Origin of the sequence: Actinotignum sanguinis (genome assembly GCF_030230305.1) — a bacterium.
Taxonomy (GTDB): Bacteria; Actinomycetota; Actinomycetes; order Actinomycetales; family Actinomycetaceae; genus Actinotignum; species Actinotignum sanguinis.
Genome location: NZ_JASPCQ010000011.1, coordinates 1 through 57671 on the forward strand (window position 1 = coordinate 1; position 57671 = coordinate 57671).

The window sequence follows — 57671 nt, forward strand, 5'->3', positions numbered from 1 at the left end:
AGCTTACAAGCCCACCACCCAAAACACAAACCACACCAACGAGACACCCACCACACCCCACCCAAACACCCCAAAAAACCAAACAAAACCAAAGAAAACTACGTCTCGATAGCCTCGATGGAGACTCCTAGGATTCCTCTACGCTTTCGCGAACAGCCTGCGCCACGGCCGCCGCCGCGCGCTCGTCAAAAGCGGAAACGATGATGTAATCCGGGTGAGCATCCTCCCCCACCAGATCAGCAAGGGCCTGCGCTGCGGCCAGCAGCATCGCGTCGCTAACTTCCGTGGCATGAGCATCGAGTAAACCGCGGAATATCCCCGGGAAAGCCAGCACGTTATTGATCTGGTTGGGGTAATCCGAACGGCCGGTTGCCACCACCGCGGCGTGCTCGCGCGCTATTTCGGGGGCAATTTCCGGGGTGGGATTGGCCAGGGCGAAAACGATGGCGTTATCAGCCATGGTGTCCAGAGCTGCGCCGTCGAGAATATTCGGGCCGGAAACGCCAATAAAAACATCCGCACCGCGCAGCGCCGCACGCACATCACCGTCGATCTGGCGGGGATTGGTGCGGACCGCAACCCAGGCGTGCCCCGGGTTGGTTTCGCGCCGGAACGGCCCGAGCGTTCCGGAGCGGTCCACGGCAACGATATCCCGCACCCCGTATTCGAGGAGCAAGCGGATAATCGCGGTGCCGGCGGCACCGATTCCGCATACCACGACGCGCGCGTCGGACGGCCGCTTCCCCACTACGCGTAGTGCCGTCATGAGGGCGGCCAGCACCACAACCGCGGTGCCGTGTTGATCGTCGTGGAAGACTGGGATATCAAGTTCCGCACGCAGGCGTTTCTCGATCTCGAAGCAGCGCGGGGCGGAGATATCTTCCAGATTGATACCGGCATACGCGGGCGCGATGGCTCGTACCGCAGCGATGATTTCCTCGGTATCCGTGGTAGCTAGGGGTACCGGCCAGGCGTCCACCCCGGCGAAACGCTTGAAAAGCGCGGCCTTGCCTTCCATCACGGGAAGAGAAGCGAGCGGCCCGATATCACCCAGGCCGAGCACCGCGGTTCCGTCTGTCACTACCGCCACGGTATTGGATTTCACCGTGTAGCGGCGGGCCAGTTCCGGTTCGGCGTGAATCGCTTCGCACACTCGCGCCACCCCGGGCGTATATACCCGAGCCAGGTCTTCCCGGTTGTTGATAGCGGCGGTCGCGTGAGTTTCGAGTTTTCCACCTTCGTGGGCCGCGAAAATCTCACGTTCGGAGGGCGGGGGCGCGAACTGCGCGGCTCCGTCAGTTCGTGCAGCACCGCCAGTGCGCGCGGCTCCGTTAGCTCGCGCGGCTCCGCCCGGTTCCGACAGTCCGTCCGTACCTGCTTGTGTTCGCGCCACCTGCGCCTCCTTCATGAGATATTTCGGGCCCATACCGGCATGCCGCCGGGTACTACTGCGCGCCGGCACGCTCCATAATGAGAGCGCGCACGGCACCGGCGTCGGCCTTACCGTGGGTCGCCTTCATCACGGCGCCGATAATTGCACCGGCGGCCTGCACTTTTCCACCGCGAATTTTTTCGACGACGTCGGGATTGGCAGCCAGTGCCTCATCCACGGCCTTCTCCAGGGCCCCGCTATCGGAAACGATCTCCAGATTGCGTGCCGCAACAACTTCCTCCGGGCTGCCTTCCCCGGCGAGGACTCCCGCCAGCGCCTGGCGCCCCAGTTTGTCATTGAGGCGCCCGCTCTGGATGAGTCCGTCCAGCTCGGCCACCGCGGCCGGAGTAATGGGCGCATCCTCGAGTTCGACGTCGTTATCCTTGGCGTAGCGGGCGATATCGCCCATCCACCACTTGCGGGCTCCGGCGGGCGTTGCCCCGGCCCGAACAGTGGCGTCTACCAGATCCACCGCGCCAGCGTTAATAAGATCGCGCAATTCCTCCGGGGAAAGCTCCCATTCCTCGGTGATGCGGGCGCGCTTGGCGGCCGGCAATTCGGGCAGCCCCGCACGCACCTTCTCCACGTAATCCGGAGTGCAGATCACCGGGACCAAATCCGGTTCGGGGAAGTAGCGGTAATCATCCGCGTCGGACTTCACGCGCCCGGCGATGGTGCCCTGGATTTCTTCCTTGTAATGGCGCGTTTCCTGGAGGATCGTGCCACCGGCAGCCAAGATCGCTGCCTGGCGGGAAATCTCGTAGCGAATGGTGTTTTCAATGCCGCGGAAGGAATTGACATTCTTCGTTTCGGTACGGGTACCGAAAGGAGCATCCGGGCTTTCCCGTAGGGAGACATTGACATCCGCGCGAATATTTCCGCGCTCCATCCGCCCCTCAGAAATGCCGAGCGCCCGCACCAGTTCACGGATCCCGCGCACATAGGCGCCGGCGATCTCTGGGGCGTTCTTCCCCACCCCGGTAGCCGGGTCGGAAACGATCTCAATGAGCGGCACGCCGGAACGGTTGTAATCCACCAGCGAGTAGCGCGCCCCCTGCAGGCGCCCATCCGCCCCACCCACGTGGGTGTTCTTCCCGGCGTCTTCTTCCAGATGCGCGTGTTCAATGGGGAAACGGTAGGGCGTGCCGTCCGCCAGCTCAATATCCAGATAGCCGCCCAGGATAATCGGCTGGGCGTTCTGGGTGATCTGGTAGGCCTTGGGCAGATCCGGGTAGAAGTAGTTCTTACGTTCGAAACGCGAGAGCTCGTTAATGCGGGAATTGAGGGCCAGGCCCAGCTTCACCGCGTATTCCACCGCCGCCTCATTGACCACCGGGAGCGAACCGGGAAGCCCGAGGGAAACCGGCTGCACATCGGTATTGGGTTCGGCCCCGAAAGCCACCGGGGCGGCGTCGAAAATCTTGGTTTGTGTGGACAGTTCGACGTGTACTTCCAACCCGATCACCGGGTCGAAACGCGCGACGGCGTCCTCGTAATTCATGAGTTCATCCATGCTTTATTCCTCCCAATCCCGCGCGGGGCAGGCAGCGGGGACGTTGTGTCCAAGCGCAGTATCGATGGCCGCGGCCACCCGGTACATGAGGGCATCGGCCCGGGCCGGGCTGAGAATCTGCAAGCCTACCGGGAGCCCTTCCGAAAGCCCGGCCGGCAGCGAAATACCCGGGATTCCAGCCAGGTTGGCGGGAATGGTGGCGATGTCGTTGAGGTACATGGCCAGCGGATCGTTCGTTTTCGAGCCGAAGGGGAAAGCCACCGTGGGCGACGTGGGTGAAACGATCACGTGACACCGGGAGAAAGCCTGCTCCAAGTCACGCTGCACCAGGGTGCGGACCCGCAGCGCCGCACCGTAGAACGCATCGAAGTTTCCGGCGGAGAGCACGTGGGTGCCCAAAATAATGCGCCGCTTGACTTCTTCACCGAAACCGGCCGCGCGGGTAGCGCGCATCACGGTTTCCGCGGTGACCGGCCCCTCTTCGGGTTCCACCCGCAGGCCGTAGCGCATCCCGTCAAAACGGGCCAGGTTGGAGGAGACTTCGGCGGGCATAATGAGATAGTAGGCGGCCAGCGAGTAGTGGAAACTGGGGCAGGAAAGCTCCACCGTTTCCGCGCCGAGTTCACGCATGCGCGCCACCGCGTTTTCGAAAGCTTCAAGCACGCCGGGCGCGTAGCCTTCCCCGTGCATTTCTTCCACGAGGCCCACCTTGAGGCCCGCGAGCGGCCGCTCCGGATCCGCGCCAGCGCCTTCCCAGCTCCCGGCTTCGCCGTGGCAGGCCGCCACGAGGCCGGCAGGAGTTTCGGGAAGGGAGGTGGAATCGTGGGGATCGTGCCCGCTGAGCAGCTCCTGGAGCAGCGCGGCGTCTTCCACGGTGCGGGTCACCGGCCCGATCTGGTCCAGCGAGGATGCCATAGCGATGAGGCCGAAGCGCGAAACCGCCCCGTAGGTGGGCTTGGCGCCCACCGTTCCGGTCACCGCGGCAGGCTGGCGGATCGAGCCGCCGGTATCAGAACCGAGGGCGAGCGGCACCATGAAGGCACCGACGGCCGCAGCGCTGCCGCCACCCGAACCACCCGGGATTCGATCCAGATCCCAGGGGTTGCGCGAGGGCCCGAAAGCGGAATGTTCCGTGGAGGAACCCATCGCGAATTCGTCCATATTGGTCTTGCCCACGATAGGGAGCCGGGCTTCTTTAATTTTTACGACGACGCTCGCATCGTACGGCGGGCACCACCCCTCCAAGATCTTCGACGCCGCGGTGGTGGGAATCCCGCGGGTGCAAATATTGTCCTTCACCGCGATAGGAATACCGGCCAGCGGGTGGAGCTCCTGGCCTTCCGCGCGGGCGGCATCCACCCCGCGGGCAACCTCCAGGGCACCTTCACGATCCACGTGGAGGAAAGCGTTGACCTTGGGATTGAGCGACTCAATGCGATCCAGGCAGGCGGTGGTGAGCTCCACGGAGGTGATCTCCCCCGCGCGCAGCAGCGCGGAGAGTTCCGCGGCGGATTTGAGCAACAAGCTATTCATTTATTCCTCCCCCATAATGCGCGGGACGAGGAATTTACCTTCTTCGGCGGCCGGAGCCGCGGCGAGGACTTCCTCACGATCAAGGGTTTCCCCCGGAACATCGGGGCGTTTGACATTGGCCAGCGGAAGCGGATTGTATGTAAAGGGAATATCCGGCGTAACAACTTCGGATACCGCCTTCACTGCATCCTCGATGACGGAAAGTTCACCGGCCATTTTTTCAGCCTCGGTATCCGTCAGGGCGATGCGGGACAGGTCCGCTAGGCGCGCTACCTCTTCCTTAGAAAATGACGACATGGCTCAAGTCTACGCGGTTGCACCGCGCGATGGCGCACCGTCTACAATTGGCGCTATGACTGAGTGGACTTCGCGCCGGGTGCTGCGCACGGCGGGTGTGCTCGCGGCCGCGGCGCCGCTGGCCGCCGCGGGCGCCGTCGTCGTTGTGGATGAAATGCGCAAACGCCGCACCCCACCGGTCAATTCGTATCCGCACCTACCCCCGCAAGCGGTGCAGGTCGGGCGCGACCACGCAATCTTGTATACCGGCGCCGCGGACGTGTACCGCGCTATGCTCGCCGATATTAATAATGCACGGGATCATATTTATTTCGAGTGGTTTATTGTCAAAGCGGATCATGTGGGGCACCGTTTCCGCGATGCGCTTATCGCTGCGGCCCACCGCGGGGTGCAGGTGCATGTACTGCTGGATACCTGGGGGAATCTCAACCAGCCGCCTTCTTTCCGGCACCCGCCGCGCATCGCGAACCTGCACTGGATGAATTTCCCGCTGGTGCGCACCGGTATTCTTACCGGGCGTTCGCGTGATAAGGGGCGTGATCACCGCAAGATCCTAACCGTGGACGGGCGCGTTGGCTACGTGGGTGGCTACAATATCGGCGGCCTGTACGTAACGGAATGGCGCGATACTCACCTGCGCGTGGAGGGCCCCTCGGTATGGGAACTGGACGTGGCTTTTGTGGATATGTGGAATGCGTACCGCAAACGCGATCATCCCACCTTGCGCCGTGCTCTCACCCACCATTGGGATTCACGCATGCGGGCGGTCACGAATTCCCCGGCGCATAATACTTATCCCATTTCTTCGCTGTATTTGGATGCGTTGGCACGCTCCTCGCAGCGGGCTTGGATCACCATGGGGTATTTCATTCCGGATGCGCCCATGCTTGATGCGCTGACCGATGCGGCCGAACGCGGGGTGGACGTGCGGATTCTCATCCCGCAGTACTCCAATCATATTTACACGGACTGGGTGGGGCGGCCGCATTACGAGCGGCTACTGCGCGCCGGAGTGCGCATTTTCCTCTACCAGGACGCCATGATTCACGCGAAAACCATGACCATGGATTCCACCTGGTCCACCGTGGGAACCGCAAATATTGACCGGCTGTCCCTGCGGGGGAATTTCGAAATTAATATGTCGATTCACGATGCCGGTTTCGCGGCTGTCATGGAGAAGATTTTTGAATTCGACCTGCGCAATGCCCGCGAGCTCACCCTGGAGGAATGGGATAAGCGCGGTGCGCTGGCGCGGGTAACAGAAAAGGTGATGGCTCCGCTGGCGCCGCTGCTGTAACGGCGCGGCGGGAAGCTATTCGTGCAGCTGGCCGGTGCGCAGCAGCTCGGTGAATTCGGCTTCGCTCAGCCGCGGAATACCCAGTTCTTCAGCCTTGGCTGCCTTCGATCCGGCATTCTCCCCCACCACCACCGCGGTAGTTTTCTTCGAGACCGAGCCGGCGGCCTTCCCGCCGTGCACGAGGATTGCCTCTTTGACCGAATCTCGGGTATAGCCTTCCAGGGATCCGGTGGCCACAATCGTCATTCCCGCCAGGGTTTGGGGAATCTGCTCGGCGGCCGCGGTGTCATCAGCGAAAAGCACCCCGGCAGCTTCCCATTGCTCAATAATCTCCAGGTGCCAGGGCACCTCGAACCATTCTTTAAAGGAGCGGGCAATAATATCCCCGACGCCATCCACCGCGGAAAGCTCCTCCACGGCAGCCGCGCGCAGTAGCGCCAGCTCCGGGAAAGCGGCCGCGAGCGCGCGGGCCGCGGTGGGGCCGACGTGGCGGATCGAGAGGGCCACGAGTTTGCGCCACAGTTCTTTCCCGCGGGCTTTCTCCAGTTCGGTGAGCATGGTGAGGAGGGCTTTGCCCGGTTCGCTCTCCTTGGTGATGACGCGCTGGCCGGCGCTGGTGCCCCAGGTGGGTTTGGTCCAGGCGGCGCGCACGTAGCGGTAGTCGCCGGTGGGTTGGCCGGCGCTGCGGATTTCTTTCCATACCCAGGTATCGGCCACATCCGTGGCTTGCACCGCGAAGAGTCCGGCTTCGCTGTGAAGTATCGGTTCTTGGGCTGCGGGAACGCCCAGGCTGCGGGCTGTTTCAGGCGGGATAATCACCTCGGAGTCGAGGATGGCGCCGTCGTCGTCCACAATTCCGAGTTCGCGTGCCACCTCGCGCGTGAGGCGCAGGGTTTTCTTGCGCCCGTCCGCACCTTCTATCTCGAGGCGGTGGCCGCTGGCGAGTGCGATAAGGGCTTCGCGGCGCCGGGCATCGGGGTTGGTGAGCCACAGCGCGGTTTCTTCTCCGAGGGCCTCCACGTCCAACGCTCCGCGCGAACCGATATGGACCACGCGTTCGGCCAGCTGGGCGGGGCAGGATTGCGCATTGGGGCAGCGCATATCCACATCGCCTTCCTGGGCGGGAGCGAGGGTGGCCCCGCAGGAAGGGCAAGCGCGGGGCATTACCCATTCGCGTTCGGTGCCGTCACGTTCCATGAGGACCGGGCCGACCACTTCGGGGATGACATCCCCGGCCTTGCGCACGATAACGACGTCGCCAATGCGCACGCCTTTGCGGGCCACTTCTTCGCGGTTGTGGAGGGTGGCCTGAGTGACAACCGAGCCGTCCACCAGGACCGGCTCCATAATGGCGTAGGGGGTGGCGCGCCCGGTGCGTCCCACATTGACCTGGATATCCAGAAGGGTGGTTTCTACTTCTTCGGGCGGGTATTTATAGGCGATGGCCCAGCGCGGGACGCGGGAGGTGTAGCCGAGCTCGGCCTGGCGCGCCCGGTCATTGACTTTGAGGACGGCGCCGTCGATACCGTGGAGGAGGTCGTGGCGGTGGGCGGCCAGATCCGCTACAAATGCCTCGATATCTTCCCAGGTAGAGACAAGTTTCGTATAGGGAGAAATGGGAAGGCCCCAGCCTGCGAAAGCTTCGTATACGCCAGCCTGGGTGGACAGCGCTTCCGCCAGGGAGTCCGGCACCCCCGCGAGGGCACCGATGCCGTGGGCGATGAAGGAGAGCGGGCGGGAGGCAGTGACGGCCGGGTCTTTTTGCCGCAGGGAGCCGGCTGCGGCGTTACGCGGGTTCGCGAATTCGCGGCAGGAGCGGATAATGCGATTGGCTTCGCGCACCGCTGCGGTATCCCCGGCCTGTTGCGCAGCCGCGCGCTCGCGTTCGGCCGCTGCGCGGCGCTCACGCTGGTCGGCGTTGAACCGGGCGAAGTCAGCGAGCGGGAAGAAAACTTCCCCGCGCACTTCCATGACCTCCGGGATATCGTTACCGTGCAGGCGCTGCGGAATGGCGGGGATGGTGGCGATATTGCGGGTGACATCTTCCCCGGTCACGCCGTCCCCACGCGTGGCGGCTACCGTCAGCGCGCCATTGTCATAGCGCAGGTTGATGGCGAGACCGTCGATTTTTGCTTCCGCGGTGACCGCGGTGCCGGCGCTGGGCGTTTCAAGAGCGGCACTGGGTACTTGCGGAGCGGCGCTAGCGGCCCCGGATTCTCCCGGGAGCGCGGCGTACCAGGCACGGAGATCTTCGAGAGAAAAAACGTCTTGGAGGGAGTACAGGCGTTCGCGGTGCGTGACCGGGGCGAAAGGCTGCGCCGCGGGCGCGGCTGCGTCCCCCACCGGCGCCCCGACGGCGCGGCTGGGGGAATCTGCCACCGCGAGCTCCGGGTAGCGCGCTTCCAGGTCACGCAGCTCGTGAATGAGGCGGTCGTAGTGATCATCCGTCATGAGCGGGTCCGCCCCGGAATGGTAGGCGATCTGCGCGCGAGTCAGCGTGGGGGCAATCTCATTCCAGCGGCGCCGGGCCTCATCAATGCTCATGCCCCTATTGTCCCTCACGGCGGGTTTAGCTCAAACCCGCAGCGCACGGCGGGCCGCCCATAGTCGTTTAAGCCTGGAATAACAAGAGAGAACTTCGAAAAGCGCGGGCCTTGAAATATCACACCGGTGGACTCTTTACCGCGGCGCTGCTCTTTGCCAAGATATATGGGTCTCACATGCAGCTATCCCGCAGGAGCGGGAATACCCCGCGAGTGGCGGGGAAAAGGAGGATTCATGGATTGGCGTTCGCATGCCGCGTGCCTGACGGAAGACCCGGAACTTTTCTTCCCGATTGGTAGTTCGGCCTCGGCCCTGGCCCAGACGGATCGGGCGAAGCGAGTATGCCAGGAATGTACCGTCCGTGAAGACTGCCTCAGCTACGCACTCGAACACAACCAGGATTCCGGCGTGTGGGGTGGCACCTCTGAAGATGAACGCCGCCGACTGCGCCGCCGCACCGCTCGCGCGCGGCGAGTGCGCGAACTTGCCTCCTAAGGCGAACCGCCCCGGAGTACCGCTAGGCTGAATCACAAGCCCCGCATGGCGAGGTTCCGCGAATCACTATCGCGAGACCTCGCCATTGTTTATCGGGAATCCGGGGCAACATTATCTCTTCTGACAGAGCCCCGTCGTCGTATTTAATCTTCCAGCGCGCCGGGAACGGAAACTATTTTTCATCCGTGGGCGGCAGCCCGGCCGTCACGTTAATAGTGAGCGTCACGGTGGTACCACCGCCGGGGCGGGCCTCCCATTTAATGGTGCCGTGCAATTCGCCTTCCACCATGGTGCGCACAATCCGAGTACCCAGGCCCTGCTTGACGCCGGTGGTGGGCACGCCCACGCCGTCGTCGCTCACCTGCACCGTGAGGACATCGCCCTCGCGCTCCGCACTCACCACAATATGCCCGCCGTGCGGCAGCCCGTGCTCCACCGCGTTGGAGACCAATTCGTTGAGGACAACTGCCAGGCGGGTGGCAGTATTCGCGTCCACCATTCCGAATTCGCCGCGCACCTCGGAGGAAACGCGCACATCCGTGGAGGCGATATCGGTAGCCATGGTGATAAGCGGGGTGAGGACTTCGGAAAAGTCCACGATTTCATCGACCGTTTGCGACAGGATTTGGTGGACGAGGGCAATGGTTTCCACGCGGCGCTGCGCCTCGGAAAGCACCTCGATGACTTTTTTGTCGTCCGCGCGGCGCGCCTGCATCCGCAACAGCGCGGAAACTGTCTGCAGATTGTTTTTCACGCGATGGTTAATTTCGCGGATCGTGGTGTCTTTGCTGACCAGTTCCAATTCGCGCCGGCGCAGCTCGCTAATATCGCGCGACAGCACGACGGCGCCCACGTGCTTGCCGTCCTTCCACAGCGGCACCGCCCGCAGGGAAAGAACCGCCCCGCGTAATTCCAGTTCCGTCATCCACGGGGCGCGCCCGAGCAGCACCACCGGCAGCGCATCATCCAGGCGGGTTTCCGCGTCAATACTTGAGGTAATTTGCTCGGCCAGCAGCTGGCCTTCGAACGTGGACCGGATCCCCAGCCGATGCAGATTAGATACCGCATTCGGGCTATTGAAAATCACCGCGCCATCAGCGTCGATATGGGTGAAACCGTCCGTGACGCGCGGCGCACCGTGGCGGAAACCGCTCGGGGTACCCTCCATCGGGAACAGACCCTGGGTGACCATATCGAGAAGCTGCTCTTCAATTTCCTCATAGGAAGAATGGCGCAGCACCGTTTCTTTGCGCGAGCGCTGGGAATACACCAGGGCGAGGACCGCGAAAGGATCCTCCCCCGCCCGGCGCACCGGATAACCTTCGTAACGCAGGCCGTGAATATAGACGGTGCCGCGCTGCCCGGTGGCAATAATCTCCCGGAATTTCTCCGAATCGGCCGGATCGAACGTCATATTGACCACGTCGTTATCCAGCGCGGTGGCATTGGTGGCCGGGCGGCAGGCCGCCGCGATAATAAAGCGTTCATCCTGGAGCGGGGTGACGAGCACGAGATCAGCGAAGGAGAAATCGGAGATTAACTGCCAGTCCCCCACCAGCTGATGCAACCATTCGCGTTGCGAAGCGGAGAGCGTTTGGGACCGTTCCAAGATATGACCGAGAGATGGCATACCCCTAAGAGTAGTCGCTCACGCGAGTACACTAGTAGTTCCGCGTTAGTTATATTCACGGCAGTGCGAGGGCCGGGCTGCGCCGGCGGTGGAGGCCGGGTGGGGCGGCGCCGCGCTGCGCCGTCGTTCTATCCACGAAGGGAAGCCCGCATGGCCGCACGCCACCATGCTTCGTCTCGCGCTCGCGCCACCGATCACCACACCGCGCTGGCGCGCAGTCTCACCTCCCCGCAAATCGCCATGATTGCCCTGTCCGGGGCGCTGGGAACCGGGCTGTTCCTCGGGGCGGGCGCCACGATTTCGCTGGCGGGGCCGGCCACGATTATTTCCTACGCGCTGGCCGGGTTGCTGGCGCTCTCGGTGGTGTGGGCGCTGGCGGAGATGGTCAGCGCGCATCCCGTTCCCGGCGGGCACGGCACCATTGCGGGGGCATACCTGGGGAATCTGGGGGCCTTTGTGACGCGCTGGAATCTGGCGGTCACCTATATCGTGGCGGTGGGCGCGGAGGTAACCGCGGGGGCGAAATATTTGCAGCATTGGCTGCCCCAGCTCAATAGCGCGGTGGGGACGGTGGCCTGTTCCCTCTTTATTGTGGGGCTGAATATGGCCACCGTGCGGCTCTACGGCACGGCCGAATACTGGTTCTCCATGATTAAAGTGGCGGCTATTTCGGTCTTTATTCTTCTTGGCCTCATTATTATTTTTGTGGGACTGCCGGCGAGCGAGCCGGTGGGACTGGTCAATCTCACCGAGCACGGCGGGTTTATGCCGCTGGGTGCCGGCTCGGTCTTTATCGCCGCGTGCATGGCCGTTTTTTCTTTCGGCGGTATCGAAACGGTATCCGTCACGGCCGCGGAATCCGGGAATCCCCGTTACGATATTCCGCGCGCGGCCCACACCATGATTTGGCGCCTGCTGCTCTTCTACGTGGGCGCGATTGCGGTGGTGGTGGCGATGCAGCCGTGGACGGTGACCGCCGAGCCGCTCCACGATATTTCGCAATCGCCTTTCGTGCACGCGCTGGACGCCGCGGCGATTCCGGCGGCCGGGCATATTATGAACGCGGTGCTGCTGGTGGCGGCGCTGAGCGCGGCGAACGGGTGCCTCTACACCTCCTCGCGGATGATTCACGCGCTGGCCACCGACCGCATGGCCCCCGCTTTCGCGGCGCGCACCACCCCGAAAGGCACCCCGCGCGGCGCGGTCATGCTCGCGATGGTGGGGATGGTGGTCGCCTGTATTTTGGCGCTCACGTCCCCGCAGGCCGGCTTCTCGTATTTGTACGGCTGCGCCACGGTGGGGACCCTGCTCACCTGGGCTTTAGTAATGGCCACCCATATTGCTTTTCGACGACGCCGCCAGCAACTGGGACTCGAGCTCCCCCCGGCTCGCCTCTGGGGCGCCCCGGTAACGAACCTGGCGGTCATGGCCGGCTGCCTGGCGATTTTCGTGGCGCTGTTCTGGCTCATGCCGGTAGCCTGGTATGCCGGGCTGCCCTACCTGGGTATCCTTCTTCTTATCTACGTTTTCCTGGACCGGGTGCGCGGGCTGCCCGCCCCGCGGGACCTGGCCGGGGAGGAAGCGGCACGGGAGCGGGAAGGCGCGGGCGGTGGGCAAACCGCGGGCGGCACGGCCGGCGGTGATTGGCTGCGTTGAAATTGCCTACCGGTTGCTGGTGTGAGAGCGAGAACGGGCCGAAAACGGCATAGACGCTGATACACGAATAAGGATGTAGATATTGGGTGATCCGATAACAGCTACCAGACCACTCACCTTGGTGTGGCGTAATCGTTCCTTGGCGCCCATGGCCGTGGCCATCATTGCTGCGGGTATGAGCTTTTATGTTCCAGTTAGTGTAGTTTTCCTTTCTTCTCGCGGGCAGTCCCTCGAAGATATTTTCATTTTCGAGAGTATTCTCTTAGCGAGCATCCTTGTTGCAGAAGTACCCAGCGGGCTTATTTCGGACAGAATTGATCGCCGGTGGGTTATCCTTTCCGGTTTCGTATTCAATGGGTGTGCGGAAGTTGTTTTTGCGCTGGGTAACTCGTTCACTGCGTTCACCTTGTCATTTGTGCTGAGCGGCTTAGGAATTGCGATGCTCACCGGCACGCAGGATGCCTATATCTACGAAGCCCTCGGCGACAATGCAGATCGGGACTCAGTTGCGGTGTGGGGACACTTCGGCGCCCTTGAGTTAGTGGCCGGGGTCTTTGCTTCGTTCGTGGGTGGAGTGCTCGCAAAGATTGATGTTGCTTTACCGGCTTGCGCGTCCGCCATCGCTGCCTGTCTAGCCGCGGTAGCGGTTCTTTTCATCCCACCACAACCCGCTTCTACTTCTGAAAAAGCCACGGAAGAAACGGCACTTGTTTCCCTGAAGCGGGGTATTTGTTTGCTGTTCAGCTCCCCGGTACTGCTGTATACGGCTGTTGCTTCGGCAGCGGTCTTCGTGCTCTTCAATTCAGTGTTTACGCTCAACCAGCCAATTTTTGATCGTGTTGATGTGCCGCTTGCCGTCTGGGGTTTCATCGTTGGTGGTGCGCAATTAGCTGCGGCAGTTTACGATCATTTCTCCGGGGTGATCGTTGAGCGAGTCGGTCGGCGAGCAGGTCTTCTCCTGGCTTTCGGATACGGCGTCATTGGATTTATCTTGATGATGATTCCGCACATTATATGCGTGATCATTGGTTTCGCATTGGTGGTTATCAGCATGTTCGCGCGTGGACCGATCACTCGGGCAGTCGCTAACAAGGAAATTCCGAGCGAGCGCCGTGCGACGGTTTTAAACGTTGCAAGCACACTGGGAAGTCTCATCGGAATCTTGCTCAACCCGGTCATCGGCTGGGGCGCAGATCAAAGTCCAGTGGTGACAGTGGGCGGAATCGCCCTTGTTCTTTTCTTCGTCATGCTGACGTGGATTCCAATCGCAAATCGTTACGTTCAGGTCAAGGAAACAGAAGAGGAACAGCGGTGAAAAATCTGAGCTGGAAGTCGTACGTATCCGTGGCTCTGCTGATCTTTGTGTGCCATGCCGCGTATCCCATCGTGGACCTCATTCAACCCGATAAACGCTACTACGCCGGGTACCTGGCCTTCGGATCAATACTCGCTTGTAGCCTCCTCGGTTTGATCCTTCCGCTGCGCCTTGTATCCAGAAAATCCTTAGTTTTGTGCGGAGTCAGCATCGTCATCGGATTGGTAGCAGGCCTGGCAATGTGGCCGCTGGCGTGGAATTGGTTTCCGGATATGCTGCACTTCTTCTGCGGTTATCTCCTTGTGAATTGCGGAGTTTATGCCTTTGTAGGCTTCTTTTCCTGCCGCCACCGCAAGGAAAGGCTCCGCTACGCGCACGTCCTGCACGAGGCGGCGCAGAGATCTACCCCGCACACTCCAGAGCAGGCTCCGTGCATTACCACGCCGGATGCAACGACACCCGCTGTTCCAACACCGGACGAACCAGCCCCTGGCTTATATAGCCCGAGTGTCAACTAGATCATCCCGTTAGGTGATCTTTCCAAGTAAATGAAACACTTCCTCAAGGTAGGACTCGGTGCGCTCGAGGATGATCTTCCCTCCAGCTGCGATGCGAAAGTGAACCGCCGCAACCTCGGGAGAAGCAGGGTCCACTTCTTCGCCGATGAGACCAAGCCATTGCACGGTGATATCTGAGGGCTTAACCTGTTCTGCGGTAGACACACATTCCGTATACGGGATATCAAATGCCTTCCCGTACGCCGCGACGCATACCTCACCCTCGTCCCGATATACCGTGAAAATCTTTTCCCCTGCAGCAGCCTGATTGACGATGATGTGCGCATCTTCGGGAATCGTAGGGGTCCGGTCAATATAGAATCCTGGGACGATATTCCAGTAGAGCGCGCCTATAGCCCCAAGCCACGCAACGAGCACGGCGAAAACAACCATACAAGCCGTTCTAAAACGCAGGATATTCCTGATCGTTCTAGGACTTAGTATCGTCGTTATATCAGTAGCCATATCACCTCCGCTGGGCATGTATACCGCAGGCGCTTTCCGCTGACCGACGCCTACGTCATCCTCATTCCCTCGATTCTATTCTGATATTTCGAAGGTCGGGTGCGGGAGCATTCGGATTACCGAGACGCACTGTATTCCAACCTTGCCGCAAGGGTACTGATGTAGTCGCCCAGGCGAATCCACCTTTGAAAAATCCTGTGGATAGGCCGCCCAGCACATACTCGTCGTCGTTCACATTTACGTGCAAGTCACGAACCTCACCGCTCCGATATTCAACGCCAAGGCGATACGTGCCAGCTTCCGGAGCATATACAGAAGTGAGAGTGACATCGTTACCGGCTCCACCCAGCCACCGGGTGGTTCCGCCTGAAACCCGTGTTTCACCACGCATAACCCCATCGGTCGTCGCGAGGGTATAAGGTAATGAGGTCGGTGCATATTGGTAAGCCCGGAAATAATCAATCTCAAAAGCCTTCGGATACGGAATCGCGGGATCAAAGGGGCCGGTCCAGGAGTTTTCCTCGCGTTTCTCGTACAGTCCGAGGTAGGTAAGCATCGGATAATTGGGAGATAACGGGGTGGAGAATTTCTCAACGCCGTCAACGTACACCTTCATCCCCGAGGGCTTCCATTCGAATCCGTAGGTATGGAACCCTTCAGAAAGATCAGTCCCGGTGGATATCTTGGTGGTCCACGGGAAAAGCCTGCCCCAATCACCCCAGGGATGAATAGCGCTTTGCGCCGTGGTGGCGTTATTGCGCCCGAGGATCTCGAAAATATCAACTTCACCATTCTGGCGTGACCATCCGCCTTGCCCTTCGGGCACGTCTTGGTTGGCGCCGGTCATCCACCAGGCACTATGCAGGCCTCCCCCGTTAGCGGCGCGGGCGCGCAGCTCAAAATATCCGTATTTTTGGAGGTGCCCCCGGAAAGGCGTGGTATGTTGCGCAACACCGGGATACTTAGTCCATTCGTGCAAATAGTCTTTTTGGTAGGTCTGCAGCGAGGAAACTCGCGTTGAGCCGTCAAAGTTCGGATCCCAAGGTTGCTGGTCCTCGGTAATGCGGAGTTTGAGAGTGCCACCACTAACCTCGTAGTTCGCTTTGGTTCCGGGTGAAGTTGACCAGTGGGGTAGATAGCGGTCAGTGAAGAGCGCATCGTTAATATCGGTGCCATTGAATTCGGAAGATGCGGTGAGCACCATTCCGTCTCTTGCGGGCGTAGCCGGGTCGATGATCTGTTCCGGGGCGGCAACACGAGGGCTAGTTTCAGAGGATTTTGCCGCGTAACTTGTACAGGGCAGAAGCGTCACCGCACTCGCCAAGGCGAGGAGTGCTGCGGAACTCATGCTTCGTCGCATGAACCCATTCTTGAGGTAGTTCATAAGAGACCTTTCCGGATCCACCCCGAATTTTCGGGGTACTAAAGGTGCTAAAAGGGGTTATTTGACCAACAGCCGGTCAGAAATGCGGGTGGTCGGGTTGAGGTAGGGATCAAAATCGATAATCTCCCCGTCGATCTCAAAACGATACCGGCCGAGTTGCCGGACCGCCGGAATCGCGCGGAAATGCTGCGTCCAGCTTCGCACCCCCGCTTTTTCTTCGTCGTTGAGCCAGGCAGCCGGACAGGAACATTGGGCAAACTCACACGCGAGTGCCGCATCCGCGGTCAGCGCATTGACCTCGGGAGAGAGCAGTGATCCGCGCGTACGGAAGTAGGCAACATCGGGGTCACAATCGAGAAGTGGCTTGAGCCACGTGCGCGAAAGCGAATTCCGAAGCGCGTTGACTACCGCCGGGCCGGACGGATCGCGTACCCGCTCAGTGTTATCCCAGTAGGGTGCGGTGTCTGGCCCAACGCGTACTCCGTCAAGCACCCCGAAAGATGCGTTAATAACCGCTCCGGAGCCGAGCAAATACACATCGTCACCAACGGCGGCACGTATTGTTTCCAGGCCGCTGCGGTAGGCCTCTTCCCGCGACATACCACCTGCACGTTCTCCGGCAATCGCGGCAGCATAAATGAAGTCGAGTTTGAACATATCCACGCCCCAATCGCGGATCGTGGACATGGTCGAAGCTAGCCAATCGTGTGCTTGAGGCTTGGAAAAGTCGAGAGCGTAGTAATTCGCTCCCCAGTTATTTCCGGTAATGGTCAAAGAACCATCCGTGTCGCGAAGGAACAGTTCCGGATAGGAAGAAAGTACCGGGGTATCAGGAAGGGTGATAAAGGGAGCGACCCACAGCCCGGCTTTCAAACCTTCGTCGTGAATCCGGGAGAATACCTCAGCCATGCCAGCGGAGAATTTTGAGTTGGCACGCCAATCCCCCACCCGGCGTTCCCAGCCGTCATCAATCTGGATGGTACCGTACCCCAGTTCGCGTGCTGGCTTTATCTCTGCTGCGATAATCTCCGCGGTTATTTCTTCAAACCAGGAATACCAGGAGGACCACACCGGTCCGAGAGATTCCGCAGCCCGTAGGGGTGAGCGTTCGCCCAGATACTCTTCTTTGAGCACGCCCGCGTATCGGGCAAATACCTCTGGCTCGCTCCCGATGGTCACCAACCACGAGGCTTCCTTCGATTCTGCGCTTGCCACCACTTCTTCCGCGGAGATTCTTAGGAGAGGAGAGGAGGCATGCACGGCTCCGATGAGGAGAGTGCGTCCTTCCGGACCGCTCAAGGCGGTCACCATGGACGAGTGATGTTCGGTTGGGGTATCCGTTGCGGCGTCGTCGGCCGTGAGTGCGCGTAGGGGCTTGTCCCAGATTCGCCACGGTTCGCGGCGCAGTGTCCACCACCGTGTGGGGGTCCAAGAATTCCATCCGTGCCGGTAGTACTCGGTGGCGCCCCACGGGTGGGAGAGTTTCCACGAAGTTCCGGTAATAAGGTAGTCGCTTGTGCTCAGTGGTACGACGGCGCTGGCCCCGTGGACGGTGAACGTGCCTGAGTCGGTGTGGATGTCCATGTTTTCTCCGCAAAAGATAAGCAGCGGGGTGCGGTTCGCCCGAGTGCTTAACCGCACCCCGCTGTGTAGGAAATGGAGGTTACTTGGTGAGGATGGAGTTCACCTTGTCATTGAGCTTGGCCAGTGCCTCGGCCGGCTCAACTGAGAGCTGTTCGATCTCATCGAAGGTAACTTGGCCTTCCGTTGCGATCTCATTGCCCTTATCGGTGATCGGGTAGTAGGCAAGGTTGGAAGCATCCTTGGTGATCTCGGTGAATGCCGAGACGTCCCGGCCTGCCTTCTCGTGCGCCTGGGCGGCTTTTTCGGAGTATTCGGTCAGCGAGGGGAAGACGACCGCGTCTTCGGCAACAATGGACTGGCACTTATCCGAGGTGAGGAACTTGACCCACTGGAAAGCAGCTTCAGGATTCTTTGCCTGCTTGGTGATGGAAGGTGCGAGACCGTTAATAATGGTCTTACGCCCTTGCGGGCCTTCGGGAAGCGGAGCGAAACCAAACTTATTCTTTTCCGAGGTGGACCACATCTTGATGCGCCAGGAACCATCGGGAACAAGCGCTGCCTTCCCCTGTTCCATCATCGGCTCCAGACCGAGCGGCCCCGCAATTTCTAGCGGTGTGACATACCCGGCGTCAATCTGCTTTTGCCACCACACCATAGCTTCGGCCAGTTTGGGGTCGTTCATCTTGTACTCGGTGCCGAAAGGATTCTTATCGAGATACTTGAAGCCGTTGGAGAGGGCAAACCACGACCACTGGCCCTGGCCAACAATCCCGCCGCCCTTTTCCAGACCCCAGCCGTATACCTTGACATTGTTTTTATCAAAGCCGGGTTCATCGCCACGTTTGCCGTTATTGTCAATTGTCAAATGGGCGATGAGTTTGCCGAACGTACCGCCGTCTTGAGGATTCCACGTGAGATTCTTGAGCTCATCAGCGGAGACTCCGGCCTCTTCGATAAGTTTCGTGTTATAGACAAAAGCAATGGTGTCCCAGTCCTGCGGGATGCCGTAACGCTTGCCGTCCTTGACCCAGAGATTGGCAAGTTCACCGGTGTACTTGGAAAAATCAATCTCTCCGTCTTTCATGTACTGGTTGAGGTCCAGGAGCTGACCTTTACCCGCAAGCTCGGGATAGTACTGGACGTGGTTGGTAATAACGTCCGGCGCGGTTCCGGAAACAAGATCGGTGGTCAGATTCTTCCAGTAGTCATCCCAGCCCTGCTGCTCAATCTTAACCTTGATGCCGGTTTCCTTTTCAAAAGCAACCGCGCACTTCTGATAGGTGGCTTGCTGACCAGCGTCCCAGAGCCGGTAGGTCACTTCTTTCGAATCTTTTCCGGAATCGGTTTTACCTTGGGATACGGAGGTGCCATTGGAGCACGCTCCCAATGCAAGGCACATAGTTGCGCCGATGGCGACCAGTTGCGATACCTTACGCATCTGAGTTCCTTTCTCGGGGGTTGACGTCGTCGTCGTTTTTATTGTGAATTTTTGGGTACTTGACTTGTGCCCGCCTACTTCGCGGCGGTCAAACCAAGAGAATTAACAAGGCGCTTGCCGAAGACGATGAGCAAGATGAACATCGGGATGATCTGCAAGGTAGCCGCGGCCATGAGTCCCGCCCAATCGGGACGGGTGGAAGGGGAAGACTGCGCGAAAACGGACAGGGCAACGTTGAGGAGTCGCACGCCGTCGCCCTTCGCGATGAGCTGGGGCCACATGTATTCGTTCCATCCGAATACCGCCTGAATAATCGCGAGGGTGGTGATGGGTGCAGCGCACATGGGCACGATCATCTTGCGAAAGACCGTCCACCTGCTGGCTCCGTCAAGCATGGCAGCTTCTTCCACTTCCCGGGGGAGGGAGAGCATAAATTGGCGCAAAAAGAAGATTCCGAATGGGCAAATGAGCACGTACGGAGCAAGCAAACCCTGGAAGGTATTGATCCACGCCAATTTATCCATGAGGACGAAATTGGGAAGGGCCACGAAGATCGGGGGAATCATGAGGGCCACAAGCAACGTAACAAAGAGGGTGTCCCGACCACGGAAATGGAGCCGTGACAGCGCGTAGGCAGCCATCGTAGACGTTGTGACTTGAGCGAAAACCAGAATCGCCACAAAGAGCAGTGAGTTTCGCATATAGAGCCAGAAGTTAATGGTTGCCGCGGTTCCTCCTGCGGCAACGCTTTCTTCCGGGGTAGTCATGCCCAGCACCCGCCGGAAATTGATGGTCGTGGCATTCTCGGGAATAAGTGAATAGTTCCCGGAGAAAATCTCCGCATTGGGTGTGAGCGCGGTACGTAGCGCCCACAGGAGCGGAAGAACCGTGACGACGATGAGAAGAATAAGCAAACCCCATCCAGCCACTTTTCGGGCCGTTACGGGCTGGTGTCGTTTTTTCGTTGCGCGTACTGTCAGCTTCATCGTTCTTCTTCCACCCCTTAGTTCATATCGGATTCGTTGGAGCGAGCGAGCCTCAGCTGGATGATGGTGATGACGACCAGAGCCAGCATGAGCACCACTGCCATCGCGGAGGCATAGCCCATATCGAATTGTTCAAAGGCTTTTTCGTAGATATACAGGTAGATCACCCGGGTAGAGTTCCCCGGCCCACCCGACGTGGCGACCGAGACGGTGTCGAAGATCTGGAAAGAACCGATCATGGAGACCACCACAACCATGACGAGAATGGGGCGCAGAAGCGGGAGGGTGACGTGGCGGAACGTCTGCCAGGTTGAGGCGCCTTCTGTTTCGGCAGCTTCGTAGATCATCCGGGGAATTGTTTGCATTCCCGCGAAAAGCAGGAGTCCTGTGTACCCCATATTGCGCCAGGAGTTCACCAAAGCGACGGTGTAGATCGCGATATCCGGGTTGCCGTAGAAGGAAATGGGACCGACCCCGATAAAACCGATGAGGTGGTTGAGTAGGCCAACCGTGGGGTCAAGGATAAAGAGGGTGATGGCCGCAATCGTGACGTTCGGAACGAGCCAGGGCAGCAGCAAAACGGAGCGCACCAGGGTGGATTGCGAAACTTTTTGCATGAGGAAGGCTATGCCGAGCCCCAGGATGGTCTGGGTGGAGATATTCACGAGCACGTAGATGACCGTTACCTTGATGGAGTTCAAGAAAGTGTCATCCGAAAGGAGCCGTGCGTAGTTATCCCATCCCACCCACTTCGCATCTTCCAGCAGGTTCCAATCGGTAAAAGACATGTGAATACCGCGCACAATCGGAATGAGGTAAAAGACCACGAAACCGATCACTGCCGGAGCCAGGAAGAGTACCGCTGCTCGCCCCTCACCTTTTCGGTGGAAACGGCTACCGCGCGGAGTTCCTTGCGCGCGTGGTTTCTTTCGTGTTTGTACTACGCCGTTGTCGGCTGTAGCTGCGGCTGTGTGCATCATCGCCTCCATACCCGCCACTGGCAGGTTTTCGCTTCATTGCGTATCCAGTATCTGGTTACCGGTTGCCTCGCGAACATTATTACGTTAGTTTCTTTAGTATGTCAAACGTTTCGAAGTTCCCAGCTGCGGTGACCCGCAGGGTGCAGCGCCGCATGAATCTACTCGCGGCATGTCAGTACCTGGTGCGCGAATCGCAGACTATCGCGGAAATCGCGGGAAATATTGGCGTCACCAGACCGGCGGCGGAAAGCATCGTGGCAGATCTTGATGACTTAGGTTGGCTCAAACAACTAGAACCCGAAAACACTCTGGGACGACCGGCAGTGCGCTGGGTTCTAGATGAGCAAGCCGTCTACGTGCTCGGTTTAGACATTGGCGCACACCACTGCACCGCAATGCTCTGCAATGCCAGGGGTGAGGTTATCAGGGAGCGAACCTGTGAACTTTCCGCAGCCCAGGCGGCTAGTGACCGCATCGACGCGGCAGTCGACTTAGGTCGGAGCGTTCTCGCAGACACCAAACTTGACGTGACGAACATTACACTTTGTTCAGTAGCGTCACCCGGTGTTATTAACGACGGCGCAGTTGAGTACTTCGGCGGCAGTGGAATGCCCGGGTGGCAAGGGAGCGATATCGCGGCTCAAGTATCGAGCAGGCTGGGTTGCCACACGGTAGTGGCCGGTGATTGCGCACTCGGCGCCCTCGGGGAAGCCTGGCAGGGAGCCGCGGAAGGCCACGACGAAGTGGTGTATATCCTTTCGGGTGAACGTACCGGGGCTGCCGCCATCGTGGGTGGACGTATCCACCGTGGACTGCGGGGCGGGGCCGGCCTTATTGGCGAACTCGGTGTCTTACGCTGGCGTGATATTGAAGCGGCAACCCACGCCCGCGAACTGTACCCCGCGGGTGAACTTCCCTCACGCACCAAGATTTTCGAGAGCGTGGAAAGTGATCCGCGCGCCCGTGACTTCGTTGATGACTTCGCCGACGCTCTCTCCCTAGGAGCCTCGGCTATGATCCTCGCGCTAGCTCCCTCCCACGTGGTGGTGGGCGGGAAATACTCCGCGTACGCGGACACGTTCCTAGCGCGATTTATCGACAACTTGCGACGTATCTGCCCGATTATGCCGGAAGTTTCCGTCTCAGCTCTGGGCCCCCGCGCTATTTGCCTAGGCGCATTACGGCAAGGACTGGACACCCTGACCGATGACCTGACACAGATGGCCTACTCCTCGGAAGTCTTCCCATCCGTGCAAGGTTTCCAAGAAATTTACCGTAGATAACTAGTTCCATTTTGACGTGGTTGTCCGGGTTGGCTGGGCGGCACGTCCCCAACGGAAGAAGTGGCCATGACTCCTCCCCCGCACCTGCTCACGGTGTATCGCAGCATCGATAACCTACTTGCCTACGCCCAGGATTATCTCGATCTTGACGCACGTGATATCACCCTGACCCGCAATCGAATTTTTGAGATTTTTTCTCTTGATTCCTATCCGGGCGCGCAAGAACTCCAGGCTTTACTTGAAGGTAATGCGCACGTGGAGCCTACGCACAGTGGCCGACCTGACGGGGTGCTAACAGATTTTCTGGATGCCTGCGAGAAAGCTGCGCTCATCGAGCCGCACGGCCGGGCGGCTATGGCCGATAGGGTCATGGGAATCTTGAGCAGCCCGCCATCCACCATCCGTACAAAATTTGCCGCTCTGAACGCTTCAGCGGGTGGCCGGGCGGCTATGGAATGGTTCTATAACTACGGTGTGGCAAATGACTACGTGAAACGTAGCGTGCTTGACCGCAATCCGCGTTTCGAATCTCATGGCCTGATTATCACCATCAATTTGGCCAAGCCCGAATTCAAGGATCCCCGCACAGCGGCGAGTGGAAACTCCCTCGCGGGTGGCTATCCCAAGTGCACAATCTGCCCGGAAAACGAAGGCTTTGCCGGACGCTCTAAAGCAACTCTTCGCACGGTGCCCCTGCGTTTAGCCGGCCAAGACTGGTTCTGGCAGTTCTCCCCCTACGGATATTTCAAGCAGCACGGGATTGCGGTAAACACGGAGCACATACCCATGCATATCGACGAAGCAACCTTTGACAGGCTCATGGACTTCATTGATGCATTCCCCGGGTACTTTATTGGCTGCAATGCGACCCTGCCTCGCATTGGGGGATCCGTACTCGGGCATGACCACTATCAGGGCGGCCTGGAAACTCTCCCTCTCCACACCACCCCGGCCCGTCAAAGCTACGCCTCGGAAGAGGAGTGCGCCGTCGTACTAGAAAGTGTGGAGTGGCCCGGAAGCGTGCTGCGCATTGTGGGAAGCGACCGCGCTGCCGTGGCACGGGCCAGTTACGGCATCACCCGGGCGTGGAATACCTACACCAATGAGCGACTCGGAATTATCCCACGGGACTCCGAGGGGCAGCATTCCGGGGTATCGCCAACTTGTGTTCATACCGCACGCGGCTACGAAATGAACATTATTTTACGTTCGAATATCACTAGCGAGCGTTATCCGCAGGGGGTTTTCCACGCGCATCCGGAATTTTTCCCCATCAAGCAAGAGTCCATCGGTCTTATTGAAGCTCAGGGCTTGTTTATTCTGCCCGCTCGTTTGCAGCGTCAGCTCGCGCTGCTCGCGCGAGCTTTAGAAGAGGGGCGTGATCTACCCGAAGAGCTTCCGGAATTCGCCATGATTTTTGCGGAAATGCGCCAGCTGCTAGGTAAAGCCTGCGATAAGGAAAGCGTAGAGAATGCGATCCGGGCTGAACTGGGTAGTGTATGCGCTCGAATTCTTGAAAATACGGCTGTTTTCCCGAGTGAAGAGGATACCGAGAGCTTCCTGGCCGAATGCGGCTGGTATCCGAGAGACGCACAAAACTAGAGCATCGGTTTGTGAAAAGAGGTTAGCGATGACAACAGTTTTAGTGGCCGGAGGTGCCGGCTATATCGGTACCCACACCAGTATCGAACTTCTTGAGCAGGGGTACGACGTGGTCTGTGTAGATAACTACGCCAATTCCAGCCCGGAAGCTGTGGAACGCGTACGCAGGATTACCGATAGAGACCTCCCCGCCTACAGTATTGACGTTCGCGACGTTCAAGCCCTCGACGAGGTTTTCACTCGCCACGAGATTGACTGGGTTATTTATTTCGCCGGTTTCAAAGCGGTGGGTGAATCCGTTGCGCATCCGCTCAAATATTACGAGAACAATATTGGCGGAGCGCTTGCGTTACTTTCGGTGATGCGTGCCCACTCGGTGAAAAAGATGGTGTTTTCTAGTTCGGCCACCGTTTACGGAGACCCGGTATCCCTGCCGCTGACCGAGGAGTCGCCAGCAGGAATGGCCACGAATCCGTACGGGCAGACCAAGGTCATGACCGAGCAAATTTTGGAGGATATCCAGAAAGCCGACCCCGAATGGACTGTGGTGCTGCTGCGGTATTTCAATCCTATTGGCGCCCATCCCAGCGGTTTGATCGGGGAAGACCCCAAAGGCATCCCCGCTAATCTCACCCCTTACGTGGCTAAAGTGGTGGTCGGGGAACTCGACCACGTCCAGGTTTTTGGCGGTGACTATGACACCCCGGACGGTACAGGCGTACGGGATTATATTCACGTTGTTGATTTAGCACGCGGACATGTCGCTGCGGTTGACAAGGTCACTTCACCGGGGGTGTACATCTACAACCTGGGCACCGGTCACGGTTCCTCGGTTTTGGAAGTCATTCACGCCTATGAAAAGGTTGCCGGCATGAAAATTCCCTACCGGGTAGTTGCGCGGCGCCCAGGAGACATTGCGGCTAGCTATGCCGATGCCAGTAAAGCGGCGCGCGAATTAGGCTGGCGTGCTACCCATTCCCTCGATGAGATGGCTGCGTCATCCCTGCACTGGCAGAAAATGAATCCCGCAGGACTCAGGGGATAGCGGTACTAGTTTTCGTATTTACTCGGAGGTGCTGGCTTCTTCACTAACCACCTGGGCCCCGCAGCTTGCGTGCGCTAGGAGTAGTTCCGGGGTGGGGAAGCCGCGCGCTTCCGCCGCCGCTCGAACGCCCGCGGCGAGCGCATCCACCTTATCAAGCGGAACCAGCGCGATTGCGGAGCCTCCAAATCCCCCACCTGTCATACGCGCCCCTAGCGCGCCGTGCTGGCGCGCAGTTTCCACAACGCAATCCAGCTCGGGGCAGGAAACCTCGAAGTCATCACGCAGCGATACGTGCGATTCATTGAACAGCTTGCCAAGGCTGTGGAAATCACCCGTACTCAGCGCACCGATAGCACGAGTAACGCGGGCATTTTCGGTGATGACATGCCGCGCACGCCGCGCGTGCACTCCGCTGAGCCTGGCGATATCCTCCACGTTTGCTTCGCGCAGGGAGCTGTGCCCCAGAAGATTCGCGGCCTTTTCGCATTCTTGACGGCGGTTTCCGTACTGTCCGTCAGACAGAGAGTGCTTGGCTCGGGTATTGATGACGACGAGTTGCAGTCCGGCTGCGGCGAAATCCGCAGGAATAAGGGTGTGCGTATGAGAGTCGAAATCGAGGGCAACAGCTGCGCCTTCCTCCCCGAAAACCGATACCGTTTGGTCCATTCCGCCTGTTGGCGCGTGAGCGATCTCGTTTTCCGCACGGATGCAGGCCGTCACGACGGCGCCCGGGTCATCATGAATCAAGCGTGGGTTAATCGCGCACGCCATTGCGCATTCGAGGGCTGCGGAGGAAGAAAGCCCGGCTCCCAGCGGAACGCAGGAGACAATAGCTGCTTCGTAGCCGCGCTGCGCATCTAGTGCCCAGGTGGGTCCGGCGGCATAAGAGACCCATGATGCTGGCATGGCGGGATTAATATCATCAACGGCGCCCTCCCATAGTTCACCGTGTTCGGATACCAACCTAATACGGTTATCGCTGCGCATACTCAGGGCCACGTACGTGCGGTGCGGAAGTGCAATGGGGAGGCACAGGCCGGCATTGTAGTCAGTATGTTCACCGATAAGATTGACCCGCCCGGGCGCGAAAGCCACGCGGTCAGCTGTTTCACCAAAAGTACGGGTGAAAAGCTCCTGAGCCCACCGAGTCCCTTCGGTGGTATCCCACGCAGCGGTAAAAGCTAATGACATGAGTGTCCCTATGCTCGCTCTTCGTTGAGAACCAAGCCAAGTTTACCAGAGCGGATTAAGCGATTCGACCAGAATGGAGGTGGAATCGAGGTCTCGTCTCACGCGCTCCAAACCTAAGCGTTTCATCCGCATATCACGCATTTTTAACCGTATGGGAAAACTGACGTTTAGGTTAGAATCGTCATGCAGTATATAGAGAAAGCTAGGAGAGGTCGTGAGTACGGATGACGAGCAGACTGAACGCTTTCAAGAAAGGCATGGCCCGGGGAATCGAAATCTCGACCACTCCGGACCTATCCAGGAGATTGCGTCAGAATCGCGAAGCGATAAGGAAGCGGAATACGGTCGAACAGGCCTGGATTCTAACGGGGAACTCGCTGCGCCAGGCGATGTCCGATTATCGCAAAATGAGTTAAACATTCTCAAATACGCTCAATTTCATGCCGGTCCGCTGCCACCGGCGCATGAGTTTGCGGCATACGAGCAGGCCCTTCCAGGAGCCGCTCAGACCATCCTGGAAATGGCGAAGGCAAACCAGCAATCAATCATTGAGGATAATCGGAGGCTGACCCAGACCGAAAAATGGTCTTCCATCATGATTAGCGCTTCTTTTGCCTTGGTTCCGCTTGCTTGCCTCGGTATTGCAGCTTTTTCAGTATGGACGGGAAGTGATGCAGGCACCTGGGCTGGTTTTGGTGCTGCGGCAATAACTTCTGCACCGAAGCTCATCGCCGCGATAAAAGGAAAAAGCGATGATGAAAGCAGTCAGAATTAATAGAGTGACTTCCCGGTCAGAGACGTGACAGCCCTGGAATTCTTTCCCGAAGTTAGGCACGCTCAGCCGTGAGATACCTCAATTCTTAGTACAAAAACTCCGAGTGTGCTACGCGCAAGCATCGCTCCGGCTCTGCGCTGAAAAAAGCGGCCGTGCTTCCCTCCTGTCACACTCATGCGGGAAAATATAGCCATGCAATTTTCACATTCTTATGAGATCGACGCCCCCGCGAGCGCCGTCGCCGCTGTCCTCATGTCTGAAGAACTCGCCAACCGTCGCCTCGCCGCGCTCCGCACGAAACCGTCCTCTTTCACGCCCGGCGCGGAACGCGCGATCCTTACGGTGCAGGTGGATGCTGAGCAGCTTCCCGCGCAGGCGCGGCGTTTTCTTTCTTCCGGTTTAGCTGCCAGCATCGTCTTTACCCGTTCCGGGAACGACGTCGCAGCGCAGCTGGAGGCCAAACTTCCCGTCCGCGCCAGCGCTGATTTCCAGGTTGCCGGGGAGGGGCCTGCCACGGTCACGGTGACCGGGGACGTGCGGGTCTCCATTCCTTTCGTCGGCAAGAAAATTGAAGAGAAGGTGGCCCAGTACGCCGCGAAAGTGGTGGAGCGCGACGCCGCGCTTATCCGCGAGATCATCGCGCAAAACTAGGGCGTTCGCCCGGCATACCACCTTTCCTGGAACTGCCTTGCCGGGTAACTTTTCGCAGCCAATTTTTCTGTCGGAGTCACCACGTAGGATGGGTTCATGATTAATCGCCAATATGAAGATCTGCTTGCCGATATCCTCGCCAACGGAACTCGCAAGGGGGACCGCACCGGCACGGGTACCCTCTCTGTCTTCGGGCGCCAGCTGCGCTATCACCTGGCGGATGGTTTCCCGCGTATCACCACGAAGTTTGTGGCTATGAAGCCCATCAAGGGGGAGCTGCTGTGGTTCTTACGCGGCTCTACCAATATTGACTGGTTGCAACGCAATGGCATCACCATCTGGGATGAATGGGCTGATGAAAATGGTGAGCTCGGCCCGGTTTACGGCTATCAGTGGCGTAGCTGGCCCGCACCGGATGGGCGGCATATCGATCAGATCGCCCAGCTTTTGGAAACCCTGCGAACCAATCCGGATTCGCGGCGCATGATTGTTTCCGCTTGGAATGTGGCGGATCTGGATAAGATGGCTCTCCAGCCGTGCCATGCGTTCTTCCAGTTCTATGTGGCAGATGGCAAGCTTTCCTGCCAGCTCTACCAGCGCAGTGCGGATATGTTCCTCGGGGTGCCTTTCAATATCGCCTCTTATTCTCTCCTCACCCATATGATTGCCCAGCAGGTTGGCCTGGATGTTGGTGATTTTGTGTGGACGGGCGGGGATTGCCATATCTATCTCAACCACCTCGATCAGGTGCGTGAACAGATCAGCCGCGAACCTTACCCCTTCCCCACCCTGGAACTGCGCAAAGCGGATTCGCTCTTCTCTTATGAGATGGATGATATTTCCGCGGCGGAAGGCTACCAGCACCACCCCAAACTCACCGGCGCGGTCTCGGTTTAGGAGGCAGAATGCTCATTGCACAAATCTGGGCGGAAGCGCATGATCACGCCCTCGCAAAGGGCTTGCGCCTGCCCTGGAATGTTCCGGAAGATTCGGCCTTCTTCCGGGCAGCGGTTCGCGGGCGGCCCGTCATGATGGGGCGGAAAACCTGGATCTCGGCGGGGCGGCGGCCCATGCCCCACTCCCCCACCATCGTGGTGAGTACCCAGCAAGATTTCGAGGTTCCCGGTGCGCAACTAGCCACACATCTCGATGAAGCTTTCGCGCTGGCCCGCGCTACCGGGGCGGATGTGGCTTGGGTATGCGGGGGCGCCGGGATCTATGCCGAAACCCGGGAATGCTCGCACATACTCATCCGTACCGTTATCGATGCCGATGTGGATGCCGATATTTTCGCGCCCGCCATCGGCTCGGGCTGGGAACTCCGACTCCGCTCACCCGGAAACGATTGGCATACCTCGCGTGCTGGGCTGCGCTATCGATACGAAGCCTGGGCTCGCCCCGGTGTTGCTATCCCGGAGAATCTGCTTCCCACTACCCCGGATACGGCCTGGCAGGTGGCCTAAATGCCGCGCGCGGGTGCCGTCTACCGCGGTCTGCAGAGTGCACGTACAGCGCGTGCCGCCGCTGCCCTCGCTGCCGTGGTACTCAGCTGTGTGGCGTGCACACCCGCCGGCGATGCCGGTGGCCCGCCCTCTCCCACCCCGCGGCCCATCACCGTCATCGTGCAGCTAGGTGATTCTTTTTCCTCCGGTAACGGGGCGGGCAACTACGAAGAAGATACCTGCCGGCGTTCCCCGGATAACTACTCGGCCCCGCTCGCCCGCGAACTCGGTGCCAGCTACACCAACGCCTCGTGTTCCGGGGCGCGCACATCCGATATTGCCGAACAAGTCAGCGCCGTCACTCCCGATACTTCGGTCGTTTTCCTCACCGCCGGCGGCAACAACGCCAACTTCGCCCGGATTATCAGCTCATGTTTCGTGCTCCATACCCCGAATAGCTGCGAAGATGCCATCAACAAGGCTACCGCGGCACTTCCGGCTATCGAAGAAGCCACCGTAGAGATCCTGCGAGCCATCGATACCGCCTCCCAGGGCCAGGCCACCGCTATCCTGGTCGGCTACCCGCGGCTCTTCGCTGAACACTCCTACCTCATCCCGCCGGTGGCGGAAAGTTACGATGCGGGGGCTGCACTCGCCCGGCTCCAGGATGGCGCGGATGCCCTGCAAGAACGCGCTGCCGCCCAATTGCGGGAAGAAACCAGCTCCGCGCGTTTCCTCTTTGCCTCCACCCAGGAGCTATTCGCCGGGCACGAACCGCGTGCGCAAGCTTTCCACGATAATGAAGAAGCCTGGCTGGTCTCCCCCTTCTCATCCTCCGATGTTCGAGCGTGGATGCATCCCACCGCGCACGGCTACCGCGTCGAAGCTACCTACCTGCGCGAACTCCTCGCCCGCGCCGGCTTCGCCATCCCCGCTAGCCCCGAAAGTACGCCGCTCCCCTAGAGGTACACCTCGCGTCGGACACCTAGCGAGCTTCCGGCTTGGTCATCGCTGCGGGATTCACCCAGGCATCGAAATCCGCCGCACTCACCTCTCCCGAAGCTAGGGCGACGTCGCGCAGCGAAGTCCCGGTGGCCTGGGCGGCGCGAGCCAGCTTGGCTGCGGCGTCGTACCCGATATGAGGGGCGAGTGCCGTGACCAGCATGAGATTGCGGTCCAGGTGCGCGGAGATGACATCGGTGCGCGGGGCGATGCCGGCCGCGCAGAAACGTTCGAAAGTGCGCAGGGCGTCACCGAGCAAACGCACGGCCTCCAGCACCGAAAACACCATGACCGGCTTGTACACATTGAGCTGGAAATTCCCTTGCGAGCCGGCGAAAGCCACCGCGGCGTCGTAACCAAAAACCGCGACGCACACCTGCGTAAGGGCCTCCGCCTGCGTCGGATTCACCTTGCCCGGCATAATCGAAGAACCCGGCTCGTTATCCGGAATCGCGATCTCACCGATACCGGTTCGCGGGCCAGAAGCATACCAGCGGATATCGTTCGCAATCTTCATGGCTGCCCCAGCCAACGTGCGCAGGCTCGCGGAAAAGGCCACGAGGTCATCGTGCGCGGCCAGAGCCGCGGGAAGATTCTCCGCCGGGCGGAAAGGCAAACCGGTAGCCTCCTCGAGCAGCTCGCACACCCGCGCCGCGAAACACGGATGGGAATTCAGACCGGTGCCCACCGCGGTCCCGCCGAGCGCCACCCGGTACAGACCCGCAACGCTGGCCCGCACGCCCGCGAGCGCGCCCTCCAGCTGCGCCGCCCAGCTGCCCACCACCTGATCCCAGCGGATCGGGGTGGCATCCTGAAGATGGGTCCGCCCCACCATCACCACATCAGAAAACTGGCGAGCGCGGGCATGTAGTGTAGCCGCCAGGCTCTCCACCGCCGGGATGAGGTGACGGTGCGTCTCCCGAGCCACCGCCACGTACATCGCGGTCGGGAACACATCGTTGGACGACTGGCCCTTATTGACGTGGTCATTGGGGTGAACCGGGCTTTTGCCGCCGCGCTGGCCGGTGGCAATTTCATTCGCGCGGGCGGCAATCACCTCATTGGCGTTCATATTTGTTTGGGTGCCCGAACCGGTCTGGAACACCTTGAGGGGGAATTCCGCGTCAAGTACCCCCTCGGCAACCTCGCTGGCGGCCGCTGTGATAAGGGAAACAAGCTGCTCGTCCAGCACCCCGAGCTCACCGTTGGCGCGGGCGGCCGCACCTTTGAGCAACCCGAACGCGTGGATCAGGGGGCCACCCCAGGTGTAACGTTCCCCACCGATGGGGAAATGATGGAGCGAGCGAGCCGTCTGCGCGCCCCAATAGTGCGCGGCGGGCACCGCAACCGGGCCCATCGAATCCGTTTCCGTGCGGGTGAGCTGATCCGCGCCCGCGAGCTGATCCACGCGAGTGCGGCGATTCGTGCCGGTGAGCTGATCCTTCATCATGATTCCAAGGGTAGCGCCTATCCGGCCGGGAACGGCCAGGCCACCTGGGTTGTCACCACCGTGCCGACCGTCGCCTTTGCGAAGCCAGAGTGGCATCGCTCACGCTCACGGTATTTAGCCAGGAAAGACCGCCGTGGACCGGTCATAAACATCTGCGCGCGCCGTGTTTATTAGGTAAAGTCAGGCGCGGACAAAGGAGGGGCATGGCTACGGAGCGGCGGCGCGGTTCGCGGGCACTTGATACCCCCACGCGCGGCAAACGCGCCTCCAAGCCCGCGCCTTCTTCCACCACGGAAAAAGCCTCGCTCCGGGACGAGCGTGACCAGCTGCGCGCGGAGTGCGAGAAGTTGCGCGCAGAGCACAAGAAGCTTCGCGATGAAGGCACCGCGCTCCGCCACGAAGCGGAACTGTTGCGCACGGAAAATTCGCAGCTGCGCGGCGAGCGCGAGGGTGCGCGGGCGGAGGTCGCCACTTTCCAGACCCGCGTGACCGAGCTAGAGGGCCTGGTGGCGGATTTGCGCCGTCGTGAAAAAGAGTTGGAAGCGGGCGTGGTGTACGCCTCGGGCGTGGAACAAAGTGCCGTGACTGCGCAGGCCCGCAGCGAGGACGCGATGCGACGCGCGGCCCGCCTGGTTGCGCGCGTGCGTAGTTTAGAGCAGCAGCTAGAAGAAGAACGACGGCGCTACGCGGCCCTCGAGGCGGCGGGTCGGGCTCGGGAAGCACGCCTGACCGTGGATTCGGCGCGCACCTCCGCCGCGCATGAGGAACGTTACACCAGCCAGATCCGCACTCTTGAGGTGCAGCTGCGCGAGGCTCAAGCGCAGCTGGCCGCCGCCCGCGTCCAGCTGGACACCGGCGAAGATGAGCTGGCCGAAGCCCGTACGGAGCTAGGCGAGGCCCGCTCCCAAGCGCAAACCCAGCGCTACCTGAGCCTCGGGCTGGGAGGACTCGCGGCAGCGCTGGGTATTGCTCTACTCATTGTGCTTCTCTAGTAAGACGGCACGTTCAGTGCCTCAATGTATTGTGCTTATTCCAATGAAGCTAACACCTTCAGCGAAGTTTCCAATGTGGCATCAATAGCTTTTGTAACAATTTCACGATCAGGTTCGTAGGAGGTCATGTCCTCGTCCTCATCCTTGAGGGGATTGCCGTCGATGGCCAAGATCGCGCCCGATTTGACTCGGTGGATTGAAGCCGTAATGAATAGCGCAGCTACCTCCATCTCAACTCCGATTGCCCCGGCATCGCGCCATTTTGGTTGGTCATTGCCAAGAATCGGACTCGGATAGAAGTTAGCGCTGGTAATAACTACTCCCGAATGCGTATTCAAGTCGGATTCTTCCGCGGTGTGCACAAGACTACTTGTAACCTGAAGATCAGGAACCGCAGGATAATTCATAGGAACGACAAGTTCTGTGTAGCCGTCACAGCGCACAGCACCAGTGACAACAAGAAGATCTCCGTCGACCACATCGCGCTGTACGCCACCCGCTGTACCAGCACGGATGATGTATTTTGCGCCGCCTCGACACAGCTCTTCAAAGCAGCACGCGGCCCCCGCAGCACCGACGCCATGCGAGGCAACCGTAATGAGTTTTCCTCCATATTCCCCAACGTAGGAATGGTATTCGCGATTTTTTGCAATGGGCTTTGCGTTGGTAAGAAGACCAGCAGCTTTTGCCGCTCGATCTGGGTCACCAACGACCAAAACTCGATCCGCAAGTTCCGCTACCGGGATTTTCGTGAGAGCCAACGTTTCATCCTGCCCCTGCCGAAGCGGAACATATTCATTCTTACTCATCTATTTCTCCTTTGAAATTCTAAATATCTGAAAGTGCATCGTGGCATGGGCAAGAAGGGTCCACCTCCAAGCGAGCTACAGTTTCCGCAAGTGCTTTTTTAATTCGAGGCTGTCCATCGGCCACGGTTCGCCACACCAAGCCCGCGGTAACCGGATCATCCTGAACGCCTTCAACTCCCGCATCCAGATCTGAAACAAACGAGAGATTGCAGACACACATCCCCAGTTCACGAGCCAAAGTCGTTTCCGGGTGTTGTGTCATTGAGATGACGGAGAACCCTAGTTTTTGGAACACCTGTGACTCTGCACGAGTGGAAAAGCGTGGCCCTTGGATAACCACTGCAGTTCCACCGTCATGGTATTTCTCTTGCAAGCTGTCCAACGCTGCTACCGCAGCATCGTGCAAACGAGGACAGTATGGATCCGCTACCGACACATGGATAACCTTGGGTCCTTCGTAAAAGGTTTGATCCCGGCCCCAGGTGCGGTCAAAATACTGGTCCGTTATGACGAAGTCTCCCGGTGCGTAGTCAGCACGCAGAGACCCCACCACAGACGAGGTAACCAGCGTAGAAACACCAAGATTATGAAGCGCTTTGATATTTGCCCGGTAATTAATCATATGGGGTGGAACGCCATGATCCTTACCGTGCCGTGTCATGAAAGCGACTTCTTTTCCTCCGATTTCTCCAATAGATACTGCAGACGAAGGCCTTCCATATTCAGTATCTACAACAACATGTTCTGGGTCCTCTAGAAGTTCATATAGTCCGGACCCACCAATGATTCCCACCTTTGGCATTTCTATCACCATCCTGCTACTGCGGACATGCCACCGTCGACAACAAGGTCATGCCCACTAATAAAGCTGGCCGACTCCGATGCGAGGAAGACGCACGCACGGCCAATGTCTTGTGTATTTGCTGTTCTTCGGAGCGGAACCCCCGCCATCCAACTTTGGTAACCTGCCGGCCAACTTTCAGCCAACCTACCGTCACTATCGATGAGGCCAGGTGAAACCGAGTTAACTCGGATCCCGTATTTTCCAAATTCCAAAGCAAAATTGCGCGTCATCATTTTTACCCCGGCTTTGGAGGCATCGTAATGCGCGTGATTCATTGCCGGAATCGATGCCTCGACCGAGGCGATGTTGATGATAGAGCCAGCTACATTCGCGTGCACCATCCGAGATGCCATCTTTTTCGAGACAATAAACGTCCCGTTGAGATTGACATTTACTACTTGCTTCCATTGCCCGACCGTCATCTCTTCGAGCGAGATCACAGGTTGAACGCCAGCATTGTTGACGAGCACATCAACATTTCCACACTGTTGGAACGCTGCTTCGATCATTTCGTCAACGTCGGCTTCGGAGCAAATATCTCCAACCACCTGGAATGCAGATACGCCTATATCACGCAGTTCTTTTGCAAGTTCATTTGCTCTGGTGCTTTCACGCAAAGAGTGCACGATGACCGAAGCACCCGCCTGCGCAAAGACATGAGCAATTCCAGAACCGAGATTCCCATCGGCTCCCGTAATCAAAACGACTTTATCTTTTAGTTCGCTCATGCGTGAATCAGCTCCACTCCTTCGGGGAATGCGGTCTCTTTATCCCCGAGCAACATTGCTCGGTACGTGTTCTGAGCAGCCTGTTCTAATAGGGATGCACGCCTGAAAGCCATCTCAGGGTCTTCGCCAACCGTGCAGCAACCGTGGTGCGCAAGTATTGCACAGTTATGTTTTTCCATCTCACGCGCAGTCTCATCGGCAAGTTCGTCCGACCCATTGGGATAATAGGGAACAACACCAACAGACTTCACGTACAAAGCATCATCAAGCGTAAAGAACCGAATCTCGTAACCCAGAGCATTGAGTAGCACTGCCGTTTGGGGATGTAAATGGAAAACCGAATTGACATCCGAACGGGTCCGATAGATTCTGTCATGGAGTTTCCACTCACTTGAGGGCCGAGAATCGAAAGGACCGGTTTGCCCAATTTTCATTCTCGCGAAAGATGCCGGGGTTAGTTCATCAAGCCAGGTACCCGACTTGGTAATAAAATACTCATCGGAGTCAGGGATACGCACCGAAATATTACCGCCAGATCCCAGGACTAGTCCCGAGGATACTGCAGTATGTGCGTGCCGAATCAGGCTATCCACCAACTCCTCTGTCGTCTTGTACAATTTTCCTCCATGTGTTTGTCAACTTCTTACTCGCATCATCGAGAACTGAAAACGTCCCTCGCGGAAATACGTCTTGGCGAACAGAATCGGCAAATGATCTCTATCAAAATGCAACTGGTACAACCCTAAGAATGACTCGTCACGAGCTTCGTGTTGCATCCCAAAATCGCTCCCTACAACCGCATGTAGATCGGTCGAGGCGTATTTGATCGAGTGCCCCACAAGATCGCATAGTGCAAAAATCGAGCCGTGTATCGACTGCACATCGAATCCAGGAGGGAAGATTCCGGCGCGTATGACTTCGAACGATACCGAAACCATCGCTTTATTCGCTTCTACTTCACGACGAGTTTCGATAACTGGTTCATCATCCTCGAGACGCAGTAGCTTTATTTCTGTTTCGGTTGCCGCACGGAGACGTTTTTCGGTATATCGAATCGTTGGATCCATCCCCGCTGACGCAATTGTCTGAGTCATCGATGTTAACTCTGAGAGGTTAGAAGCCATCACCGCTTGCACGTCAGTAACAAAGGTTCCTGAGCCCCGGCGACGAATAACTAAACCCTGAGCGGCCAACTCTTGTAATGCCGACCGCAAGGTATTTCGAGATACCCCAAGTTCCGCTGCAAGCACCGGTTCAGAGTCCAGCGCTTCGCCCGGTTCCCACTCACCCGAATGGATTCTCTTTCTTAGAACCGATGCCACTTCCGCGGCCGCACCGACATTGGGGGCGCGTGTGACCACTGGAGTTACCGGGTTATCAGAATGCGGATAAATAGGGCTCAGAGTCATATCATTTCCCTTCGTCGTGCTTTTGCAATGACTTTATCCCATAGGCATCCTGCATCTCCTTACTTGCGATTTCGAACCCTTCCCAAGAAAAGCCTGGGGCCATAGTTGTACCCAGGAGAGTCCACTCTCCTAGAGACATCGATCCTTGCCACACGCCAGCTTTCACCACGTGCTGAGGTCGCTGTCCTGCCCTCAAATCGTTCCCGAGTATCGTTTCCCTGCGTTCACCGCTTTCATCTATTTCGACTAGAAGCAACGGTGCCCCGGCATACCAGTGATATACCTCGGGACCGCTCAATCTGTGGAGTTCAGACCACTGATCTCCACCCACGAGGTAGTAGATCGCCGTGGAATACTCATCCGCATAGGTTTGCCGATGCAGTCCTCCTTCCTGGTCAAGCTCAGAAAGATCTAGCAGCTGTGCAATTTCCTCACGTGTCAATGGATTCACGTTTCGTCTCCTCCTTCTTTTTCTTGACAAAATTCACTGTCGTAAGCAATAGCGCTAGCAAAGTAACGACATACGGTGCGGCATCGGTTACCTGCGTCGGAATCCCAATTCCCTGCGCTCGGAAACCAAGCGCTTCAGCCGTACCAAAGAGGGCCGCGGCACCGAGAACCCCAATAGGATGAGAACGTGCGAGCATGACTGCCACAACCGCAATCCACCCACGCCCAGCGGACATCTCTTCAGAGAATTGCACAACGTTCCCCAATGCCAGCTGAGCACCACCTAGTCCGCACAGGAGGCCCGAAATGATGACCGCAGCGTACTTGTACGAAACGGGATTCACGCCAAGGGTTTGTGCCGCGAGTGGCTTTTCTCCAACCCCACGAAGCCGCAACCCAAGTGGCGTACGGAAGATAACGATCCATGCGACGAAAACAAGTACGAATGCGAGGTAGCCCAGCACCGTTTGACTGAATAGCGCATTTCCAATCCACGGAATGTCACTGAGCAAGGGGATCGAATAGGTTTTCAATCCTACGATCCGCGGATCCACGAAGGTACCCGATGTGTGGAAAAGCCCCACCAAAAGGAAGGAGGTGACGCCCGTCGCCAGAATATTCATAGCGACGCCAATAACGATTGGTTCCGCCCCGCGGTTGACGCTCCCATAGGCCAAGATCAATGTAAAGACTCCCGCAGCAAACATGCCTCCCAGCGCACCCGGGAAAGCACTGCCGGTGTAATACGAAGTTGCCACCGCAAAGAAGCACCCGATCAAGAGTTGCCCCTCAAGCGCAATATTGAATATGCCTGCTTTATCGCAGATCAAACCGCCGAGCGCAGCAAACAAAATTGGAATAAGAGCTCGAACAATAGAATCGATGAGTGCAGCATCAAACATTACTTCTCGCCTCCTTCAGCAAAGGCGTATTTTTCGGCCTGAGATTGTGATGGCGATGTATTACCTGTCGTTTCATCATCAGGGTCTATCTTCTGCTTCTTCTTGAAGGACGGAAGCGCAACCCTGAATACGATCAAAACGATAACGACGCCCTGAATTACGGCAGCAATCTGGGGAGACATTCCCAAACCTCGGCTCATTGAACCAGCGCCTGCCATAATGGCACCGAAGAACAACCCCGCAATAAGAACTGCGTAAGGACGGTACAGGGCTAGAAGTGCAACCATCAAGCCGGTCCATGCGTACCCGGACGATAGCAGAGCTCCGTCAATAAGACGTGTTTCGGGAGCTCCGATCGTTAGCATCACGCCAACAAGCCCGGCTATCCCACCGGACAGAGCCATAACTTGGAGGCTGAGCTTCCGCTCACTCCCACCGCCGTACCGAATGAACATTGGATTCTTGCCGTTGAGGCCGGATTCATATCCAAAAATGGTATTCCGGTTCACGTACGCCATTCCGATCACGACTAGGAGAATGATAACGAATGACCAATTCACAGAATTACCGATAGTGGAAATGAAGTTACCTCGTCCAAGGCTTTCCGATATCGACTTGCCGAGCCCGGATTTCAAGGGGAGAAGCATGGGGATCTGAACGTCAAGAGATATCTGTTCCGAGGCAACCATCTGCGATGACTGGTCTTTCAACGGGTATCGAATCATCCACGACGCGAAGAAGCGAGCCGGATATGAGAGTAGAAGCGACGTGATGAGGATTGGTACCCCGGGCCAGAACTGCAAAACACCAGAGAGCAACGCCCAGAGCATTCCGCCGATAATGCCACCGAGAATGGCACATAGCATGACAAGCATGCCGGGACCAGGCATATAGAGAGCCACCATGCCGCCCACTAGCCCGCCCATGATCATTTGACCTTCAGTGCCGATGTTTAGAATCCCGGATCGGAAAGCAACCGCTGTCGCCATTGCCATTCCAGTAAGAGGAATCGCTCGCTGAATTGCATTCGTCACTCCGGCAGAGGTAAGGAATGAGCCCTCTGCCATCGTTTTATAGGCATCTGTGGGTGAATACCCCGCAGCAGCGATAAATATCGCTCCGATTATAAACGCAGCAAGAATTGACAGAGGAATCGGCCCCGCCAACCAACGCAAAGTCGCGTTCATTTTAGTCTTCATTGTTTAGTACACCTCCTGCCATGAGTAGGCCCAGCTTGCTTTCAGTGGCTTCGCCAACTGGCATCTCGGCTACTATCTCGCCTTCATACATGACGGCAACGCGAGTGGATAGCGAGAGAATCTCACTGAGTTCCGCGCTAATCAGGAGAATTCCACCACCAGCATCTCGATAGTGGGTCAACGTCGAATGGATAAACTCAATAGCTCCAATGTCAACACCACGGGTTGGCTGCTCCGCTACTAATAGTGGTGAGTTGTATTCCAATTCGCGCGCAATGAGTATCTTTTGCAGATTTCCACCAGAAAGGGTGCCAACCGCAATACTCTCATTCGCGATCTTGACTGAGAATTTCTCAATAAGCCGTCGTGCGAAAGATGCACGGGCAGTGCGATCAATGATTCCTTTCCGTTTAGTCAATTCTTTGCTGCGATGGTGCCCCATTGCTAGATTCTCTTCAGCAGATGCATCGGGCGCCGCGCCCACGCCTTGCCTATCTTCCGGGATATACGAAAGTCCCTTTTCGCGCCGTTTCCGCACAGTTGCTCTAGTAACATCAGATCCCGATATGGCTACTGAACCGCTCGTGATTGGAATCAGACCCGCGATGGCACTCGCTAATTCGCTTTGTCCATTTCCGGCTACTCCAGCTATTCCAAGAATTTCTCCCTCGCGAACTTCGAGCGAGAGATTACGAACTTTCGCTTGCTTTTGGGAGTCTTGAACGCAGAGGTTCTTCACCTCAAGCACCGTGCGTCCCGGAGCGAGTTGGGAGGGCGCCTGCGTAAGGTCAACATCACGCCCCGTCATCGCGTGCGTGACTGATTCCGGAGTTGCTTCAGCAGTATTCATTCGAGCTACCACTTGCCCATCTCGCAAAACAGTAACCCGATCAGAGATTTCCATAACCTCACGGAGTTTGTGGGTAATAAGAATGATCGTCTGACCCTGCTTCTTGAGCTGCCGCAAAACATCAAATAATTGGTCTGTTTCTTGCGGCGTCAACACGGCCGTTGGTTCATCCAGGATCAATACCTTCGCACCTCGATAGAGAACCTTAATGATCTCGGCGCGTTGCAGAAGACCTACCGGCGCATCTGCTACGCGCATAAGTGGATCAACATCCAAACCAAAACGTTGCGCGTAACTTTCAACAATTTCGACAGCTTCAGACCGATTAATCAATCCTCCGGTTGTTGGTTCCTTTCGGAACACAACATTCTCAGCAACCGTCATGGACGGGAACATCTGGAACTCTTGGAATACCATTCCAATTCCTGCCCTGATGGCATCCAGAGGGCTTGCGAAGTGGACTTCCTTCCCATCGAGGAAGATCGAACCTTCATCCGGAGTGTAAAGTCCAGACAGGATAGACATCAGGACTGATTTCCCCGCGCCGTTCTCGCCCATGAGCGCATGAATCTCACCCTTATTCACCGAAAAAGTGACGTTCTTATTCGCCTGGACACCGGGGAAGGATTTTGTGATGCCTCTCATTTCGATATCAAGCATTGGCATCCTCCCTTCTTACAAAACTGGAGTGGGGCCGTGTAGGTTTCCAGCCCCACTCCATTGGGATTAGTTAAACTTGCCGGTTGCGTCAGGTGGCGTGATTTCGCCGTCGATAATTATTTGCTTGATTTCCGCAAGCTTCGCAACCACATCAGGATGATCCATGACCGTGCATTGCGATTCGGCCGCACCCGGAGCGAGCGAAACAAGATCCATTCCGCCTTCTGCCAAGCCGAAGGATGAGAATGATTCAGCCTGTCCAGCATCAATCTTGTCGATAAGTTGTGGAATCAGCGAATCCATGAGTTTCAGAGTGCCGTCACCAACTCCGCCAGGAGTCAGCGGGCACTGATTCACATCTACGCCGTACCCGGTTACACCGCCACTTCCAGTCGCCTCAAAAATGCCACCGTTGGATCCGGAAGCTACCGCGAAGATATGGTCCACTCCCTGAGCAACTAAAGCAGATGCCTGCTCCTTGGCTCGTGCAGGATCGGAGAAGGGACTGTCACCGCCGATGAACAGCTGTTGGTCGGAGACCGCAGGATTGGCAGCCTTGGCTCCCGCTGCGTACGCATCGGTGTACCGGTGAATGAACGGAATGTCCACCGCTCCGACCGAGCCTACGCGATTGCTCTTTGTGAGCAACCCCGCCTCATATCCAAGTAGATAGGCAGCTTCGTGCTCGCGGAAGACTGCACAGTACATATTTGACGGGTAGGGGCCCGGCGGGCAGTCGTCAATGTGAATGAACTTCTGGTCCGGATAACGTTCCGCATATTCGAACGCCACATCAGTGTAGGAATACGTAATCGTTACGATATAGTCAGGGTTTTCGGCAATCGCTTGATCCATATTTTGCCGGATCGAGGTCTGGTCTGAATTTCCCTCATAAACCTTGGCGGTTCCACCGTGCTTTTCGGCGGCTTTTTCAACACCAATCTTTCCTGATTCCAGGAACTTGTTTACACCGATGGGATCATTTGTCAGGTAAATATAAGTAGGGCCATCAGAACCGCCATTAGCAGTTCCGTTATCGGCGTTGTCACTTCCACCGCACCCAGTGAGTGACAGGGCAGCGACACCTAAGATAGCCGCAAGCTTTGACTTCGCCTTTGAAGTAGCCACGCTGTTCTCCTTAGCTAATTTCTATTTTGTGCGAATTGGTCCGAGAGGTACCGTTGCGAGTGTTTCACCACGATCAATACGAATGACTCTCCGATCCGTGACAATAGCGGTGATATTCTCGTGCGGCGTCACGTCAAAAGCGGGATTAATAGCTTCTGTGCCTTCAGGAGCTGTCCGGACTCCGTGGAAGTTTGCAACTTCCTCGCTACCACGATCTTCGATCTTGATATCAGCACCCGTCTTCGTCGCCATGTCGATCGTAGATTCCGGAGCCACGATAATGACCGGAAGATTCATCGCCTTAGCGCCGAGCGACAGCGAGTAAGTACCAATTTTATTAGCAGTATCACCATTAGCTGCAATGCGATCTGCGCCGGCGAAGAACGCCTGGGCAAAGCCCCGACGAAGTAGGAAAGGCCCCGCGGAATCAACAATGAGTCGGTAAGGTGCTCCCATTTGCTGGAGTTCCCACGCGGTAAGCCGCGAGCCCTGCAGAAGGGGACGAGTTTCAACGGGAAGCGCTTCCTTGAGAGTTCCTCGCTCAAACATGGTCTGGATAACACCGAGGGCGGTTCCCCGCTCCACGCACGCCAAACCACCGGTGTTGCAGACAGTCATAACCGAATGCTGCCCTTCACCAAGCAGTTCTTCCATAAGATCCGCGCCATATTGCCCCATGGAGTAACACGAAGCAATGTCCTCATCGCGAATCTTGAGAGCTTCTTCCAGAATCCTGTCTTTACCTTTACTCGCGTACTGCATAACGCGTTTAACGCCCCAGGAAAGGTTGACGGCCGTCGGACGAGCATTTGCGAGGCGATCTGCAGCATCTTCTAAGTCACTTCCGCTCAAGCCCTGTTGAGCGACTAGTGCGACACCGAGCCCTCCAGACACTCCGAGAGCGGGTGCACCGCGTACAGCCAGTCGCTTGATGTCGTCAATAAGCTCGTCAAGATCTGACACTTTTCGTACCACCAGTTCACCCGGCAGTTTCGTCTGGTCAATGAGTTCAATATGCCCATCGATCCAATCAATAGTCCTCATTGACTACCTCCTTCATCTTGTAAGTTGTTCTACAAGCCTGTCACAGCTGTGCTATCTTGTCAATAAGTTGTTCTACATCTACATCTATTGTTGGACATGTACTCACAAGGGGGTAAGTACGTATGGATCAGAAAACGTTACTTGAGGCTTTCGGATGGCTAGGATCACTCCTTGTCGTTCTTTCGCTAATCCTGCCTAACCAAAGAAAGTTTCGCTTTTGGAACTTTGTCGGCAGCGGTATCGCCGCTATTTACAACCTCATACTGGGCATTTGGCCTATGGTTATCATGAATACAGCAATCGTCGTCATTGATCTTTACTGGCTCCAACGACTCATGCGAGAGGAGCGTAACCCCCGGAAAGATGCAGATTCTGACGCGCATTCCCCGGCGTCAACACCCACTTCCAATACATAAGGACCTGCAAAGAAATTTCAACACCCACAGGAGTTTTCAATGAAGAAGCTAATCCTAGATCTTGATACTGGAATCGACGATTGCCTGGCGCTTGCCTACGCTTTAGGTTCCCCGGAAGTGGAAATTATTGGTATCACCGGAACGTTCGGGAACGTTCAACGGGATACGGGCGTTCAGAACAGTCTCGCCCTTCTTGACCTGTTCGGTCGTCAAGACATTCCCGTATTTGCCGGAGCTTCCCACGCACTCCAACGTTCTACCTTCGATGTCCAAGAAGCATCGGCACTCATTCACGGTAGAAACGGCCTCGGTAACGTACAGATCCCGAAATCCAACCGTCAGCCTGAACATGCACCTGCTTGTGACTTCCTTATCGAATCCGCAAAGGAACATGGCGAGAATCTAACACTAGTGGCAACTGGACCGATGACTAACCTTGCCCAGGCTTTGGAAAAAGACCCAGAATTCCACAATGGATGCCAGATCACCATCATGGGCGGTGCCTTAACAGTTCCGGGCAACTGTAATCCAGTACAAGAGGCAAATATCTCCCAGGATCCAGAAGCTGCCGATATACTGTTCCGTTCTGGAACGGCGATCACCATGGTCGGTTTAGACGTGACACTACAAACACTCCTTACGTACAAAGAAACCGCAGCCTGGCGGCAAATTGGAACACCCGCAGCGAACTACGTGGCTGAGATAACGGATTCATACATCCAGGCATACGGCACAATCGCCCCGTATTTAGGAGGCTGTGGACTTCACGATCCGCTCGCGGTAGCTATAGCAATAGATCCATCGCTCGCCTCTTTCTTCACAACTAATCTGAAGGTCGATTTGTCAGAACCTTTCCGCGGCAGGACAATCGGAGACGAGCAGCGCCTTAACAATCCGCATAAGACCGTCAAGGTAGCACTCACGGTCGATGCTGAACGCTTTTTAAAGGAGTTTATGCACCGCGTATCTACTCTCCTACGCAGCCGCACGTTCTAGAAACGGCACCCAAGCGTGATCTTCGGCGGCGAATTCACTTCTCTCCCGCACCGCTGCGCCCCGCGTGCTCTTCCGGTTCCGCCCGGTGCGATGCTGGTGCAATCGGGGCGCCAGGCCCTCGGCCTTATCGCCCAGGCTCTCGCCGCCCGCGGTATCCGCCGCATCATCGCGCCGGGCTTTCTGTGCGCGACCGCGGTCGAGCCTTTCCAGCTCGAAGGCATCCGGGTCCACTGGGTGCAGGTCGGCCCGGATCTCCTGCCCGCCCCGGCCCGGCTCGCCCCGCTCCTCACCGACCCGCTGCGCTGCGCGGTCCTCATCTCCACCACCTTCGGAGCTTGGCCCGCGCCCGAGTTGCGCGCCGTGCTTGCGGAGTGGGAGGGCCGCGGTGGCGTCGTCGTCGCCGATCTCACGCACGCACCCTTCGGTGCCGCTACCCAGGACGTCCCGGCACGTTATGCCGCGGCATCGTTGCGGAAGTGGTTTCCGATTCCCGACGGCGCCTGGGCGCTCGGCCCCTCGCTTCCCGCCGCGGCTGCGGGTAATGCGGCGGCGCGCGAAGCGACCCGGCGCGGCCTGCTGCAATTGCGCGGGGAGGAGAACGACGGCGCAGCTGAGGCCGCCATCGATGCCGCTCTCAACCCGAGCTCAATGAGCGGGCCCGCCCGGGATATTCTCAGCCACCTGGATATTGCGGCGGCGCTGGAACGGCGGCGTGCAAATGCCCGGGTCCTGCGCGCGGCATTGCTGAACGAGGGGGTGCCGGAGGCTGCGCTATTCCGCGGCGGGGAAGAAAGCTGCGCGGCTACTAGCACCGCGACCGCGAGCAACGCGCCCGCTAGCCATGCTCCCTACGCGCTCGCGCTCCACCTGGACGCCCTACCGCCGCACTGGCCCGCCCCGCACCATTGGGCCGAGCGCCTCGCCGCCCACGGAGTTTTCACCCCCGCTTTCTGGCCGCGCCTGACCCATATGATCGACTGGCCACATGTCCTCGCCCTACCCATCGACCAGCGCTACACACCCGCGCAGATGCCGGAGCTGGCGCTGCGGGTGGTGCAGCACTGGGCAGGGTAGAACAGGCAGACTTAGCGGGCAGCCGCGAGCGCTGCGCTGACCGTTTCGCTCAGTTCTTTCCAGGAGACGATGAACTTCTCCACGCCTTCGCGTTCGAGCTGGGCGGCCACATCGCCCATATCCACGCCCACCGCGGCGAGTTCCTCGAAGACCCGGTGTGCCTGCCCGTAGTTTTCACGCACGGTATCCCCGGTGATGTCCGCGTGATCCGCGGTGGCCTCCAGGGTTTTCTCCGGCATGGTGTTCACGGTTGCGGGAGCCACCAGCTCGGTGACGTAGAGGGTATCCGGGTAATTCGGGTTCTTCACCCCGGTGGATGCCCACAGCGGGCGCTGGGCATGCGCGTGGTCCGCGGCCAGCACGGTGAAACGTTCGGACGCGAATTTCTTTTCGAAGATTTCGTAGACCAGGCGGGCATTGGCCACCCCGGCCTTGCCGCGTAGTGCCAGGGCTTCCTCGGTACCGATCTTCTCCAGGCGGGCATCCACTTCAGTATCCACGCGGGAAACGAAAAGCGAAGCCACCGAGTGAATATCGCTGAGGGCATGCCCGGAACGCTGGGCCTTTTCCAGGCCGGCGAGGTAGGCATCCACGACCTCGCCGTAGCGCGCCAGGGAGAAAATCAGGGTGACGTTCACGGAGATCCCGTGCCCGATCACTTCGGTAATAGCGGGCAGGCCTTCCTTCGTGGCCGGGATTTTGATCATGGCATTCGGGCGGTTCACCCGGTCCCACAGCTGGCGGGCCTGGGCCACGGTAGCCGAGGTATCGTGTGCTAATTCCGGGGAGACTTCGATGGAAACACGCCCGTCTTCCCCGCCTGTTTCCTCAAAGATCGGGCGGAATATATCGCAGGCGTCCTGCACGTCCTTGATAATGATGTCGAAAATGGCCTCGTCGCCATCCTTGCCGGCCGCCGCGGTGGCGGCCACCTGCTCGGTATAGCTTTCCCCGTTGCGCAGGGCCGCGGCGAAAATTGTGGGATTCGTGGTCACGCCCCGCACCGTATGCGTATCGATGAGGGAAGCGAGATTCCCGGAGGCAATACGCTCGCGGGATAGATCATCCAGCCAGATACTCACTCCGGCGGCGCTCAAGCTAGCGGTACTCATGCTTGCTGTCCTTTCTCAGTGGTACCCGAAGGCATCCTAGTTACCCGCAGCGTCGCGGATCTCCAGGTTGTGCGGGGCGGGGTGGTCGAGAGTGCGACCCACCGTGCACGCCCGCTCAATGGCGCGGTCCACCCGCCCCAGTAGCGCAGCGCGTGCCTCTTCTGGCATATCGGCAAACTCCACCTCGAGGGCGGTATGGAAAGCGGTGAAGCGGTTTTCCTCGCGGTTCGCATCCGCACTCACCGTGAACGTGGCGTGATAATCCTCCCCGAGCGCCTGCTCAAAACGGGAATCCGCGCTGAGGGCCTGGCACCCGGCCACCGCCAGCTGCATGAGTTCCCCGGGGGTAAATTGTTCGGGGCCTTTCCCGATTTCCACGCTGGCACCGCGATCATTAACGGCGGTGAAATGAAGATGCCCGATACGCCGGGCAGAGAGCTGAGCCATAGCTACCTCCTTGTTTCTTTCACTTTACGGGAAAGCTCAGCGCCGTGGTGAGCGCGCTTTCCACCAGCGGAAAAGTCCGGCCAAGAAAAGACCGACCGCTGCCAGTACGCAAGCTCCCCAGAGCGCGGGCGTGAAGGAGCCCCCGTGGGCACCGGCACTTGCCGCGGCCCAGCGTGGGGCGACGACGGCGGCCAGTGAGAAACCGAGGAACATGAGGCCGTAGTTGGTTCCGTTATGGCGCGGCCCGAAGCTTTGCATGGTCAGCGGCGCGAAGAGACTCATGGTGCCCCCGAAAGCCAGGGCCACGAGGATGGCTCCGGTGAGGAAGAGCGCCGTCGCCCCGCGCCCGGATAGCGCAAGAAGCGCGAGCCCACCGGCCGCGCAACCGAGCACCGCCACCAGGCACAGCGGGATGCCGATACGGTCGGAAAGCCAGCCCCAGGCCAGCCGCCCGGCCGCGTTCGCAACCGCGAAAAGCGAGACGGTGAGAGCCGCGGTTGCGGCGTCGAACCCAATACTGGTGGCAAGCGGCGCCATATTGGCGTTCACCATGATGCCACCGAACGCGGCCATAACGAAAATAGCGAGGATAAGCCAGAACGTGGGAGTGGCGAGCATCTGGCGCGGGCTGAGGCTCGCGCGCGGCCCGGCGGCTGCGGCGGTGCCCGCCGGGCGGGGCAAATAGGCCCCGTATTCTTCCCGGAAGGGACGCACCAGGAAGATAACCGCAGCTGCGTTAATGACCGTGAAAGCGATTCCGAGAATCACGAGGGCGCTCCGCACGCCGTATCCGGCGATGAGGTGCTGGCCGGCCGGGGCGATGATCATGGGGCCGATTCCCATCCCCGCGGTGATCAGGCCGGCCACCATGCCGCGCCGGTCGGGGAAGAAACGCATGGTATTCGTGAGCGCGGCCGAGTAGAAGAGACCCTGGCCGCCGCCGGTGACCAGTCCGTAGCTGAGCACGAAAAGCGGGAGGGAGGGTGCCAGGCCGGCCAGGATATGCCCCAGCCCGAAGCAGATACCGCCCACCGCCATCATCTGGGCCGCGTAGCCGCGCCGCAGCAGCGTACCCGAAGCGATCATAATGAAGGGCACCACCAGGGAGGCGAGCCCGAAAGCCAGCATGATATCCGGGGGTGCCCAGCCGCGGCTGGCGGCGAGCGGGCGCACAAAAATAGAGAAGGCGGTGAGCGCCCCGGTGGTCATAATGGCGAGAAGTGTTCCGATAAGAACGCGGCTGCGGCGCGGCATCGTTGCCGGCGGCTGAACGGCAGGTTCCTGAGCGGCGGGGTGAGTACTGGTCACGTTAGTCGTAATCTCCATTTTTCCAGAGCCGCACCGGGGCTTCGCACCCGGCTTGCATAGCGGCAAATGTTTCGGGTACGTCGATAATGCGCTGATTCTTCGAGCCGCGGAAGGTCAGGTCCCGAATGAACTGGGATTGGATAAAGGGCCCGTCCACCAGCACGTCCACGTGAGAAAGAAGTTCGCGTTTATCTTCGGTTTCTTCCAGGAGCTGCTCGAAGGTGTATCCACTCCAGCTCCAAATTGTTTTGGTATTCCCGAAGCGCTCGCGGAAACGCCGCGCCAAAGGCAGGAGAACCGGGGTATTGAGGAAAGGTTCCCCGCCCACGAAGGACACCCCGGCCACGTAGCTTTTCGCGCAGTCCGCGAGGATGCGTTCTTCGAGTTCTTCGGTATAGGGGGTGCCGTAGCGGAAACTCTGGGCCGCCACGTTATAGCAGCCCGGGCATTTGAAGGGGCACCCGGATACGTAAATTGCGCAGCGTACCCCTTCCCCGTCCACCATGACAAAGGGCTTGTAATCGGCAACGTAGCTGCGGGACAGGCGCCGCCCATCCCAGGCGCCCGGGCGCTTGGGCTGGTGCACCCCCGGAGCATCCGGCGGGGTGGTGAGCAGGCGCAATTCTCGCATTCTTCCTTACCTTTTCACAGTCCCTGAGTCGCAATACTCCCCGCGCCCGGCACATTCGCCGAGTGCGGGGAGCCTTGCGATAGTGCGCCCGCGAGGAGCTTAGGCGCAGGGACCGTCCATGTGCTTGACACGGGAAATGATTTCCTCGTGCCGGCCGTGCACCATGGGGCGCTTGACCGGGTTGCCGAGGTACCCGCAGGTCCGCTTGACGACGTCGCAACGGTCGGGATCATCATTGCCGCAGTTCGGGCACTTGAAGCCTTCCGCCGTGGGATCGAATTCCCCGCTGAAGCCACATTCGTAGCACTTATCAATCGGGGTATTGGTACCCAGGTAGGCCACCTTATCGTAAGCGTAATCCCATACCGCTTCCAGAGCCGCGGTGTTGTGGGTCAGCTTGGGGTACTCGCAATAGTGGATGAAGCCACCCTTGGTGTACTCCGCGTAGGGCGCTTCGAAGTCGATCTTCTCGAAGGGAGTGATCTTCTTGCGCACATCGTAATGGAAGGAATTTGTGTAGTAATCCTTCGCGGTGATATCCGGAACCGCACCGAAACGCTCGCGGTCCATGGAGCAGAAACGGTTGGTCAGGGACTCGGCCGGGGTGGAGTAAACGGAGAACCAGTAGGGGTACTCCTTCTTCCACTGGTCAGCGTACGCGCTCAGGCGGCGCACGATATCCAGCGTGAATTCCTTTGCTTCGGCATTGTGCTCCCACTCGGGGCCGTAGAACGCGGTAGCCGCTTCGTACAGGCCGATGTAGCCAATGGACAGCGTGGAACGCTGGTTGTGGAAGAACTTGGTCACATCCTCATCGCCCTCTTCCGCGCGGATACCCAGGGCACCGTAGCGGTAGAGAATGGGGGCGTTTTCCGGAGTGGCATCCTCGCAGCGCTGGGCGCGGTAGACCAGAGCTTCCTTAACCACCTGCATGCGCTCATCAAAGATCTTCCAGAAACGCTGCTTATCCCCGCGCGCCTGCAGTGCAATACGCGGCACGTTGAGAGTGACCACGCCCAGGTTATTACGCCCGGCGTTCACGGCCTCACCGGTTTCCGGATCCACCCACTTGGGCAGGAAGGAACGGCAGCCCATCGGAGCCTTGTAATCACCTTCCAGTTCGGTGAGGCGATCATAAGAGAGGACATCCGGATACATGCGCTTCGTGGAGCATTCCAGCGCGAGCTGCTTGACGTCGTAATTAGGATCCTCGGGATTGAGGTTAACTCCGCGGCGCAGCCCGAAAACCAGCTTCGGGAAGATCGCGGTGTGGCCATCGGCCCCGATGCCCTTAATGCGAATGGTGAGGATTGCCTTCTGGATTTCGCGTTCGAAACGGTTGGTACCCAAGCCGAAACCAAGGGTGACGAAAGGAGTCTGCCCGTTCGAGGAGTAGAGAGTATTGATCTCATACTCCAGGGACTGCATGGCATCGTAGATGTCTTTCTTCGTCTTTTCCCAGCAGTACTCATCGCGCTTATCTTCAGCGACCCAGCGCTGCGCATCCTTGAGGTGCTTGGCGTAATTGAGTTCCGCGTAGGGGGCAAGCACCTCATCGCAGCGATCCACCGAGCAGCCACCGTACTGGCTGGAGGCCACATTCGCGATGATTTGGGCGATCTGCGCGGTTGCGGTGTTAATGGAACGCGGGGATTCCACCCGGGCGTTGCCGATCTGGAAACCATCGCGCAGCATGCCTTCAATATCGATGAGGCAGCAATTGGTCATGGGCTGGAAGGGGTTGTAATCCAGATCGTGGAAGTGGATATCGCCCTTAATATGAGCATTGGCCACCGCCGGGGGCAGCAGGTACTTGAGAGCGTATGCCTTGGCCACCGCACCCGCGGTCAAATCACGCTGGGTGTTAAATACAGTGGAGTCCTTGTTCGCGTTCTCATTGACCACGGTCTTATCGCGCTGCATGAGCTTATCCAGGGAACGCGAAATATCCATGGCCTGTTCGCGCGCGGTATCGCGATCGTGGCGGTATTCGATATAGGCACGCGCCACCTGCGGGTAGCGGGAGGCCATGAGCACGTTTTCCACTTCCGTTTGAATGGTGGGAACGTCAAGCTTCTCAGCATCAAGATGATCGATCACCGTACGGGTGGCTTCTTCAACGAATGCGTAATCGTCAATGCCCTGGCTGTTCATTGCCAGCGCGATTGCGCGGTAGATCTTACCGGCGTCAAAGCTAACCGACCGACCGTCACGCTTGGTAACAGCTACTCCCGTGGTCGTTGAGGTATCAATCAACATCTTGTGCCTCCGTAAAAATCGAACACTACATATAGTAGTCGTCCGGAATGACACCGGTGTGCTTTGTAGGCCACACGGGCGCGTTTTTTGCGCCGCGGGCATCCCCACCACCCCCGTAAAGGGCGACGTCGCGCCACTCTCAGCTCCACCCCGCCCATTTTATGATGTGTGACACATTTTCACAGGGCCGCGTTTCGCGGCATACATACACTCTCACCACTACCCCTAGGGGCATCGGCCGCCCGCCACCCCTACATCTTGCGATTGGGGAGAAAACGGCTCGAGGGAGCCATTTACGCCGCAAACCAACCCGCGGGCAGCTGGCGGCGTCGTCGCACTTCATCGCGGCAAGCCACAATTTAGGTGGTCTAGCTCACAAACGGGCCGGTAACGCCAACGTAAGTTAACGCAAGACTGTTGCACGCGTTTATTATCGGATGTGGTGGCGTACGCCACCCGGGTACTCAACCGAGGATCCGCACAAGATGCCAGCGCTGCCGTCCACGCGGACCACGCCGGCCCTATAAATGGAGTTTCAGCTATGAGTGCACCAGCTGACACTGCTCTTCCTCAGTATTCTGAGGAAGAGGAAAAATATATTATCCGGAACCGCCACGGTGTTCCGGTCGGAACAAAACCGCATACGAAGTGGACGCTGCCGCGCATCGCGGTGTGGGTCCTCGTAACAGCCCTCGGCGTTGCGGGCTGGTACATGCTCGCCTTCTATCGCGGTGAACAAGTCAATACGGCGTGGTTCGTGGTGACATCGGTCTGTACCTACATGATCGCCTACCGCTTCTACGCGCTCTTTATTCAAAAAACCATTATGAAGCCCGACGATTCCAACGCGACGCCGGCCGAACGCATCAATAACGGACGCGATTTCGACCCGACGAACCGCGTGGTGCTCTACGGGCATCACTTCGCCGCTATCGCCGGTGCCGGCCCGCTGGTGGGCCCGGTGCTGGCCGCCCAGATGGGCTACCTGCCCGGCACCCTGTGGATTATCTTCGGGGTGTGCGTGGCCGGCGCCGTCCAGGACATGCTCGTCCTCTTCTTCTCCATGCGTCGCGGCGGACGCAGCCTCGGCCAGATGGCCGTAGATGAAATCGGGAAGATCGGCGGGGCCGTGGCCGCCGTCATGATCCTCGTGATGCTCATGATCGTGCTGGCCGTGCTCGCCATGATCTGCGTGAACGCGCTGGCCGATTCGCCCTGGGGCGTTTTCGCCGTCGGTATGACCATCCCCATCGCGGTATGTATGGGCCTGTGGCTGCGCTTCGTCCAGCCCGGCAACATCACAATGGTCTCCATCGTTGGATTCATTGCGCTGCTCGGTGCGATTATCGGAGGCCGCTACGTGGCGGAATCCGATTTCGGCCAGGCGTTCCTGCACCTGTCCCCCACCACCCTCGTGTGGTGCATGATTGTGTACGGTTTCTTCGCGGCCGTGCTGCCCGTGTGGCTGCTCCTCACCCCGCGTGACTACCTGTCCACCTTCATGAAGGTCGGCACCATCGTGGTACTGGCCCTGGGCATTCTTATTGTGCGCCCGCTGGTGGAAATGCCGGCCGTCACCGAATTCGCCTCGAATACAGACGGACCGGTTTTCGCCGGGGAACTCTTCCCCTTCCTCTTTATTACCATCGCCTGCGGGGCACTGTCCGGGATGCACGCAACGGTTTCCTCCGGTACCTCCCCGAAGATGATCCAGAAGGAATCCCAGGTTCGCATGATCGGCTACGGCGGGATGCTCATGGAATCCTTCGTGGCAATTATGGCGCTGGCTGCGGCGTCGTCCCTCAACATGGGTATCTACTTCGGTATGAATACCTCCGAGCACACCACCGATAAGCTGGCGGGCACGGCCATCGTGCAGATGACCGATAACCGCGCCGAGCTTTCGGCCGCCGCGGTGCAAAACCTCGCGGTCACCGATACGCACGGCAATTCGGTGGAAGCCCGGTGGGAATCCTGGGATGAGAACGGCAACGAGAAAACCTACGTGGGAGCGGAGGCCTTCGATAAGGTCGCCGAAGACGTTGGGGAAACCTCCGTCACCTCACGTACCGGTGGTGCGCCCACCCTCGCGGTGGCCATCGCGCATATTCTGCACCAGGTGGGTGGCGGCCAGGCCATGATGGGCTTCTGGTACCACTTCGCGATTATGTTCGAGGCGCTCTTCATCCTCTCCGCCGTGGACGCCGTGACCCGCGTGGCCCGCTTCCAGCTGGGCGACGCGCTAGGCAATGTGCTGCCCAAGTTCAAGGATCCCTCCTGGCGGGTGGGCGCGTGGATTACCACGGCCATCGTGGTGGCGGCCTGGGGCTCGCTGCTGCTCATGGGCGTGACCGACCCGCGCGGCGGTATCCAAACCCTCTACCCGCTCTTCGGGGTGGCTAACCAGCTCATTGCCGCGATGGCGCTTATTTTGTGCACCGTGGTAGTGGTCAATAAGGGCTGGGCGAAGTGGGCCTGGATCCCGGGCATCGCCGCGGCCTTCGACCTGGTGGTCACCTTCGCGGCGTCCTGGCAGAAGATCTTCTCCTCCGACGCCGCCATCGGGTACTTCACCCAGAACACCAACGCTAAGGCAGCGCTCGCGAAGGCGCAGGCCGCCGGCGACACCGAGGCCATCGGTATCCAGTCCGCGATTGTGCGCAACACCTTCATCCAGGGCTGGCTCTCCGTCATCTTCCTGGCCACGGTGGCCTTCGTGCTGGTCTGCGCGATTATCAAGATCATCCGGGTTATCACCGCGAAGAAGTACGTGAATTCCGAAGATCCTTACCAGGAATCCAACTTCTACGCGCCTACCCAGCTCTTCCCGACCAAGTTGGAGAAGAAGGTGGTGGCGGAATACGCCGTCGTGGGCGACCCGGCGTTGATTCCCGGTTTCGATCACCGTAAGGGCGCGGCACCGCACGGTGCGGGTGCTGGTTCTGGCGATGGTTCTGGCGATGGTTCTGGTACGACGGCGCCCGCAGCCAAGGCGGGCTCTGCCAGCGACGCGGATTCTTCCGAGTCCGCCCAGCACTAGGAGATCAGGTCCATGTTTATTACCCAGCTTCGCGCCTTCGCGGCACATGCTCGCAGCCTGTGGCGGGACTTCACCGGCGAATCGGCCTACGACAAATACGTAGCCCGGCATGCCCGTGAACACCCCGATCATCCGCCGCTTGCCGAACGTGATTTCTGGCGTCAGCGCGCAGCCTTCGACGAGGAGAATGTCTCCACCGGCTGCTGCTAAGCGCTGGGCGCTGGGCGCTGAACAGGTGCCGGGCGCTGAGCTGGCATGAGGCGCCGGGCTGGAAACTGGCCAATAACACCGCTCCCCGAACCTCGGACTTCGGTCCGCCGTTCGGGGAGCGGTGCTTTGTCCCACTTCCATGTGCCCCACTTCCCGCTCCGCACAAAATGCAACAGCAAATACATTAAGTTTTCCAAATCATGCACTGGGGTTGCTTTCTGCGGCACCTACCGCCATAGCGTTGCTTTCTGCGGCACCTACCGCCATAGCGTTGCTTTCTGTGGGCCCCGCCGTCATGACGTTGCTTTCTGCGGCACCTACCGCCATAGCGTTGCTTTCTGTGGGCCCCGCCGTCATAGCGTTGCTTTCCACAAGACCTACGGTCGAGAGGATGCATTTTCCGGTCTCCGAGAGGGCACCCGCGGCGATCACGAACAAAGTGGTACTGGAGCTACAACCAATACCCGATTTTCTGTCGTGCAGTACCACTCTGTCAGGCCCGACGTTCTCCAGTACCACTACGCCAACCAAACCCATCTGCAACACCGGTATACCGATATGACTCACCCCATCCCCAGCCAATCCACATACGCAGTCCGCCTCGCGCGCCCGCAGAGCCGGAGCTCCGCAGCGGCGGGGCGGGGTGTTTTTCCTGAGGTGTACTTCAAACGTACGACAAATGAAGTACAGCTCTGAAAACACGTAGTGCCTCGCCGGTTCAGAAAGCGCGATCTAGTCCGCCCGGTTCAGAGCGCTCGGTCTGGCCCGCCCGGCTCAGAGTGCCTGTCCGGACACCCCGAAAGACCCCGCACCGAAAGCCCCCGCACCGAAAGACCCACCCACCGTGGGACCTCGGGCCTAGACGCGGCGACGACCGGCCTCTCGCGGCGAAAGTGGCGCACACTTGTGTGGCGTCGTCGTACCTGGTCCCTATTACTGATCGCCCGGCCGACCTAGGATGAAAGAGAGGCAAAGGAGCCTCATCATTTTATGTCGAGGTAATTATGGGACGTTGTTTTTCTGTATCCACACACAAGAACACCTCGCGTCCACGCCGGCTGCTCCCCCTGCTCGGGGCGCTCGCGCTGGCTCCCGTTGCCCTAGGTTCGTGCGCCGCATCCGCGAGCGCGCCCGCCGGTGCGGCAACTGTGCACGGAGGTGAAGCAAATATCGTACTGCCTGACCTGTCGGGCGTGAGCGCGGTGGGCGGGGTTTCCGGCCGGCTGCTCCTCCTCATCGGGGTGGGGGTATGCGTGCTGGGACTGTGCTTCGGGCTCATCACGTATATGAATCTGCGTAAGCTTCCGGTGCATCGGGCCATGGCCGAGGTCGCGGACCTGATTTACGAAACCTGCAAGGCCTACCTGGTCAAGCAGGGGCGATTCCTGCTGGTGCTCTGGGCCTTCATCACCGCGGTGATCGTGGTCTACTACAAGTTCCTCGTGGGCTTCACGTGGGGCAAGCTCGCGATTGTGGTGGCGTTCTCGCTGCTGGGTATGGGCGGGTCCTACGCGGTGGCGTGGTTCGGGATTCGCGTGAACACCCTGGCCAATGCGCGCACGGCTTTCGCTTCGCTGCGCGGGCGCCCGCTGCCGCTGCACCAGGTGCCGCTGCGTTCGGGGATGTCCATCGGGATGGTGCTCATTTCCCTGGAACTGCTGATGATGCTCGTCATTTTGCTGTTCCTGCCCGCGGATGTGGCCGGGGCGTGCTTTATTGGCTTCGCCATCGGGGAATCCCTGGGGGCGTCGGCCCTGCGCATCGCCGGTGGTATTTTCACGAAGATTGCCGATATTGGCTCCGACCTCATGAAAATCGTGTTCAAAATTGATGAGGACGACCCGCGGAACCCGGGTGTTATCGCCGATTGCGTGGGTGATAATGCCGGGGATTCGGTGGGCCCCTCCGCGGACGGCTTCGAAACGTACGGGGTGACCGGGGTGGCGCTGGTGACCTTTATTGTGCTGGCCGTTCATGATCCGGCGCTGCAAGCCACCCTGCTGGTGTGGGTGTTCACGGTGCGGGTGGCGATGATTATCGCCTCGGCCTTGGCCTACGGGCTCAATGCGCGCCTGGCCGCGACCCGCTACGCGCAGGCCACCACCCTCAATTTCGAAAAACCGCTGAGTTCACTCGTGTGGCTCACCTCGATTTTCTGCATTGCTTGCGTGTACGGGATCTCCTGGCTCGTTTTGGGTGGGCACGACGGCGCACTGTGGCTCGCGCTCGCCACGATCGTCACCTGCGGGACTCTCGCGGGGGCGCTCATCCCGGAGCTGGTCAAGGTCTTCACCTCCACGACCTCGCGGCACGTGCGTGAAGTGGTGAAAAGTTCGCGCCAGGGCGGGGCTTCCCTCAATATTCTCTCCGGCGTGGTGGCCGGGAATTTCTCCGCTTTCTGGCTGGGTATCACCATTGTGGGGCTCATGGCCGGGGCATTCGTGATCGCGGATGCCACCCTGCGCGAGTTCATGCTAGCGCCGGCGGTTTTCGCTTTCGGTCTGGTGGCTTTCGGTTTCCTGGGCATGGGACCGGTGACGATCGCGGTGGATTCCTACGGGCCGGTGACCGATAACGCCCAGTCGGTTTACGAGCTCTCCCGCATTGAGGCCCTTCCTGATATCGACGCCGACATTCGCTCCGGTTTCGGTTTCGCGCCGCAGTGGGATCGCGCCAAGCTCATGTTGGAGGAGAACGACGGCGCCGGCAATACTTTCAAGGCAACCGCCAAGCCGGTGCTCATCGGTACCGCGGTGGTGGGTGCCACCACGATGATTTTCTCCATTATTATCGGGCTGACCGGCGGGCTGACCGCCGGGATCGAGATGCTGTCGCTCATGCACGCCCCGTTCCTGCTGGGGATTATCAGCGGGGGTGCGGTGATCTTCTGGTTCTCCGGGGCGTCGATGCAGGCGGTGACCACGGGGGCCTACCGGGCGGTGGAGTTCATCAAGGATTCCATCCACCTGGATAAGAATGCGGAGCGGGCTTCCCATGATGACTCGCGGCGCGTCGTCGAAATTTGTACCCAGTACGCGCAGCAGGGAATGCTCACGATTTTCCTGGCGGTTTTCTTCGCCACGCTGTCCTTCGCCTTTATCGAGCCGTACTTCTTCATCGGCTACCTCATTTCCATCGCTATTTTCGGCCTCTACCAGGCTATTTACATGGCGAATGCGGGCGGGGCCTGGGATAACGCGAAGAAGATCGTGGAGGTGGATTTGCACGCGAAGGGCACCGCGCTCCACGATGCCACCATCGTGGGTGATACCGTGGGCGATCCGTTCAAGGACACCTCCTCGGTGGCCCTCAACCCGATTATTAAGTTCACCACCCTCTTCGGCCTGCTCGCCGTGGAGCTGGCCGTGAGCCTCAATGCCCAGAATCTCACCGCGGTGGTCACCGGCCTGGCGGTGTGCTTCGGGGCCCTCGCGCTCGTCTTTATTTACCGCTCCTTCTACAGCATGCGAATCCAGGCCTCCACGGAGGATCCGCTGCTGGACGAGCCCGCATCCGCATCAGAATCTGCATCCGCATCAGAATCCGAACCCGGATCCGGATTCACCTCTGAACCCACCTCTGAACCCGAGAAGGGAGTCCTGGCATGAATATCGCC

51 protein-coding genes (1 of these 51 running past the window's edge) are annotated in these 57671 nt (G+C 58.7%); 21 read left to right on the forward strand and 30 right to left on the reverse strand.

What is annotated here, in order from left to right; translation table 11 throughout:
- Positions 1-127: 127 nt before the first annotated feature.
- The 4 genes from QP828_RS06625 to gatC are packed head-to-tail and all read right to left on the reverse strand — an operon-like array spanning position 128 to position 4775.
- A complete protein-coding gene (locus QP828_RS06625; protein WP_284891374.1) occupies positions 128-1393 on the reverse strand; it encodes an NAD(P)-dependent malic enzyme in 1266 nt (421 codons plus the stop codon).
- A 52-nt stretch (positions 1394-1445) separates the two neighbouring features.
- A complete protein-coding gene (gatB, locus tag QP828_RS06630) occupies positions 1446-2945 on the reverse strand; it encodes an Asp-tRNA(Asn)/Glu-tRNA(Gln) amidotransferase subunit GatB (RefSeq protein WP_274735500.1) in 1500 nt (499 codons plus the stop codon).
- A 3-nt stretch (positions 2946-2948) separates the two neighbouring features.
- Positions 2949-4478 carry an Asp-tRNA(Asn)/Glu-tRNA(Gln) amidotransferase subunit GatA gene (gatA, locus tag QP828_RS06635; protein WP_284891377.1) on the reverse strand — a complete coding sequence of 510 codons (1530 nt, stop codon included), beginning with the start codon at positions 4476-4478 and terminating at the stop codon, positions 2949-2951.
- A complete protein-coding gene (gatC, locus tag QP828_RS06640; protein WP_284891379.1) occupies positions 4479-4775 on the reverse strand; it encodes an Asp-tRNA(Asn)/Glu-tRNA(Gln) amidotransferase subunit GatC in 297 nt (98 codons plus the stop codon).
- A gap of 55 nt (positions 4776-4830) precedes the next feature.
- On the opposite strand from gatC, the gene QP828_RS06645 reads away from it, so the two are divergent.
- Positions 4831-6072: a phospholipase D-like domain-containing protein gene (locus QP828_RS06645; protein ID WP_284891381.1), complete on the forward strand. Its 1242-nt coding sequence runs from the start codon at positions 4831-4833 to the stop codon at positions 6070-6072.
- Between the two features lie 15 nt (positions 6073-6087).
- Here QP828_RS06645 and ligA read toward each other — a convergent pair whose 3' ends face one another.
- A complete protein-coding gene (ligA, locus tag QP828_RS06650; RefSeq protein WP_284891383.1) occupies positions 6088-8616 on the reverse strand; it encodes an NAD-dependent DNA ligase LigA in 2529 nt (842 codons plus the stop codon).
- Positions 8617-8850: 234 nt separating this feature from the next.
- On the opposite strand from ligA, the gene QP828_RS06655 reads away from it, so the two are divergent.
- Positions 8851-9111: a WhiB family transcriptional regulator gene (locus QP828_RS06655; RefSeq protein ID WP_274735504.1), complete on the forward strand. Its 261-nt coding sequence runs from the start codon at positions 8851-8853 to the stop codon at positions 9109-9111.
- A 172-nt stretch (positions 9112-9283) separates the two neighbouring features.
- Here QP828_RS06655 and QP828_RS06660 read toward each other — a convergent pair whose 3' ends face one another.
- Positions 9284-10741, reverse strand: a complete 1458-nt coding sequence (locus QP828_RS06660) for a sensor histidine kinase (RefSeq protein ID WP_274778601.1) — start codon at positions 10739-10741, stop codon at positions 9284-9286.
- A 150-nt stretch (positions 10742-10891) separates the two neighbouring features.
- On the opposite strand from QP828_RS06660, the gene QP828_RS06665 reads away from it, so the two are divergent.
- From QP828_RS06665 to QP828_RS06675, 3 genes are all read left to right on the forward strand, one after another.
- Positions 10892-12397, forward strand: coding sequence for an amino acid permease (locus tag QP828_RS06665; RefSeq protein WP_284891385.1), 1506 nt, complete (start codon positions 10892-10894; stop codon positions 12395-12397).
- Between the two features lie 148 nt (positions 12398-12545).
- Entirely contained in the window at positions 12546-13712 is a 1167-nt protein-coding gene (locus QP828_RS06670) for an MFS transporter (protein WP_284891387.1), read from the forward strand.
- Positions 13709-14230 carry a hypothetical protein gene (locus QP828_RS06675; protein ID WP_284891388.1) on the forward strand — a complete coding sequence of 174 codons (522 nt, stop codon included), beginning with the start codon at positions 13709-13711 and terminating at the stop codon, positions 14228-14230. The genes QP828_RS06670 and QP828_RS06675 overlap by 4 nt, the downstream gene beginning before the upstream one ends.
- Positions 14231-14239: 9 nt before the next feature.
- On the opposite strand, the gene QP828_RS06680 is transcribed toward QP828_RS06675, so the two are convergent.
- The 6 genes from QP828_RS06680 to QP828_RS06705 all read right to left on the reverse strand — a co-directional run bounded on the left by QP828_RS06680 (position 14240) and on the right by QP828_RS06705 (position 20965).
- Positions 14240-14662 (reverse strand): hypothetical protein, encoded by a 423-nt coding sequence (locus QP828_RS06680; RefSeq protein WP_284891389.1) that lies wholly within the window; start codon positions 14660-14662, stop codon positions 14240-14242.
- 133 nt (positions 14663-14795) lie between these two features.
- Positions 14796-16094, reverse strand: coding sequence for a family 16 glycosylhydrolase (locus tag QP828_RS06685; RefSeq protein ID WP_284891390.1), 1299 nt, complete (start codon positions 16092-16094; stop codon positions 14796-14798).
- An 81-nt stretch (positions 16095-16175) separates the two neighbouring features.
- Positions 16176-17702 (reverse strand): glycoside hydrolase family 36 protein, encoded by a 1527-nt coding sequence (locus tag QP828_RS06690; protein WP_284891392.1) that lies wholly within the window; start codon positions 17700-17702, stop codon positions 16176-16178.
- Between the two features lie 79 nt (positions 17703-17781).
- Positions 17782-19140 carry an ABC transporter substrate-binding protein gene (locus QP828_RS06695; protein ID WP_284891394.1) on the reverse strand — a complete coding sequence of 453 codons (1359 nt, stop codon included), beginning with the start codon at positions 19138-19140 and terminating at the stop codon, positions 17782-17784.
- Positions 19141-19214: 74 nt separating this feature from the next.
- The gene (locus QP828_RS06700) at positions 19215-20126 is read right to left on the reverse strand and encodes a carbohydrate ABC transporter permease (protein WP_284891396.1); all 912 of its coding nucleotides are present in this window, start codon (positions 20124-20126) and stop codon (positions 19215-19217) included.
- Between the two features lie 17 nt (positions 20127-20143).
- Positions 20144-20965: a carbohydrate ABC transporter permease gene (locus tag QP828_RS06705; RefSeq protein ID WP_284891397.1), complete on the reverse strand. Its 822-nt coding sequence runs from the start codon at positions 20963-20965 to the stop codon at positions 20144-20146.
- A 239-nt stretch (positions 20966-21204) separates the two neighbouring features.
- Between QP828_RS06705 and QP828_RS06710 the strand changes: the two genes are divergently transcribed.
- The 3 genes from QP828_RS06710 (at position 21205) to galE (ending at position 25036) form a co-directional block, all read left to right on the forward strand.
- The gene (locus QP828_RS06710) at positions 21205-22389 is read left to right on the forward strand and encodes an ROK family transcriptional regulator (protein WP_284891398.1); all 1185 of its coding nucleotides are present in this window, start codon (positions 21205-21207) and stop codon (positions 22387-22389) included.
- A 66-nt stretch (positions 22390-22455) separates the two neighbouring features.
- Positions 22456-23991, forward strand: coding sequence for a galactose-1-phosphate uridylyltransferase (locus QP828_RS06715; protein WP_284891400.1), 1536 nt, complete (start codon positions 22456-22458; stop codon positions 23989-23991).
- A 28-nt stretch (positions 23992-24019) separates the two neighbouring features.
- Positions 24020-25036 carry a UDP-glucose 4-epimerase GalE gene (galE, locus tag QP828_RS06720; protein WP_284891401.1) on the forward strand — a complete coding sequence of 339 codons (1017 nt, stop codon included), beginning with the start codon at positions 24020-24022 and terminating at the stop codon, positions 25034-25036.
- An 18-nt stretch (positions 25037-25054) separates the two neighbouring features.
- Here the strand turns inward: galE and galK are convergent, their stop codons facing one another.
- Positions 25055-26227, reverse strand: a complete 1173-nt coding sequence (gene galK / locus QP828_RS06725) for a galactokinase (RefSeq protein WP_284891403.1) — start codon at positions 26225-26227, stop codon at positions 25055-25057.
- A gap of 214 nt (positions 26228-26441) precedes the next feature.
- Here galK and QP828_RS06730 point away from each other — a divergent pair, with 214 nt between their 5' ends.
- The 5 genes from QP828_RS06730 (at position 26442) to QP828_RS06750 (ending at position 30058) form a co-directional block, all read left to right on the forward strand.
- Positions 26442-27002: a DUF2335 domain-containing protein gene (locus QP828_RS06730; protein ID WP_284891405.1), complete on the forward strand. Its 561-nt coding sequence runs from the start codon at positions 26442-26444 to the stop codon at positions 27000-27002.
- A 192-nt stretch (positions 27003-27194) separates the two neighbouring features.
- Entirely contained in the window at positions 27195-27653 is a 459-nt protein-coding gene (locus QP828_RS06735; protein WP_284891407.1) for a DUF2505 domain-containing protein, read from the forward strand.
- A 96-nt stretch (positions 27654-27749) separates the two neighbouring features.
- Positions 27750-28550 (forward strand): thymidylate synthase, encoded by an 801-nt coding sequence (locus QP828_RS06740; protein ID WP_016441661.1) that lies wholly within the window; start codon positions 27750-27752, stop codon positions 28548-28550.
- 8 nt (positions 28551-28558) lie between these two features.
- Positions 28559-29116, forward strand: a complete 558-nt coding sequence (locus QP828_RS06745; RefSeq protein ID WP_284891409.1) for a dihydrofolate reductase — start codon at positions 28559-28561, stop codon at positions 29114-29116.
- Positions 29117-30058, forward strand: a complete 942-nt coding sequence (locus tag QP828_RS06750) for an SGNH/GDSL hydrolase family protein (protein WP_284891411.1) — start codon at positions 29117-29119, stop codon at positions 30056-30058.
- Between the two features lie 22 nt (positions 30059-30080).
- Here the strand turns inward: QP828_RS06750 and QP828_RS06755 are convergent, their stop codons facing one another.
- Positions 30081-31454: a class II fumarate hydratase gene (locus tag QP828_RS06755; RefSeq protein WP_284891418.1), complete on the reverse strand. Its 1374-nt coding sequence runs from the start codon at positions 31452-31454 to the stop codon at positions 30081-30083.
- 296 nt (positions 31455-31750) lie between these two features.
- Here QP828_RS06755 and QP828_RS06760 point away from each other — a divergent pair, with 296 nt between their 5' ends.
- Positions 31751-32539, forward strand: a complete 789-nt coding sequence (locus QP828_RS06760; RefSeq protein ID WP_016441665.1) for a coiled-coil domain-containing protein — start codon at positions 31751-31753, stop codon at positions 32537-32539.
- A gap of 35 nt (positions 32540-32574) precedes the next feature.
- Here the strand turns inward: QP828_RS06760 and QP828_RS06765 are convergent, their stop codons facing one another.
- The 11 genes from QP828_RS06765 to mtnA all read right to left on the reverse strand — a co-directional run bounded on the left by QP828_RS06765 (position 32575) and on the right by mtnA (position 42562).
- On the reverse strand, positions 32575-33348 hold the full coding sequence (locus QP828_RS06765) for a nucleoside phosphorylase (protein ID WP_016441666.1): 774 nt from the start codon (positions 33346-33348) through the stop codon (positions 32575-32577).
- Positions 33349-33367: 19 nt separating this feature from the next.
- Entirely contained in the window at positions 33368-34162 is a 795-nt protein-coding gene (locus tag QP828_RS06770) for an MTAP family purine nucleoside phosphorylase (protein ID WP_284891413.1), read from the reverse strand.
- Positions 34156-34920: an SDR family NAD(P)-dependent oxidoreductase gene (locus QP828_RS06775; protein ID WP_016441668.1), complete on the reverse strand. Its 765-nt coding sequence runs from the start codon at positions 34918-34920 to the stop codon at positions 34156-34158. Before QP828_RS06775 ends, QP828_RS06770 begins: the two co-directional genes overlap by 7 nt.
- Positions 34917-35537 (reverse strand): class II aldolase/adducin family protein, encoded by a 621-nt coding sequence (locus QP828_RS06780; protein WP_016441669.1) that lies wholly within the window; start codon positions 35535-35537, stop codon positions 34917-34919. Before QP828_RS06780 ends, QP828_RS06775 begins: the two co-directional genes overlap by 4 nt.
- Before the next feature lie 18 nt (positions 35538-35555).
- Positions 35556-36329 carry a GntR family transcriptional regulator gene (locus QP828_RS06785; RefSeq protein ID WP_016441670.1) on the reverse strand — a complete coding sequence of 258 codons (774 nt, stop codon included), beginning with the start codon at positions 36327-36329 and terminating at the stop codon, positions 35556-35558.
- A gap of 1 nt (position 36330) precedes the next feature.
- On the reverse strand, positions 36331-36780 hold the full coding sequence (locus tag QP828_RS06790) for a cupin domain-containing protein (RefSeq protein WP_016441671.1): 450 nt from the start codon (positions 36778-36780) through the stop codon (positions 36331-36333).
- Complete coding sequence (locus QP828_RS06795; RefSeq protein WP_016441672.1) at positions 36761-37681, reverse strand: ABC transporter permease; 921 nt, start codon at positions 37679-37681, stop codon at positions 36761-36763. The genes QP828_RS06790 and QP828_RS06795 overlap by 20 nt, the downstream gene beginning before the upstream one ends.
- Complete coding sequence (locus QP828_RS06800) at positions 37681-38880, reverse strand: ABC transporter permease (protein ID WP_016441673.1); 1200 nt, start codon at positions 38878-38880, stop codon at positions 37681-37683. Before QP828_RS06800 ends, QP828_RS06795 begins: the two co-directional genes overlap by 1 nt.
- Positions 38870-40390, reverse strand: coding sequence for an ABC transporter ATP-binding protein (locus tag QP828_RS06805; RefSeq protein ID WP_016441674.1), 1521 nt, complete (start codon positions 40388-40390; stop codon positions 38870-38872). Before QP828_RS06805 ends, QP828_RS06800 begins: the two co-directional genes overlap by 11 nt.
- 66 nt (positions 40391-40456) lie before the next feature.
- Entirely contained in the window at positions 40457-41518 is a 1062-nt protein-coding gene (locus QP828_RS06810) for a BMP family ABC transporter substrate-binding protein (RefSeq protein WP_284891415.1), read from the reverse strand.
- Positions 41519-41539: 21 nt separating this feature from the next.
- Positions 41540-42562, reverse strand: coding sequence for an S-methyl-5-thioribose-1-phosphate isomerase (gene mtnA / locus QP828_RS06815; protein WP_016441676.1), 1023 nt, complete (start codon positions 42560-42562; stop codon positions 41540-41542).
- A gap of 122 nt (positions 42563-42684) precedes the next feature.
- On the opposite strand from mtnA, the gene QP828_RS06820 reads away from it, so the two are divergent.
- The 3 genes from QP828_RS06820 to QP828_RS06830 are packed head-to-tail and all read left to right on the forward strand — an operon-like array spanning position 42685 to position 45048.
- Positions 42685-42978 carry a YgjV family protein gene (locus tag QP828_RS06820; RefSeq protein ID WP_016441677.1) on the forward strand — a complete coding sequence of 98 codons (294 nt, stop codon included), beginning with the start codon at positions 42685-42687 and terminating at the stop codon, positions 42976-42978.
- 39 nt (positions 42979-43017) lie between these two features.
- Positions 43018-43974 (forward strand): nucleoside hydrolase, encoded by a 957-nt coding sequence (locus QP828_RS06825; protein ID WP_016441678.1) that lies wholly within the window; start codon positions 43018-43020, stop codon positions 43972-43974.
- A 15-nt stretch (positions 43975-43989) separates the two neighbouring features.
- Positions 43990-45048, forward strand: coding sequence for a hypothetical protein (locus QP828_RS06830; protein WP_039898110.1), 1059 nt, complete (start codon positions 43990-43992; stop codon positions 45046-45048).
- An 11-nt stretch (positions 45049-45059) separates the two neighbouring features.
- Here the strand turns inward: QP828_RS06830 and tal are convergent, their stop codons facing one another.
- The 5 genes from tal to nrdD form a co-directional block, all read right to left on the reverse strand.
- Positions 45060-46160, reverse strand: a complete 1101-nt coding sequence (tal, locus tag QP828_RS06835; protein ID WP_016441680.1) for a transaldolase — start codon at positions 46158-46160, stop codon at positions 45060-45062.
- A gap of 36 nt (positions 46161-46196) precedes the next feature.
- A complete protein-coding gene (locus tag QP828_RS06840) occupies positions 46197-46607 on the reverse strand; it encodes an OsmC family protein (RefSeq protein WP_016441681.1) in 411 nt (136 codons plus the stop codon).
- Positions 46608-46643: 36 nt separating this feature from the next.
- Positions 46644-47933 carry an OFA family MFS transporter gene (locus tag QP828_RS06845; RefSeq protein ID WP_016441682.1) on the reverse strand — a complete coding sequence of 430 codons (1290 nt, stop codon included), beginning with the start codon at positions 47931-47933 and terminating at the stop codon, positions 46644-46646.
- Positions 47917-48546: an anaerobic ribonucleoside-triphosphate reductase activating protein gene (gene nrdG, locus QP828_RS06850; protein WP_016441683.1), complete on the reverse strand. Its 630-nt coding sequence runs from the start codon at positions 48544-48546 to the stop codon at positions 47917-47919. The genes QP828_RS06845 and nrdG overlap by 17 nt, the downstream gene beginning before the upstream one ends.
- Positions 48547-48645: 99 nt before the next feature.
- Positions 48646-50805, reverse strand: a complete 2160-nt coding sequence (gene nrdD / locus QP828_RS06855) for an anaerobic ribonucleoside-triphosphate reductase (RefSeq protein WP_016441684.1) — start codon at positions 50803-50805, stop codon at positions 48646-48648.
- A gap of 541 nt (positions 50806-51346) precedes the next feature.
- Here nrdD and QP828_RS06860 point away from each other — a divergent pair.
- From QP828_RS06860 to QP828_RS06875, 4 genes are all read left to right on the forward strand, one after another.
- On the forward strand, positions 51347-53845 hold the full coding sequence (locus QP828_RS06860) for a carbon starvation CstA family protein (protein WP_016441685.1): 2499 nt from the start codon (positions 51347-51349) through the stop codon (positions 53843-53845).
- A gap of 12 nt (positions 53846-53857) precedes the next feature.
- Entirely contained in the window at positions 53858-54055 is a 198-nt protein-coding gene (locus QP828_RS06865) for a YbdD/YjiX family protein (protein ID WP_016441686.1), read from the forward strand.
- A gap of 1004 nt (positions 54056-55059) precedes the next feature.
- On the forward strand, positions 55060-57663 hold the full coding sequence (locus QP828_RS06870; protein ID WP_016441688.1) for a sodium-translocating pyrophosphatase: 2604 nt from the start codon (positions 55060-55062) through the stop codon (positions 57661-57663).
- Positions 57660-57671 carry the beginning of a glycosyltransferase family protein gene (locus QP828_RS06875; RefSeq protein WP_274735514.1) on the forward strand. It continues 1038 nt past the right edge of the window, so only the first 12 of its 1050 coding nucleotides appear in the window; its start codon is at positions 57660-57662; the stop codon falls past the right edge of the window. Before QP828_RS06870 ends, QP828_RS06875 begins: the two co-directional genes overlap by 4 nt.

Excerpts from the sequence above, each read along its gene's own strand:
- QP828_RS06870 (WP_016441688.1), top strand. The coding sequence starts at position 55,060 with ATGGGACGTTGTTTTTCTGTATCCACACACAAGAACACCTCGCGTCCA.
- QP828_RS06825 (WP_016441678.1), top strand. The coding sequence starts at position 43,018 with ATGAAGAAGCTAATCCTAGATCTTGATACTGGAATCGACGATTGCCTG.
- QP828_RS06655 (WP_274735504.1), top strand. The coding sequence starts at position 8,851 with ATGGATTGGCGTTCGCATGCCGCGTGCCTGACGGAAGACCCGGAACTT.
- QP828_RS06865 (WP_016441686.1), top strand. The coding sequence starts at position 53,858 with ATGTTTATTACCCAGCTTCGCGCCTTCGCGGCACATGCTCGCAGCCTG.
- gatA (WP_284891377.1), bottom strand. The coding sequence starts at position 4,478 with ATGAATAGCTTGTTGCTCAAATCCGCCGCGGAACTCTCCGCGCTGCTG.
- QP828_RS06665 (WP_284891385.1), top strand. The coding sequence starts at position 10,892 with ATGGCCGCACGCCACCATGCTTCGTCTCGCGCTCGCGCCACCGATCAC.
- nrdG (WP_016441683.1), bottom strand. The coding sequence starts at position 48,546 with ATGCGAGAATTGCGCCTGCTCACCACCCCGCCGGATGCTCCGGGGGTG.
- mtnA (WP_016441676.1), bottom strand. The coding sequence starts at position 42,562 with ATGAGGACTATTGATTGGATCGATGGGCATATTGAACTCATTGACCAG.
- QP828_RS06820 (WP_016441677.1), top strand. The coding sequence starts at position 42,685 with ATGGATCAGAAAACGTTACTTGAGGCTTTCGGATGGCTAGGATCACTC.
- QP828_RS06740 (WP_016441661.1), top strand. The coding sequence starts at position 27,750 with ATGATTAATCGCCAATATGAAGATCTGCTTGCCGATATCCTCGCCAAC.
- gatB (WP_274735500.1), bottom strand. The coding sequence starts at position 2,945 with ATGGATGAACTCATGAATTACGAGGACGCCGTCGCGCGTTTCGACCCG.
- QP828_RS06775 (WP_016441668.1), bottom strand. The coding sequence starts at position 34,920 with ATGAGCGAACTAAAAGATAAAGTCGTTTTGATTACGGGAGCCGATGGG.
- QP828_RS06710 (WP_284891398.1), top strand. The coding sequence starts at position 21,205 with ATGTCAAACGTTTCGAAGTTCCCAGCTGCGGTGACCCGCAGGGTGCAG.
- QP828_RS06770 (WP_284891413.1), bottom strand. The coding sequence starts at position 34,162 with ATGGTGATAGAAATGCCAAAGGTGGGAATCATTGGTGGGTCCGGACTA.
- QP828_RS06670 (WP_284891387.1), top strand. The coding sequence starts at position 12,546 with ATGGCCGTGGCCATCATTGCTGCGGGTATGAGCTTTTATGTTCCAGTT.
- QP828_RS06695 (WP_284891394.1), bottom strand. The coding sequence starts at position 19,140 with ATGCGTAAGGTATCGCAACTGGTCGCCATCGGCGCAACTATGTGCCTT.
- QP828_RS06805 (WP_016441674.1), bottom strand. The coding sequence starts at position 40,390 with ATGCTTGATATCGAAATGAGAGGCATCACAAAATCCTTCCCCGGTGTC.
- QP828_RS06795 (WP_016441672.1), bottom strand. The coding sequence starts at position 37,681 with ATGTTTGATGCTGCACTCATCGATTCTATTGTTCGAGCTCTTATTCCA.
- tal (WP_016441680.1), bottom strand. The coding sequence starts at position 46,160 with ATGAGTACCGCTAGCTTGAGCGCCGCCGGAGTGAGTATCTGGCTGGAT.
- galK (WP_284891403.1), bottom strand. The coding sequence starts at position 26,227 with ATGTCATTAGCTTTTACCGCTGCGTGGGATACCACCGAAGGGACTCGG.
- gatC (WP_284891379.1), bottom strand. The coding sequence starts at position 4,775 with ATGTCGTCATTTTCTAAGGAAGAGGTAGCGCGCCTAGCGGACCTGTCC.
- QP828_RS06645 (WP_284891381.1), top strand. The coding sequence starts at position 4,831 with ATGACTGAGTGGACTTCGCGCCGGGTGCTGCGCACGGCGGGTGTGCTC.
- QP828_RS06840 (WP_016441681.1), bottom strand. The coding sequence starts at position 46,607 with ATGGCTCAGCTCTCTGCCCGGCGTATCGGGCATCTTCATTTCACCGCC.
- QP828_RS06760 (WP_016441665.1), top strand. The coding sequence starts at position 31,751 with ATGGCTACGGAGCGGCGGCGCGGTTCGCGGGCACTTGATACCCCCACG.
- QP828_RS06755 (WP_284891418.1), bottom strand. The coding sequence starts at position 31,454 with ATGGGCCCGGTTGCGGTGCCCGCCGCGCACTATTGGGGCGCGCAGACG.
- QP828_RS06750 (WP_284891411.1), top strand. The coding sequence starts at position 29,117 with ATGCCGCGCGCGGGTGCCGTCTACCGCGGTCTGCAGAGTGCACGTACA.
- QP828_RS06765 (WP_016441666.1), bottom strand. The coding sequence starts at position 33,348 with ATGAGTAAGAATGAATATGTTCCGCTTCGGCAGGGGCAGGATGAAACG.
- QP828_RS06800 (WP_016441673.1), bottom strand. The coding sequence starts at position 38,880 with ATGAAGACTAAAATGAACGCGACTTTGCGTTGGTTGGCGGGGCCGATT.
- QP828_RS06785 (WP_016441670.1), bottom strand. The coding sequence starts at position 36,329 with ATGACTCTGAGCCCTATTTATCCGCATTCTGATAACCCGGTAACTCCA.
- QP828_RS06735 (WP_284891407.1), top strand. The coding sequence starts at position 27,195 with ATGCAATTTTCACATTCTTATGAGATCGACGCCCCCGCGAGCGCCGTC.
- QP828_RS06660 (WP_274778601.1), bottom strand. The coding sequence starts at position 10,741 with ATGCCATCTCTCGGTCATATCTTGGAACGGTCCCAAACGCTCTCCGCT.
- nrdD (WP_016441684.1), bottom strand. The coding sequence starts at position 50,805 with ATGTTGATTGATACCTCAACGACCACGGGAGTAGCTGTTACCAAGCGT.
- QP828_RS06700 (WP_284891396.1), bottom strand. The coding sequence starts at position 20,126 with ATGAAGCTGACAGTACGCGCAACGAAAAAACGACACCAGCCCGTAACG.
- QP828_RS06745 (WP_284891409.1), top strand. The coding sequence starts at position 28,559 with ATGCTCATTGCACAAATCTGGGCGGAAGCGCATGATCACGCCCTCGCA.
- QP828_RS06715 (WP_284891400.1), top strand. The coding sequence starts at position 22,456 with ATGACTCCTCCCCCGCACCTGCTCACGGTGTATCGCAGCATCGATAAC.
- QP828_RS06845 (WP_016441682.1), bottom strand. The coding sequence starts at position 47,933 with ATGGAGATTACGACTAACGTGACCAGTACTCACCCCGCCGCTCAGGAA.
- ligA (WP_284891383.1), bottom strand. The coding sequence starts at position 8,616 with ATGAGCATTGATGAGGCCCGGCGCCGCTGGAATGAGATTGCCCCCACG.
- QP828_RS06690 (WP_284891392.1), bottom strand. The coding sequence starts at position 17,702 with ATGGACATCCACACCGACTCAGGCACGTTCACCGTCCACGGGGCCAGC.
- galE (WP_284891401.1), top strand. The coding sequence starts at position 24,020 with ATGACAACAGTTTTAGTGGCCGGAGGTGCCGGCTATATCGGTACCCAC.
- QP828_RS06680 (WP_284891389.1), bottom strand. The coding sequence starts at position 14,662 with ATGGTTGTTTTCGCCGTGCTCGTTGCGTGGCTTGGGGCTATAGGCGCG.
- QP828_RS06860 (WP_016441685.1), top strand. The coding sequence starts at position 51,347 with ATGAGTGCACCAGCTGACACTGCTCTTCCTCAGTATTCTGAGGAAGAG.
- QP828_RS06685 (WP_284891390.1), bottom strand. The coding sequence starts at position 16,094 with ATGCGACGAAGCATGAGTTCCGCAGCACTCCTCGCCTTGGCGAGTGCG.